This is a genomic window from Pantoea sp. SYBGC1 (assembly GCF_057197005.1).
Genome location: NZ_JBXUNM010000001.1, coordinates 968842 through 1026512 on the forward strand (window position 1 = coordinate 968842; position 57671 = coordinate 1026512).

General features: G+C 57.8%; 43 protein-coding genes, 1 tRNA gene and 1 riboswitch (1 of these 45 running past the window's edge). Of the genes, 27 read left to right on the plus strand and 17 right to left on the minus strand.

Annotation, left to right across the window (positions count from 1 at the left end):
- Positions 1 to 197: 197 nt before the first annotated feature.
- The gene (gene wbaP / locus AC2CF9_RS04565; RefSeq protein WP_150016463.1) at positions 198 to 1631 is read right to left on the minus strand and encodes an undecaprenyl-phosphate galactose phosphotransferase WbaP; all 1434 of its coding nucleotides are present in this window, start codon (positions 1629 to 1631) and stop codon (positions 198 to 200) included.
- 783 nt (positions 1632 to 2414) lie between these two features.
- On the opposite strand from wbaP, the gene AC2CF9_RS04570 reads away from it, so the two are divergent.
- Positions 2415 to 3983 carry a TerC family protein gene (locus tag AC2CF9_RS04570; protein WP_484556349.1) on the plus strand — a complete coding sequence of 523 codons (1569 nt, stop codon included), beginning with the start codon at positions 2415 to 2417 and terminating at the stop codon, positions 3981 to 3983.
- A 1088-nt stretch (positions 3984 to 5071) separates the two neighbouring features.
- On the opposite strand, the gene asmA is transcribed toward AC2CF9_RS04570, so the two are convergent.
- The 3 genes from asmA to udk form a co-directional block, all read right to left on the minus strand.
- On the minus strand, positions 5072 to 6868 hold the full coding sequence (gene asmA / locus AC2CF9_RS04575; RefSeq protein ID WP_150016465.1) for an outer membrane assembly protein AsmA: 1797 nt from the start codon (positions 6866 to 6868) through the stop codon (positions 5072 to 5074).
- A 59-nt stretch (positions 6869 to 6927) separates the two neighbouring features.
- Entirely contained in the window at positions 6928 to 7509 is a 582-nt protein-coding gene (gene dcd / locus AC2CF9_RS04580) for a dCTP deaminase (protein ID WP_039385394.1), read from the minus strand.
- 85 nt (positions 7510 to 7594) lie between these two features.
- Positions 7595 to 8233 (minus strand): uridine kinase, encoded by a 639-nt coding sequence (udk, locus tag AC2CF9_RS04585; protein ID WP_039385396.1) that lies wholly within the window; start codon positions 8231 to 8233, stop codon positions 7595 to 7597.
- A gap of 233 nt (positions 8234 to 8466) precedes the next feature.
- On the opposite strand from udk, the gene AC2CF9_RS04590 reads away from it, so the two are divergent.
- The 3 genes from AC2CF9_RS04590 (at position 8467) to yegD (ending at position 13190) form a co-directional block, all read left to right on the plus strand.
- Positions 8467 to 9078 carry a phosphatase PAP2 family protein gene (locus AC2CF9_RS04590; protein ID WP_039385398.1) on the plus strand — a complete coding sequence of 204 codons (612 nt, stop codon included), beginning with the start codon at positions 8467 to 8469 and terminating at the stop codon, positions 9076 to 9078.
- Between the two features lie 118 nt (positions 9079 to 9196).
- Entirely contained in the window at positions 9197 to 11761 is a 2565-nt protein-coding gene (locus tag AC2CF9_RS04595; RefSeq protein WP_150016467.1) for a diguanylate cyclase, read from the plus strand.
- 76 nt (positions 11762 to 11837) lie between these two features.
- The gene (yegD, locus tag AC2CF9_RS04600) at positions 11838 to 13190 is read left to right on the plus strand and encodes a molecular chaperone (protein ID WP_484556350.1); all 1353 of its coding nucleotides are present in this window, start codon (positions 11838 to 11840) and stop codon (positions 13188 to 13190) included.
- A 44-nt stretch (positions 13191 to 13234) separates the two neighbouring features.
- On the opposite strand, the gene AC2CF9_RS04605 is transcribed toward yegD, so the two are convergent.
- Together AC2CF9_RS04605 and AC2CF9_RS04610 are read right to left on the minus strand one after the other, a co-directional pair.
- The gene (locus AC2CF9_RS04605) at positions 13235 to 14569 is read right to left on the minus strand and encodes a carbohydrate porin (RefSeq protein ID WP_484556351.1); all 1335 of its coding nucleotides are present in this window, start codon (positions 14567 to 14569) and stop codon (positions 13235 to 13237) included.
- A gap of 214 nt (positions 14570 to 14783) precedes the next feature.
- A complete protein-coding gene (locus AC2CF9_RS04610; protein WP_150016470.1) occupies positions 14784 to 15746 on the minus strand; it encodes an aldo/keto reductase in 963 nt (320 codons plus the stop codon).
- Between the two features lie 244 nt (positions 15747 to 15990).
- Between AC2CF9_RS04610 and AC2CF9_RS04615 the strand changes: the two genes are divergently transcribed.
- From AC2CF9_RS04615 to yegS, 8 genes are all read left to right on the plus strand, one after another.
- Complete coding sequence (locus tag AC2CF9_RS04615) at positions 15991 to 17196, plus strand: MdtA/MuxA family multidrug efflux RND transporter periplasmic adaptor subunit (protein ID WP_150016471.1); 1206 nt, start codon at positions 15991 to 15993, stop codon at positions 17194 to 17196.
- Entirely contained in the window at positions 17196 to 20318 is a 3123-nt protein-coding gene (locus AC2CF9_RS04620) for an MdtB/MuxB family multidrug efflux RND transporter permease subunit (RefSeq protein ID WP_484556352.1), read from the plus strand. The genes AC2CF9_RS04615 and AC2CF9_RS04620 overlap by 1 nt, the downstream gene beginning before the upstream one ends.
- Positions 20315 to 23392 carry a multidrug efflux RND transporter permease subunit MdtC gene (mdtC, locus tag AC2CF9_RS04625; protein WP_484556353.1) on the plus strand — a complete coding sequence of 1026 codons (3078 nt, stop codon included), beginning with the start codon at positions 20315 to 20317 and terminating at the stop codon, positions 23390 to 23392. Before AC2CF9_RS04620 ends, mdtC begins: the two co-directional genes overlap by 4 nt.
- A gap of 126 nt (positions 23393 to 23518) precedes the next feature.
- Positions 23519 to 24961 (plus strand): multidrug transporter subunit MdtD, encoded by a 1443-nt coding sequence (mdtD, locus tag AC2CF9_RS04630; RefSeq protein ID WP_484556354.1) that lies wholly within the window; start codon positions 23519 to 23521, stop codon positions 24959 to 24961.
- Positions 24961 to 26343, plus strand: a complete 1383-nt coding sequence (baeS, locus tag AC2CF9_RS04635) for an envelope stress sensor histidine kinase BaeS (RefSeq protein WP_150016633.1) — start codon at positions 24961 to 24963, stop codon at positions 26341 to 26343. Before mdtD ends, baeS begins: the two co-directional genes overlap by 1 nt.
- A gap of 9 nt (positions 26344 to 26352) precedes the next feature.
- Complete coding sequence (gene baeR, locus AC2CF9_RS04640) at positions 26353 to 27060, plus strand: envelope stress response regulator BaeR (RefSeq protein WP_484556355.1); 708 nt, start codon at positions 26353 to 26355, stop codon at positions 27058 to 27060.
- Positions 27061 to 27196: 136 nt separating this feature from the next.
- Positions 27197 to 28567, plus strand: a complete 1371-nt coding sequence (gene trhP, locus AC2CF9_RS04645; RefSeq protein WP_484556356.1) for a prephenate-dependent tRNA uridine(34) hydroxylase TrhP — start codon at positions 27197 to 27199, stop codon at positions 28565 to 28567.
- 228 nt (positions 28568 to 28795) lie between these two features.
- Complete coding sequence (gene yegS / locus AC2CF9_RS04650) at positions 28796 to 29695, plus strand: lipid kinase YegS (protein ID WP_150016477.1); 900 nt, start codon at positions 28796 to 28798, stop codon at positions 29693 to 29695.
- A 73-nt stretch (positions 29696 to 29768) separates the two neighbouring features.
- Here yegS and AC2CF9_RS04655 read toward each other — a convergent pair whose 3' ends face one another.
- Positions 29769 to 30890 carry a Gfo/Idh/MocA family protein gene (locus AC2CF9_RS04655; protein WP_150016478.1) on the minus strand — a complete coding sequence of 374 codons (1122 nt, stop codon included), beginning with the start codon at positions 30888 to 30890 and terminating at the stop codon, positions 29769 to 29771.
- 264 nt (positions 30891 to 31154) lie between these two features.
- Here AC2CF9_RS04655 and AC2CF9_RS04660 point away from each other — a divergent pair.
- Positions 31155 to 31230 (plus strand) — tRNA-Asn (locus AC2CF9_RS04660).
- Between the two features lie 71 nt (positions 31231 to 31301).
- On the opposite strand, the gene thiD is transcribed toward AC2CF9_RS04660, so the two are convergent.
- Positions 31302 to 32102: a bifunctional hydroxymethylpyrimidine kinase/phosphomethylpyrimidine kinase gene (gene thiD / locus AC2CF9_RS04665; RefSeq protein WP_150016634.1), complete on the minus strand. Its 801-nt coding sequence runs from the start codon at positions 32100 to 32102 to the stop codon at positions 31302 to 31304.
- A gap of 69 nt (positions 32103 to 32171) precedes the next feature.
- Positions 32172 to 32268, minus strand: a riboswitch (TPP riboswitch).
- Between the two features lie 190 nt (positions 32269 to 32458).
- Between thiD and AC2CF9_RS04670 the strand changes: the two genes are divergently transcribed.
- Entirely contained in the window at positions 32459 to 32662 is a 204-nt protein-coding gene (locus AC2CF9_RS04670) for a hypothetical protein (protein WP_484556357.1), read from the plus strand.
- A gap of 57 nt (positions 32663 to 32719) precedes the next feature.
- Here AC2CF9_RS04670 and ahpF read toward each other — a convergent pair whose 3' ends face one another.
- Both ahpF and ahpC read right to left on the minus strand, forming a co-directional pair.
- The gene (ahpF, locus tag AC2CF9_RS04675; protein ID WP_484556358.1) at positions 32720 to 34288 is read right to left on the minus strand and encodes an alkyl hydroperoxide reductase subunit F; all 1569 of its coding nucleotides are present in this window, start codon (positions 34286 to 34288) and stop codon (positions 32720 to 32722) included.
- A 71-nt stretch (positions 34289 to 34359) separates the two neighbouring features.
- On the minus strand, positions 34360 to 34923 hold the full coding sequence (gene ahpC, locus AC2CF9_RS04680; RefSeq protein ID WP_039385421.1) for an alkyl hydroperoxide reductase subunit C: 564 nt from the start codon (positions 34921 to 34923) through the stop codon (positions 34360 to 34362).
- Between the two features lie 261 nt (positions 34924 to 35184).
- On the opposite strand from ahpC, the gene AC2CF9_RS04685 reads away from it, so the two are divergent.
- Positions 35185 to 35631 (plus strand): GNAT family N-acetyltransferase, encoded by a 447-nt coding sequence (locus AC2CF9_RS04685; RefSeq protein WP_150016480.1) that lies wholly within the window; start codon positions 35185 to 35187, stop codon positions 35629 to 35631.
- A 1-nt stretch (position 35632) separates the two neighbouring features.
- On the opposite strand, the gene apbC is transcribed toward AC2CF9_RS04685, so the two are convergent.
- A complete protein-coding gene (gene apbC, locus AC2CF9_RS04690; protein ID WP_150016481.1) occupies positions 35633 to 36745 on the minus strand; it encodes an iron-sulfur cluster carrier protein ApbC in 1113 nt (370 codons plus the stop codon).
- A gap of 162 nt (positions 36746 to 36907) precedes the next feature.
- Between apbC and metG the strand changes: the two genes are divergently transcribed.
- From metG to sanA, 9 genes are all read left to right on the plus strand, one after another.
- Positions 36908 to 38941, plus strand: coding sequence for a methionine--tRNA ligase (gene metG, locus AC2CF9_RS04695; protein ID WP_484556359.1), 2034 nt, complete (start codon positions 36908 to 36910; stop codon positions 38939 to 38941).
- Positions 38942 to 39114: 173 nt separating this feature from the next.
- Positions 39115 to 39345 carry a hypothetical protein gene (locus AC2CF9_RS04700; RefSeq protein ID WP_484556360.1) on the plus strand — a complete coding sequence of 77 codons (231 nt, stop codon included), beginning with the start codon at positions 39115 to 39117 and terminating at the stop codon, positions 39343 to 39345.
- A 95-nt stretch (positions 39346 to 39440) separates the two neighbouring features.
- Entirely contained in the window at positions 39441 to 39908 is a 468-nt protein-coding gene (locus AC2CF9_RS04705) for a hypothetical protein (protein ID WP_484556361.1), read from the plus strand.
- Positions 39805 to 42546, plus strand: a complete 2742-nt coding sequence (locus AC2CF9_RS04710) for an autotransporter outer membrane beta-barrel domain-containing protein (protein ID WP_484556444.1) — start codon at positions 39805 to 39807, stop codon at positions 42544 to 42546. The genes AC2CF9_RS04705 and AC2CF9_RS04710 overlap by 104 nt, the downstream gene beginning before the upstream one ends.
- A 140-nt stretch (positions 42547 to 42686) precedes the next feature.
- Positions 42687 to 43073, plus strand: coding sequence for a CidA/LrgA family protein (locus tag AC2CF9_RS04715; protein WP_150016485.1), 387 nt, complete (start codon positions 42687 to 42689; stop codon positions 43071 to 43073).
- Positions 43066 to 43758, plus strand: coding sequence for a CidB/LrgB family autolysis modulator (locus tag AC2CF9_RS04720; protein WP_150016486.1), 693 nt, complete (start codon positions 43066 to 43068; stop codon positions 43756 to 43758). Before AC2CF9_RS04715 ends, AC2CF9_RS04720 begins: the two co-directional genes overlap by 8 nt.
- Positions 43759 to 43882: 124 nt before the next feature.
- Positions 43883 to 44779, plus strand: coding sequence for a cytidine deaminase (gene cdd, locus AC2CF9_RS04725; protein WP_484556362.1), 897 nt, complete (start codon positions 43883 to 43885; stop codon positions 44777 to 44779).
- Positions 44780 to 44936: 157 nt separating this feature from the next.
- Positions 44937 to 46634: an NAD-dependent malic enzyme gene (locus tag AC2CF9_RS04730; protein WP_150016488.1), complete on the plus strand. Its 1698-nt coding sequence runs from the start codon at positions 44937 to 44939 to the stop codon at positions 46632 to 46634.
- A gap of 131 nt (positions 46635 to 46765) precedes the next feature.
- The gene (gene sanA, locus AC2CF9_RS04735; protein ID WP_094111868.1) at positions 46766 to 47485 is read left to right on the plus strand and encodes an outer membrane permeability protein SanA; all 720 of its coding nucleotides are present in this window, start codon (positions 46766 to 46768) and stop codon (positions 47483 to 47485) included.
- A 67-nt stretch (positions 47486 to 47552) separates the two neighbouring features.
- Here the strand turns inward: sanA and mglC are convergent, their stop codons facing one another.
- The 6 genes from mglC to folE form a co-directional block, all read right to left on the minus strand.
- A complete protein-coding gene (mglC, locus tag AC2CF9_RS04740) occupies positions 47553 to 48563 on the minus strand; it encodes a galactose/methyl galactoside ABC transporter permease MglC (RefSeq protein WP_039385433.1) in 1011 nt (336 codons plus the stop codon).
- A gap of 18 nt (positions 48564 to 48581) precedes the next feature.
- Complete coding sequence (gene mglA, locus AC2CF9_RS04745; RefSeq protein WP_071668024.1) at positions 48582 to 50102, minus strand: galactose/methyl galactoside ABC transporter ATP-binding protein MglA; 1521 nt, start codon at positions 50100 to 50102, stop codon at positions 48582 to 48584.
- 69 nt (positions 50103 to 50171) lie between these two features.
- Entirely contained in the window at positions 50172 to 51167 is a 996-nt protein-coding gene (mglB, locus tag AC2CF9_RS04750) for a galactose/glucose ABC transporter substrate-binding protein MglB (RefSeq protein WP_484556363.1), read from the minus strand.
- Positions 51168 to 51474: 307 nt separating this feature from the next.
- On the minus strand, positions 51475 to 52515 hold the full coding sequence (gene galS / locus AC2CF9_RS04755) for an HTH-type transcriptional regulator GalS (RefSeq protein WP_150016489.1): 1041 nt from the start codon (positions 52513 to 52515) through the stop codon (positions 51475 to 51477).
- Positions 52516 to 52656: 141 nt separating this feature from the next.
- The gene (gene yeiB / locus AC2CF9_RS04760) at positions 52657 to 53817 is read right to left on the minus strand and encodes a DUF418 domain-containing protein YeiB (protein WP_484556364.1); all 1161 of its coding nucleotides are present in this window, start codon (positions 53815 to 53817) and stop codon (positions 52657 to 52659) included.
- A 48-nt stretch (positions 53818 to 53865) separates the two neighbouring features.
- A complete protein-coding gene (folE, locus tag AC2CF9_RS04765) occupies positions 53866 to 54531 on the minus strand; it encodes a GTP cyclohydrolase I FolE (protein ID WP_039385439.1) in 666 nt (221 codons plus the stop codon).
- 305 nt (positions 54532 to 54836) lie between these two features.
- On the opposite strand from folE, the gene ptrR reads away from it, so the two are divergent.
- The 3 genes in view from ptrR to fghA are tightly spaced (at most 49 nt apart) and all read left to right on the plus strand, a layout consistent with a single transcriptional unit that may run on beyond the window.
- Entirely contained in the window at positions 54837 to 55763 is a 927-nt protein-coding gene (gene ptrR / locus AC2CF9_RS04770) for a putrescine utilization regulator PtrR (RefSeq protein WP_039385440.1), read from the plus strand.
- 49 nt (positions 55764 to 55812) lie between these two features.
- Positions 55813 to 56937 (plus strand): S-(hydroxymethyl)glutathione dehydrogenase/class III alcohol dehydrogenase, encoded by a 1125-nt coding sequence (locus tag AC2CF9_RS04775; RefSeq protein ID WP_150016491.1) that lies wholly within the window; start codon positions 55813 to 55815, stop codon positions 56935 to 56937.
- Positions 56938 to 56948: 11 nt separating this feature from the next.
- A protein-coding gene (gene fghA / locus AC2CF9_RS04780; protein ID WP_150016492.1) for an S-formylglutathione hydrolase crosses the window boundary here: on the plus strand, positions 56949 to 57671 show its 5' portion. The gene runs 120 nt beyond the window's last position; the window shows 723 of its 843 coding nt (coding positions 1–723); it begins with the start codon at positions 56949 to 56951; its stop codon lies off the right edge, out of view.

Below are 57671 nucleotides of genomic sequence, written 5' to 3' on the forward strand. Positions count from 1 at the left end.
TGTGGGTCATTATCATTGCTCCCTTGGTTTTTATGTTGTCACCGTGCCCCCGGACGACATCAATTAAAACGGAATAGTGCAGCTCAACAACCTCTCCGCTTTAATCAGGCTCGATAATGGCAGTGTTCAGATAACAAGACTCCCAGCACCGGCAGTTATTCAGCGAGAGAGGCACCCTCTCCCGCCTTCGCTGTCTATCAATATGCGCCGTCGCGCTTAAGCACTACGCCGACTGTCTTAAACAGAATCGCGATGTCATTCCACAGCGACCAGTTTTTGACATACCACGAGTCGAAATAGACGCGTGTTTCGTAGTCAACGTCGTTACGACCGCTGACCTGCCACAATCCCGTCATGCCTGGCTTCGCCATCAGGTAGTAATCTACATCCCCGGCATAACGGCAGAGTTCATCTTCAATCACCGGACGCGGCCCCACAAGGCTCATGTCACCACGCACCACGTTCCACAGCTGCGGCAGCTCATCCAGACTGGTTTTACGGATGAAATGGCCTACTTTGGTAATACGCGGGTCGTTCTTCAGTTTGAAATCTTTATCCCACTCCGCTCGCGCAACCGGATCGGTGCGCAGTACCTCCTCCAGCACTTCTTTGGAGTTGATCACCATTGAGCGGAACTTCAGGCATTTAAACTTACGTCCGTTCATACCGACGCGTTCGTGACCGTAAATCGGCGGTCCGCCATCGCGGCCAACCATAAAGCCGAGGACCAGCAGCGCCGGCGACAGCGCCACGATAATGCCGAGCGCACCGACGATATCGAACGTGCGCTTGAGGAAGCGAGAGGTGCGCTTCGCCAGGTTATTGTTCACGCGCAGGATCATCACTTCGTGGCTGAAGATATAGGCCATATCCGTGCCGTACAGCGGCACACCACGCAGCGTCGGAATAACGGAGACTGAACGGCAATTATGCATAGCCAGGTTTTTCAGCCACAGATCGCGATGCTGACTCTGCTCAGACTCAACCGCAACGATAAACTGCGTTTCGCTGTTGGTTAACTGCCAGAGCTCAGCTTCGTTATGCAGCACCGGTACGCCGGAAATGCTGGCCTGCGGACAGCTGCCGTCGACATCAAAGAAAGCGATAACGTCAAAGCCCATCACCTCTTCACTCTGCAGCGCCTGCCAGGCTTCCTGTGCGTTACGGCTGCTGCCAATGATGATGGTCTGTTTTTTCCACATACCAAAATGGTTCAGTACCCGTTTGGAAACGGCACGCGCCACCGGGATCAGGATCAGCGCCAGAATCCAGGTAAGCACCCAGACAAAACGCGACATCTGCCACTGCGATAATGCAGAAATAGACAAATCGATAACCGAGAAAATAAACACGGTACGGAATATCTCTTTCAGCTCAAACCAGAAAGGTTTGCGGTAAGTGTAATGGCGCAGACGGACCCAGAACCAGCCCGTACAGATAATTGACAGACAGATGTGAGTAGCAATTTTTAAATTGAGATCTTTTTCAGAGATATCAGCCAGTGGCGAGTCAGATAATGAATTAATCAGGGCGAGTGCAATAAACAACGCCGCGTTAAAACAAATTAAATCTGAGCACGCCAGTAAAAATTTGGTCAGAAGACTTTTATATGTAAATTCGTTATCGCGCATATTTAACTCTTTTATTTTATTTCCCTAATCCCTAACGCTACAGGCCTGTGTAATAAATGAGCGATACTCAGTCGGAGCCTGTTGAGCAAACTGCGGCGAACTCCCCGGTATTTAGGTCAATTCTCTATTGCTTTTCGCCAGAAAATTGTGATAAATACCAACGGATTAGTCTGAGTTCCATTGCCGCTACACCAGACAGTTCATTTCCTGTTTAAGCCGGTTCAGGCACGCTACCGCCCCTGGCTGTCGCTGCCAATACCGCCTGCTCATCCTGTTTTGCGCTTTTTTAACCATTTTTCCAGGATAACTCCTGGCAGGATCGTGCAGGTTCACAATTCACAACTTTAAAATGCATTACCCTGCGCGATTAACCAGATTGGCGCGGACATTTACTAACACGTTGCTATACTAGTTATTACTGGCTTGTTTACAAGTAGGGCCCGTGCCCCCTGTGCTATTTTAGGAAAAAGACTACCAGCCATTAGTAATGACGCCACATCTGCCGCGCAATCAGCGGTGAAAATTCAGAATTATTCGGATATACGATTGGTAAAATGTACGCGGCAAACCTTGCCATGTGGCATAACAATTAATTGTGCGTGACGCCCCTCCTCCTGCATTCTTAATCCATACATTTTGCTTATTTTGCCTGCTGCGCGCTGAACATTTTCCTGGTGAGCGCCTGTAACCTTATATCCGCAGGGCCGGCAGAGTTTTGCCCTGTTTCCGGCCGTTCACTATCATCAGATTAAACCCATTTTGAGACATTACGGTGACATGAGTATGTGGGAGTGGATCCTTGATCCGTCGCTCTGGGCGGGATTAGTGACGCTAATCATTCTGGAGCTGGTGCTGGGCATTGATAACCTGGTGTTTATTGCCATTCTGGTCGAAAAGCTGCCGCCGCTGCTGCGCGATCGGGCGCGCGTGATCGGCCTGATGCTGGCGCTGCTGACCCGCCTCGGGCTGCTGGCCTCGCTTTCATGGCTGGTCACGCTGACGCAGCCTCTGCTCACAATCTGGCAGCATAGCTTTAGCGCACGCGATCTGCTGCTGCTGCTGGGCGGTATTTTCCTGCTCTATAAAGCGACTACCGAGCTGAATGCGCGGCTGGAAGGGGGTGACGATGAAGGCGGTCAAAATAAGAACGGCGCTAAATTCTGGCCGGTAGTGGCGCAGATTGTGGTGCTGGATGCCATTTTCTCCCTCGACGCCGTCATCACAGCAGTAGGCATGGTCAATGAGCTGCTGGTAATGATGGCCGCGGTCACTATCGCTATTCTGCTTATGCTACTTGCCAGCAAGCCGCTGACGCGTTTTGTGAACAGTCATCCCACGATTGTGATCCTCTGCCTGAGCTTTCTGCTGATGATTGGCTTTAGCCTGGTTGCAGAGGGTTTTGGCTTCGTTATTCCTAAAGGGTATCTCTACGCCGCTATCGGTTTCTCTATTCTGATTGAAATGCTCAATCAGCTGGCGAGCTTTAATCGCCGCCGCTTTTTGTCAGCCGGCCGGCCGCTACGCCAGCGCACGGCAGAAGCGGTCCTGCGCATTCTGCGCGGAGAGGCGCAGCGTGCTGAACTGGATGCGGATACGGCCTCGCTGCTGAGTCACAGCGATGAAGGCGCTCTGTTTAATCGTCAGGAGCGGCTGATGATCGCCCGGGTGCTGGGGCTGGCGCAGCGGCAGATCAACACCATTATGACCTCCCGGCACGATGTGGAATCGGTTGATTTAAGTGAAGCGCCTGAAGAGATTATGGCGAAGCTCGATCGCAATCAGCACACGCGTATTCTGGTGACAGAAAATAGCCGCGATCCGCTGGGGGTGATACACGTTATCGATCTGCTGCATCAGTCGCTGCACAGTGATTCCCTTGACCTGCGCGCGCTGATCCGTCAGCCGCTGGTGTTTCCGGAGCGGGTAACGCTGCTGCAGGCGCTGGAGCAGTTTCGCCAGGCGCGCACGCATTTCGCCTTTATTGTCGATGAGTTTGGCTCTGTCGAAGGCGTAGTGACGCTGAGCGACGTGATGGAGACTATCGCCGGTAATTTGCCTAATGAAGGAGAGGAGCTGGATGCGCGCTACGATATCGAACCCGGCCCGCAGGGAGGCTGGATCGCAAACGGGCATATGCCGCTGGACGATCTGGCGCTCTATGTCGCGCTGCCGGTAAATGATAAACGCGATTATCACACGCTGGCCGGCCTGCTGATGGACACGCTGCAGCATGTTCCCGAAGAGGGTGAAGAGCTGCGGATAGGAAATTACCTGCTGCGCGCGCTGCAGGTGGAGAATCATCGGGTGCAGAAAGTGGAAATTATGCCGCATCCTTTATCAGAAGCGCCGTAGACAGCGCCCCCTACGGGATCCACAACGCGGCATCCGGGCGCCGTAAACGGCGCCCCTACAAAACGTAGGGGGCGCATTTATGCGCCCCTGGCATGTTGATGTGCCCCTGGTGTATTCATGCGCCCCTGGCATCTTTATGCGCCAGTCGCAATCCACAACGCGGCACCCGGGCGCCATAAATGGCGCCCCTACAAAACCGTAGGGGGCGCATTTATGCGCCCCTGGTGTATTGATTCGCCCCTGGCATCTTTATGCGCCAGTCGCAATCCACAACGCGGCATCCGGGCGCCGTAAACGGCGCCCCTACAAAACCGTAGGGGGCGCATTCATGCGCCCCTGGCGTATTGATTCGCCCCTGGCATCTTTATGCGCCAGTCGCAACCCATAACCCGGCATCCGGGCGCCGTAAACGACGCCCCTACAAAACCGTAAGGGGCGCATTTATGCGCCCCTGGTGTATTTATGTGTCTCTGACATGTTCGCGTCCCAGTCAGAATCCACAACCCGGCACCCGGGCGCCATAAATGGCGCCCCTACAAAACCGTAGGGGGCGCATTTATGCGCCCCTGGTGTGTTGATGTGCCCCTGGTGTATTCATGCGCCCCTAACATCTTTATGCGCCAGTCGCAATCCACACCCCGGCATCCGGGCGCCATAAATGACGCCCCTACAACCCCGTAGGGGGCGCATTTATGCGCCCCTGGTGTATTTATGTGTCTCTGACATGTTCGCGTCCCAGTCAGAATCCATAACCCGGCACCCGGGCGCCGTAAACGGCGCCCCTACAAAACCGTAGGGGGCGCATTCATGCGCCCCTGGCGTATTGATGCGCCCCTGGTGTGTTCGCGTCCCAGTCAGAATCCGCAACCCGGCATCCGGGCGCCATAAATGGCGCCCCTACAAAACCGTAGGGGGCGCATTTATGCGCCCCTGGCATCTTTATGCGCCAGTCGCAATCCGCAACCCGGCACCCGGGCGCCATAAATGGCGCCCCTACAAAACGTAGGGGGCGCATTTATGCGCCCCTGGCGTATTGATTCGTCCCTGGTGTGTTAATGCGCCCCCCGGTCGTTCGCGCACCTGGCGAATCAATGCGCCCGTGACGGATGGCGATCGAGCCACTGATTAAGACGCGATTTCGCTTCGCTCTGCAGCTGCTGGCGCACAACATCATCTATCGGCAGCGAATATTGCAGTTTGTCCCAGCGACCATACATACGGAGCGGAATGGGCTGCTGATTCAGGACTTTTGCCAGACGCTCATCCCCTTTCCAGCCGCGCAGCATCATATTGATGGTGACATCCAGCTGCTGTTGCACAACGTCAACGGTTCCGCGCGTCTGAAGCGCCAGCTGGCTGCTGCCGCCCTGCAGATCGGTAAACGCCACTTTCCCCTGCTGCAGGCTGATATGGCCCGCCAGCTGCTGTATGCCCTGGCTATCAGGCTGGTCGTTGGTGACCTGACTACTGGCGCGCGCGACGGCGCGGCGCACCATCTGTTGCAGATTAAGCTGCGTGAGCTGCAGATTGGTGGCCTCAAGATCGGCACTGCCCTGCCAGTTCTGCTTCGCCTCTTCTACACTCAGCCCGGCTCCGCTCACCTTACCCTGCAGCGATAGCGTCCCCTCAAGCGCAGCGGGCAGCGCCAGCGCTTTCAGCAGGGGGGCAATCGCAATATTCTCCAGCTCAGGCTGAAACGCAGCCCGGGTAACCGGCTGCCGGATATCAATCTGACCCGGCAGCGAGAAATGACCGTCACCCAGCCGCCCCTGTAACCGGCTGAGCGTCATCAGCCCCTGCTGATTGCTGGCGTCGATCTGCAGGTTACTGAGCGTCAGCCCGCGCCACTGGCTCTGGTCTGCCTTCAGGGCAAGCTGCAGATCGAGCGTATTGAGCGGCGAATCGGCGTTATTGCGCAGTACCGGTTCCGCAATAACCGGGGGCTGTACCGGCGCGGCCTGCACGGTCCCGCTGCCGCTGCTGACCGGGGTACTGACGGCGAGGTTATCGATGTTCAGCGAGGTTGCATGCAGCGCCAGGCGCAGCTGCTGCGGCATCGCAATGCGCCCTTCCGCACTGCCCTGCAGCGTACTGTCATTGGCAGTAAGCTGCATATCAGCCAGCGAGAACTGCTGTTTATCAGCGTTCCATATCGCCTTTCCGCTCAGCGCGCCTTTAATGCCCTGTACCGGCAGATTCGCGCCATCCAGCGCATAATCAAGCTGCGCCAGCTCGCCGCTGATCTGATGCGGATAGCGTGAGACATCCATCTCGCCCTGCAGGGTAACGCTGAGGTTGCGCTGGTTACGCGACAGGCGCGTGCTCAGCTCAATGTGGTTCTGTTTGCGGCTGTCCTGATCCAGGCTCAGATTAAGATTGCGGAAGTTGTACTCCTCCCCGCCTGGCTGCTGCCAGATAAGCAGGCTGTCAGCCACGCGCAGTTTCGCAATGGCCAGACTCCAGCTCTGTGAGGCGGCTAATGTCGGCTCGCTGTCGCCAGGGCCGATGGGAGCACCACCAGGTTTCTGCGGCGCGCTCTCCGGCGTGGCGCGGATAATCGCGTTTTTCAGCATCACCTGACTGACGCTGAGCTGATGCGTGAGCAGCGGCCAGAGATCGACATCCAGCCGCATGTTTTCGGCGGTCACCAGCGGCTGGCTGGCACCAGGTGCGGTAAGGCTCATACGTCCGGAAAGAATGCTGAGCTGAGGCCAGACGTGCCAGCGCAAATCGCTGCCCGTGACCAGCTGATAACCACTGCGCTGCTCTACCTGTTTTACCATGTAGGCGCGAAAGTCGTTGGGGTTAACCAGTAGTACCAGTGCGGCCATCCCTGCCACCACTACCACTAACAGGATGGCCAGCGTGGTTATCAATCTTCTCATTGCATCCTCAATGTGATGATCCGCGCCTCATCAGCCCTGCCCGGGCGCGGGTACAGCGATTAATCTTTATCGATACGGCTGGCGTCAGCACCCTGCTGACCGCGATATTTTGCATCTTCACGCCGGTTATAGGGACGTGCAGCCGGGCCCGATAGCGGTTCAAAGCTCAGCGCTCCAATCAGCATGCCGGGACGCAGCGCCAGCGGCAGCTTGCCGGAGTTGTAAAACTCCAGCACGATACGCCCCTGCCAGCCCGGATCGATGCGGTGTGCCGTAACGTGAACCATTAACCCTAGTCGTGCCAGGGAAGAACGTCCATCCAGCCAGCCGACCAGATCGTCCGGAATGGTCACCGACTCCAGCGTCACCGCCAGCGCCAGCTCACCCGGATGCAGGAAAAACGCTTCGCCATCCGGTAACACAATCTCGTCACTCATTACCCGATCCAGCGCGGCGCTTACCGCCTGTTTGGGCCCGCTCAGATCGATAAAGGCGGCAGTATGACCGCTGAAGGTACGAAACCCGTTGCCCAGCCGCACATCTACCGTGGCGCCATTGATGCGTTCCACCGGCGGACGCGGCTCAATGGCCAGCTTGCCGCTGTCGAGCCAGGCTTCAATATCGCGATCGCATAATCTCATCGCAGTAACTCCCTAATTAAGTGTAGCGAAAGGCCGCCAGCACGGTGACAGCCCTGACGCATTCGATCCATGCCGAAGCAGCGTATCAAAGATACTGATTAATTTTCGCTTTGAGAATATCGATAGCGATACGGTTCTTACCGCCGCGCGGCACAATAATGTCGGCGTACTGTTTGGAAGGCTCGATAAACTGCAGGAACATCGGACGGACCGTTTTCTGATACTGATTCATGACGGAATCCATAGAGCGACCGCGTTCATTTACATCGCGCTTCATGCGGCGCATCAGACAGATATCCAGCGGGGTGTCGACAAAAATAGAGAAGTTCATCTCCTGACGCAGGCGCGCGTCGGTGAGCAGCAGAATGCCTTCAAGGATAATCACTTTTTTTGGCTTCAGATGAATGCTCTCGCTGGTGCGGGTATGTTCAACGTAGCTGTAAACCGGCAGATCGATATCCTGTCCTGACTTGATCGCGCGCAGATGCTGCAGCAGCAGATCGTGATCCATCGCGCTTGGATGGTCATAGTTGGTTTTTACCCTCTCTTCCATGGTGAGGTGGCTTTGATCTTTATAGTAGGCATCTTCGGGGATCACACCGATATGCTCGTCACCGACCTGGTCACGGATTTCACGAAAGAGCGTGCTGGCAATAAGGCTTTTTCCGGATGCAGATGCACCTGCGATGCCAACGATCACGCACTGATGGGACTTGTCAGTCATACTTTTTTAAGACCTGATAACTGGGAGCACGCCTCTGCCGAAGCAGCAACGGGCCAAATGAGAGGGTTTGGTGGCGGCAATTATAGGTATTTCGCCGGTTTGACGCCAGAGCAAATGCGGCGGTGCCCTTTTTCAGAAAATCTCCTTTTGGCAGGCAGCCGCTGAACCGATAGACTGTCGGGCTGCCCGCGCCCGGTTTGTGCGGGTCGCCCGTTAGCCCTGCAAGGAAAAATATGAGCTGGAGAACACTGACCTATTTTGGCGACAGCATGCTGCTGATCCCCACCGCGGTGATCATCGCCCTGGTGCTGCCGTGGAAAAGCAGCAGCCAGCGTACCGTCTGGTACTGGCTGCTGGCGTTTGGTCTCGCCGGTCTGCTGGTCAGCCTGTCTAAAATTATGTTTCTTGGCTTTGGCATCGGCAGCGCACGCTTTAATTTCACCGGCTTCAGCGGCCACAGTGCGATGTCCTCCACGCTCTGGCCGGTAATGATGTGGCTGATCTCCGGGCGCTGGTCCACTTTCTGGCGCGCCGTAACGATCGCTATCGGGTACGCGATCCCGCTCATGGTGGGGTTCTCCCGCCTGGTTATTCATGCGCACTCCGTCAGTGAAGTGCTGGCGGGCCTGCTGCTCGGTTTTACCCTGAGCAGCGCGTTTCTCATCAGCCAGCGCCGCACGGTATTGAAAGGCTTTAGCGCCCTGCAGGTTGGCGTCGCCTTCCTGGTGCCGCTGCTGCTGATGGGCCACGGGCGCGTTGCCACCACGCAGCAGTTTCTGGAACGTTTGTCGGTCAAGCTCGCCGGACTGGAAAAACCGTTTAAGCGTGCCGACCTCTTTCGCTGAAAGCGTCATGACTTAAGCCAATTCAGCGTAAAGATCCTGTCTGAATGTGCTAGCATGCAGGGCAGAAACTGACTGGCGTATTTTCCCCATACCGGGTTGCGCGCTGCTGGACTGGTACATGATTGTTAAGATAGGCACCGCGCAGGATAAATCGCCAGGCCGCTGGCTGACTGCCGTTACGCTGAGCATACTGGCTTTTCTGCTTACGCTGTTTTGTCTGGAGCTGATTGTGGTCAGCGGTCGTATTTCGCCGCTGTGGTATTCAACGGCGCTGATGACCGGCGTCGTTTTCCGCGCGCCGCTAAAACATATTCCGCTGCTGCTGGCGGGCTGCGTCGCGGGCACGGCGCTGGCGAATCTGCTGGTTATTGGTCCTGCGCTCAGTAATGCTAAATTTGCCCTTCTGAATCTGATACAGGCGCTGCTGGCCGGCGGCATGCTGCGTCTGCTGCTGAATCGCCGCGCGCCGCTTAACGCCCTGCCCGACTGGATCCGCTTTGCCCTCTGCGCCGGCCTGCTGGCTCCCCTGCTGGGCGGAGTGATTGCGCTCTGGCTGCTGCAGGTGGAGAAGCAGGCGCTGCTCCCCTTCTTCTCGACCTGGGTGATTTCGGAAGTGATCGGCGTGCTGGCTTTTGGTCCGGTGGTACTGCTGTGGCCCGCTAAGCCGCTGCGTGAACTGATCGCGCCGGGCCGTCAGCTGGAGACCCTGCTGACGCTGCTGGTTACCCTGCTCGCCAGCTATCTCTCCCTGCGCTTTCTGCCGTGGCCGTTTACCTTTATCGTGGTGATCCTGTTCTGGTGTGCAGTCCGGCTGCCAAAATTTGAAGCGTTCCTGCTCTGCTTTATCAATGCCAGTTTCATCTCGCTGCTGCTGGCACTGGACTGGGTCAACCCGGTACAGAGCGGCGCTGCGCCTGGTCCGGTCTCTGCCTGGCTACCCTTTCTGCTGGTGCTGCTGCCCAGCCATGTCATGGCGCTGATCATGGACGCTTTCCGGCGTGAGAAAAATCATATCACCGAGAGCGAAGCGCGCTTCCGCAATGCGATGGAGTACTCTGCTATCGGTATGGCGCTGGTCGGCACCAACGGGAAGTGGCAGCAGGTTAACCAGTCACTGTGCCGTACGCTGGGTTACCGCGCCTATGAACTGACGCAGCTGACCTTTCAGGAGATCACGCATCCGGACGATCTGCACAGCGATCTGCAGCTGATGGAGCGTCTGCTGGCGGGCGACCTGATGTCCTATACCTTTGAAAAACGCTATTTCCGCAAAGATGGCGAAATCGTCTGGTCGCGTCTGACCGTCTCTATGGTGCGCGACGCCCAGCAGCAGCCGCTCTATTTTATCGCGCAGATTGTCGATATCTCCGAGCTGCGGCAGAGCGAGCAGCGCAACCGCCAGCTGATGGAGCGCATTACGCTGGCGAATGAAGCGGGCGGCATCGGCGTCTGGGAGTGGAACCTGAAAACCGGGGAGATGCTCTGGGACAAGCGCATGTATGAGCTGTTTGCACTGGATCCGCAGCAGAAACCCACTTATGACCTCTGGCTGCACCTGGTCGACCCGGCCGAGCGCGAAAGCCTGGCGCTGATTGTGCAGCAGGCGATTGAGCGCCGCTCGGCGTTTCATCTTGAGTATCGTCTCAACCTGCCGCACGGCGTACAGTTTATTCGCTCAGAAGCGAATCGTATCCTGAGCCAGGATGGACAGATCGAACGTATGCTCGGGATCTGCCAGGATATCACCTCACTGCGAACCCTTAATGAAGCGCTGTTCCAGGAAAAAGAGCGTATGGCGATCACCCTGGATTCGATTGGCGAAGCGGTGATCAGCACCGACGATGAGATGTGCGTGACCTTTATGAATCCGGTTGCTGAGAGCCTGAGCGGCTGGCCGCAGGAGCAGGCGGCCGGCACGCCGCTTAGCGAGCTGCTGAATATCACGCGCGGCGCTGACGGCCCGCGCATCGACAATTTGCTGCTCTGCACGCTGCCGGACGAAAAAATCTCTCCGGCACTGGATGAGGGGCTGGTGCTGCATACGCTGGCAGGCGCGCAGATAGAGATCCACTACAGTATTACGCCGCTGAAAACCCTGACCGGCAGCACCATTGGGGTGGTGATGGTCATTCAGGATGTCAGCGAGTCGCGCCAGATCATGAAGCGCCTGAGCTATAGCGCATCACACGATATGCTGACGCAGCTGCCTAACCGACCCAGTTTTGAAGATCAGCTGAAACGGCTGGTGAATGATGCGGCCGTCACCGGCACGCCGCATGTGCTGGTGTTTATCGATCTGGATAAATTCAAAGCGGTCAACGATACCGCCGGTCACGCGGCGGGGGATGCGCTGCTGCGCGAGCTGGCGGTGCTGATGCAGCAGCAGCTGCGCAGCAGCGATATGCTGGCGCGCCTCGGCGGCGATGAGTTTGGTATTCTGCTGCCGCACTGCGAGGTCGATCAGATCCGCGATCTGGTGCAGGGCATCGTTGATGTCGTCAATAACTATACTTTTTACTGGAAAACGCATCCTTATCAGGTGGGTGCCAGCGCCGGCATTACGCAGATTAATGCGCGCAACTGCCTCAGCAATGTGGTGATGTCGCAGGCCGATGTCGCCTGTTACAGCGCCAAGCATGCCGGGCGCGGTCAGTATCAGGTTTATCAGGATGCGGAGAGATAAAGCAGCGCACTGCATATTGCCAGCATGACCAGCCTGCGCTAAAGTCGCCCCCTTTTTTTCTGGCATGGGGCATAGGATGTATATCGGTTTTGACTACGGCACAGCGAACTGCGCTATCGCAGTAAGCGATAACGGCACGCCACGGATGCTGGCGCTGGAAAATGACCAGCCGCTGCTGCCCTCAATGATCTGCGCGCCGGTGCGCGAGGCGATCAGCGAATGGCTGCATCGCCACCATCAGGTGCCTACGCCCGCGAGCGAAAACACCGCCCTGCTGCAGCGCGCACTGCGCTACAACCGCGAAGAAGATATCGAGATTACGCCCGGCAGCGTGCAGTTTGGCCTGACCGCGCTGCAGCAATATATGACGGAGCCGGAAGATGTCTGGTTCGTCAAATCACCGAAATCCTTTTTAGGCGCCTCTGGCCTGAAGCCGCAGCAGATCGCTTTTTTTGAAGATCTGGTGTGCGCCATGATGCTGCATATCCGCCAGCAGGGTGAAGCGCAGCTCGGAGAGCAGATTGACCAGGCGGTTATCGGTCGCCCGGTCAACTTTCAGGGGCTGGGCGGTGACGATGCCAACCAGCAGGCGCAGGGGATCCTGCTGCGTGCGGCACAGCGCGCCGGCTTTCGTGACGTTGAGTTTCAGTTTGAGCCGGTGGCCGCCGGGCTGGACTTTGAAGCCACGCTAGACAAAGAGACGCGCGTGCTGGTGGTCGATATCGGCGGCGGCACCACCGACTGCTCGATGCTGCTGATGGGGCCGGAGTGGCGCCAGAAAACTGACCGCCACGCCAGCCTGCTGGGGCACAGCGGCTGCCGCGTCGGCGGTAACGATCTTGATATCATGCTGGCGTTTAAAACGCTGATGCCGCTGCTGGGTCTGGGCGGCAGCACCCGCAAAGGCACGGCGCTCCCCGCCCTGCCGTGGTGGAACGCGGTGGCCATCAATGACGTCCCGGCACAGAGCGAGTTCTACTCTGCCGCCTGCGGTAAGCTGCTGCAGGATCTGGTACGCGATGCAGAAGAGGGAAACCGCGTGGCGCATCTGCTCAAAGTATGGCAGCAGAAGCTAAGCTACCGGCTGGTGCGCGCGGCTGAAGAGAGCAAAATTGCGCTCTCAGCGCAGGCGGAAACGGATGCGTCGCTGGCGTTTATTGCGCAGTCGCTGCAGGCGGAGATCAGCACGGCGCAGCTGGAAGAGGCGATCAGCCAGCCGCTTGAGCGGATGCTGGAGCAGGTACAGCTGGCGCTGACCACCAGCGAAACCCGACCGGACGTGATCTATCTCACTGGCGGCAGCGCACGCTCGCCGCTGCTGCGTGCGGCGCTGCAGCAGGCGCTGCCCGATACCCCGATTGCCGGCGGCAACGACTTTGGTTCGGTAACCGCCGGTCTGGCGCGCTGGGCAGAGGTGATGTTCCGCTAGCGGATCGTAACAGGAGGCGCAGCCTGCGCCTCCTCCCCCGCCCGTCAGAAGTTGATATTGGCTGAGATGCCGCCGACAAAGGCATCTTTCACCTCTCCGACCGCGCCCGGCGCCACCACATACTGCAGGTTAGGCCGCAGCTGCAGCCACTTCGCCAGCTGCGCATTGTAGTAAATCTCATAGTTGTATTCCGATCCCGCCTGCAGCGGCAGATAAGCCGGGCTGTCAAAGCGCGTTTCACCACTGGCTGCGTTCTGCTGGCGCAGGGCGCGGCTGTAAGCGCTGTTAACGTGAATACGCGCGGCACCGATACCAATTTCATCCTGCGGACGCGCATCAAACGGCCCTTTCCAGGTAAAACTGATGGACTGATAATTATCGGTTTTCGACGTCTTGCGATCGTTCATGACCGCCTGCACCGTTATCCCCACTCCGCGGCTGGCATCTCCACCCTGCGCGGTCAGCTGCTGCTGCAGCAGCAGGTAGCCGCCATAAGCGTGATCCTGGCGCTGATAGCTCCCGTCCCGCCAGCTGCCGTAATTATCCCCGTTTACGGATGAGTAGTAATAGCCGAGTCGATAGTTGCCCGGCAGCCCCGCTGCGCCCAGGGTCGGTTTCCAGCCCAGCTCGACCGGCACCAGATTACCTTCTGAATGACGGGTATCCAGGCGGAAACCGTCGCCGCGATCGTAGTTGGCGCGATTCTGGTTGTAAAAACCGACCTGGAAGAAGAGCTCGGGCGTAATGTTCGCTTTCAGGCGTCCGCCCCACTGTGAAACCGGCCAGTTAAACCAGCGATCGCCGCGCCAGTTGCCTGCCTGACCGCTGCCAAAGGCAAGGTTCTGAAACTTGCTGTCGAGGCTGTCAAAATCTTCACCCACGGTGACCCGTCCGGCCTTGAGATTAACCCGATTGTCAAACAGCCCTTTGCTCAGCCAGAACTGCGTCAGACGCCACGTCTGGCCGCGGCCATAGACCTCCTGCACGGAGGAGAGCATGCCGGTACGGCGATCGGCTACCTGATCGGAGATGTTGCGCCCGTCGCGATTAGTGACGGTGACCTGGAACTGCGCATCCTGCCAGTCGAGCAGCTTTTGCAGATCGAGGTTCGCACCAAACGCCCACTGATCGCTGTAGCGCATTGAGGTGTGGCTGTCCGCTCCGCCGCCAAGATTAGCGGCGCTCTCCATGGTGTAATTTACGTCAAACTTCACGCCGGCACTCTCCAGCTGGGTGCGGCTGCCGTTCCAGTCGCCCAGCATCCAGGGCGAATCGTAGCTGAACGCCTCTGCCGCGCCGGCGGCAGAGCTGAACACAGCCAGCATCAGCGTGCCCGCAGCCAGTTGCGGCAGCGGGTGCAAAGCAAAAATTGTTTTCATCGTTGTTATCTTCTGCAAAGTTATAAGGGAAAACCGCGCAGAGGATAGTGCCGGGCAGCAGCAGGGTTTTGCAATTTCGTGTGGATTTACGCCCGATCAGACAGTGGATTAACGTATTTGTGATGAATATCTAAGATTTAAACATTTAAAATGTGACAGTGACTATTGATTGCTCTGTATCAATATACGGGGTGCCGCAGCACCCCGGGCGGGATCAGAGGTGACTGGCGCGCGCCAGCTCCTCAATTTCCTGTTTGCTCAGCTCCAGCTGGGTAGCTTTTACCAGCTCATCCAGCTGCGCCAGCGATGTTGCGCTGACAATCGGCGCGGTGATGCTGGGACGCGCAATCTGCCACGCCAGCGCCACCTGCGTGGCTGACGCATCGTGTGAGGCAGCGATATCCTCCAGCGCCTCGATAATGCGGCTGCCGCGCTCATTGAGATACTTTTCCACTATCGCCTGACCGCGCGGACTTTTACCCGCATCCTGCGGCTTTTTATATTTGCCGCTAAGAAAGCCGCTCGCCAGCGAGTAGTAGTTGATCACGCCAAGACCGTTTTTCACCGCCACCTGCTCCAGGCCGTTCTCATATCCTTCGCGATCGTAAAGGTTATATTCCGGCTGCAGCGTTTCATAGCGCGCCAGCCCCTCTTTACTGCTGACATCCAGCGCCTCCTGCAGACGCGCTGCGGAGTAGTTTGAGGCGCCGATAGCGCGCACCTTGCCCTCTTTGATCAGGGAATCAAACGCCTTCAGGGTATCTGCCAGCGGCGTCTGCTCATCATCGCGATGCGCCTGATAGAGATCGATCACATCCGTCTGCAGCCGGCGCAGGGAATCCTCTATCGCCTGGCGGATATACGCGGGCTTCAGCCCGGTTTTTTCCGGCGACAGCTCCATGCCGACTTTGGTCGCCAGCACGATCCGATCGCGCTTGCCGCTCTGCTTTAACCATTTGCCGATAATAGTTTCCGATTCACCTCCCTGATTGCCCGGCACCCAGCGGGAATAGACATCCGCGGTATCAATAAAAAACAGGCCATTTTCGACCAGCGCATCCAGCAGTGAAAAGGAGGTCTTCTCATCGACTGTCCAGCCAAAAACATTACCACCAAAAGTCAGGCGCGGAACGGTAATACCGCTGTCGCCCAGCTGACGGGTTGCAGGTTGTTTCATTGCGCTCTCCCTGATTAAACAAGATAGGTTTGTCTTTAAGCGTAGCAAATGAAAAAGTCGCACCGGGGTCTATTCATGCCAGAATAGTGTCAGCACCGGGAAATCCTTTACGCCGCGCTGAGCAGATATTCTTAATTCCTTCAATTTTCGCCTGGCGCAGGCGGCTACACTTATTTTCGTTTGCGCTGTCCGGATGTGGGCAGGCATATCAGGAAGACGACATGGCTGGAGAGCACGCAGAGTAATGAAGAGTCGAACCAAAACAGGTCTGTTAATTCTTATCGCGCTGGCGGTAGCGGCTGGCGGTTATTACGCCTGGCACTCGCGCGCCACGCCAGCACAGCCGGCGCAGGCTAAAGAGAAGCGCGGTGCCGCAAACCGGCCAGCCGCACCGGTACAGGCGGCAACGGCTGAACTGCAAAGCGTGCCCTACTATCTGAACGGCCTCGGCACCGTTACCGCTGCAAATACGGTTACGGTGCGCAGCCGCGTTGAGGGGCAGCTGATGGCGCTGCATTTTACGGAAGGTGAGCAGGTGGCTGCCGGCACGCTGCTGGCTGAGATCGATCCGCGCCCGTATCAGGTTGCTCTCACGCAGGCGCAGGGCCAGCTGGCCCGGGATCAGGCCACGCTGGCGAATGCCCGCCGCGATCTCAGCCGCTATGAGAAGCTGTCGAAAACGTCCCTGGTCTCACAACAGGATCTCGACACCCAGCGCGCGCTGGTGAGCGAAACGCTGGGCACCATTAAAGCTGATGAGGGCAACGTTGCGAGTGCGCAGCTGAATCTGACCTACAGCCGCATCACCGCGCCGATTGCCGGACGTATCGGGTTACGCAAGGTCGACATCGGCAACTACATTACCGCCGGCGACACCGATGGCCTGGTCGTGATCACCCAGACGCACCCGATTGATGTGGTATTCAGCGTGGCTGAGAGCTATATCAGCCAGATCCTGAAAGCGCAGAAAAGCGGTCAGCCGCTGGTGGTGGAGGCCTGGGATCGCAGCAACACCACGCTGCTGACGCAGGGCACGCTGCTGAGCCTGGATAACCAGATCGATACCACTACCGGCACCATTAAGCTGAAAGCACGCTTCAGCAATGAAGATGACACCCTGTTTCCCAACCAGTTTGTTAACGCACGGCTGAAAGCGGATACGCTGCAGAATGCGGTGACTATTCCGGCCGCCGCGCTGCAGATGAGCAATGAGGGCCACTTTGTCTGGGTGGTTAATAGCGAGAACAAAGTCAGCAAGAAACGCGTCACCGCCGGACTGCAGGATAGCCAGAAAGTGGTAATCAGTGCCGGACTGGAGGCGGGTGAGCGGGTCATTACCGACGGCATTGATCGCCTCACCGACGGCGCAACGGTTGACGTCGTGGCGCCGCAGAGTACGGCAACAGAGACCACGCGTGCCGCGCAGCCAGCCCGGGGAGAGCGTCAATAATGCAGGTGCTGCCTCCTGACGCTGGCGGCGGTCCGTCACGTCAGTTCATTTTACGCCCGGTCGCCACCACGCTGCTGATGATTGCGATCCTGCTGGCTGGCCTGCTTGGCTACCGCTTTCTGCCGGTCTCCGCCCTGCCGGAAGTGGACTACCCCACGATTCAGGTTGTCACGCTCTATCCCGGAGCCAGTCCGGATGTGGTCACCTCGTCGATTACCGCACCGCTGGAACGCCAGTTTGGCCAGATGTCCGGGCTGAAACAGATGGCGTCGCAAAGTTCCGGCGGCGCCTCGGTGATCACGCTGCAGTTTCAGCTGTCGCTGGCGCTGGATGTGGCGGAGCAGGAGGTGCAGGCGGCGATTAACTCCGCCACTAACCTGCTGCCTGGCGATCTGCCTAATCCGCCCGCCTACAGCAAAGTCAACCCGGCCGATCCGCCTATCATGACGCTGGCGGTCACCACGACCAGCCTGCCGCTGACGCAGGTGCAGGATATGGTGGAAACGCGCGTGGCGCAGAAGATTGCGCAGGTCTCCGGCGTAGGCCTGGTCACCCTTTCCGGCGGACAGCGTCCGGCGGTGCGGGTCAAAATGAATGCGCAGGCGCTGGCAGCGTTAGGGCTGACCAGCGAAGATGTGCGCACGGCTATCAGTAACGCCAACGTCAACTCAGCGAAAGGCAGCCTTGATGGCCCGGCGCGATCTATCACGCTGTCAGCAAACGATCAGATGACATCGGCTGAGGATTACCGCCGCCTGATTATCAGCTACAGCAACGGCGCGCCGGTGCGGCTGGGCGACGTTGCGACCATTGAATCGGGTGCAGAGAACAGCTGGCTGGGTGCCTGGGCTAACCGCCAGCAGGCGATTGTGCTCAACGTCCAGCGTCAGCCCGGCGCCAATATTATCGACACCGCTGATAATATCCGGGCGCTGCTGCCATCGCTTACCGCCACGCTGCCCAAATCGGTCGACATGAAACTGCTGACCGATCGCACGACCAATATTCGCGCCTCGGTATCTGATACGCAGCATGAGCTGATGCTGGCCATGGCGCTCGTAGTTATGATCATCTATCTGTTTCTGCGCAACGTACCGGCTACGATCATTCCGGCCGTGGCGGTACCGCTTTCGCTGATTGGTACGTTTGCCGCCATCTATTTTATGGGCTTCTCGATCAACAACCTCACGCTGATGGCGCTGACTATCGCCACCGGCTTTGTGGTGGATGACGCCATTGTGGTGATTGAGAATATTTCACGCTATATCGAGAAAGGCGAGAAGCCGCTCACCGCCGCGCTGAAAGGAGCGGGAGAGATCGGTTTTACCATTATCTCGCTCACCTTTTCGCTGATTGCGGTGCTGATCCCGCTGCTGTTTATGGGCGATGTGATTGGCCGGCTGTTTCGCGAGTTCGCCGTCACGCTGGCTATCGCCATTCTGATCTCAGCCGTGGTGTCGCTGACGCTGACGCCGATGATGTGCGCGCGCATGCTGAGCGCGGAGTCACTGCGCCGGCAGAACCGCTTCTCGCGCGCCAGCGAGGCGCTGTTTGAGCGGGTCATTGACGGTTACGGACGTGGACTGACGCGCGTGCTGCAGCATCCGTGGCTGACGCTCAGCGTGGCGCTCGGCACGCTGCTGATGACGGTGCTGCTGTGGGTGATGATCCCGAAAGGCTTCTTCCCGCAGCAGGATAACGGCATTATTCAGGGCACCCTGCAGGCGCCGCAGTCGGTCTCTTACGCCAGTATGGCGCAGCGCACGCGCGATGTTGCCTCAGCGGTGATGAAGGATCCGGCGGTTGAAAGCCTGACCTCTTTTGTCGGGGTGGATGGCACCAATCCTGCGCTTAACAGCGCCCGGCTGCAGATCAACCTCAAGCCGCTGAGCGAGCGCGACGACCGCATTCCGGTGGTGCAGGCGCGGCTGCAGCAGGCGGTGGCGCAGATCCCGGGCGTCTCACTCTGGCTGCAGCCGGTGCAGGATCTCACCATTGAGACGCAGAGCAGCCGTACCCCCTATCAGTTTACGCTGCAGTCTGGCTCGCTTGACGCCCTGAGCAGCTGGGTCCCGGCGCTGATCGGCCAGCTGGAAAAGGCGCCGCAGCTGCGCAACGTCAGCAGCGACTGGCAGGATCAGGGGCTGGAAGCGTATGTGCGCGTCGATCGCGACAGCGCCAGCCGGCTCGGGATCACCATGGCTGACGTCGATAATGCGCTGTATAACGCGTTTGGTCAGCGGCTGATCTCAACGATTTACACGCAGGCGAACCAGTATCGCGTGGTGCTGGAGCAGCATAACGCGCAGACGCCGGGACTGGCGAGCCTGGAGGGGATCCGGCTTAAAAGCAGCGACGGCGGCAGCGTACCGCTCAGCGCTATCGCCAGCACAGAGGAGCGGCATACCGCCCTCAGCATTAATCATCTCGATCAGTTCCCGTCCGCGACCTTCTCTTTTGACGTGGCCGATGGCTATTCACTGGAGGAGGCGCTGCAGGCCATTACCGCCGCAGAAGGGGCGCTGGGTATGCCGGCAGATATCGTCACGCAGTTCCAGGGCAGTACGCTGGCGTTTGAAGCCGCGCTGAGCAGCACCGTCTGGCTGATTGTGGCGGCCGTGGTCGCAATGTATATCGTCCTTGGCGTGCTGTATGAGAGTTTTATTCACCCGATTACTATTCTCTCTACCCTGCCCACCGCGGGCGTCGGCGCGCTGCTGGCGCTGATGCTGAGCGGCAACGAGCTCGATATCATCGCCATTATCGGCATCATCCTGCTGATCGGTATTGTAAAGAAAAACGCCATTATGATGATTGACTTTGCGCTGGCGGCGGAGCGTGAACAGGGCATGGCGCCGCGTGATGCGATCTATCAGGCCTGCCTGCTGCGCTTTCGCCCGATCCTGATGACCACGCTGGCGGCGCTGCTGGGCGCGCTGCCGCTGATGCTCAGTACCGGCGTCGGCGCTGAGCTGCGCCATCCGCTCGGCATCGCTATGGTGGGCGGCCTGATCCTCAGCCAGATCCTGACGCTGTTTACCACGCCGGTCATCTATCTGCTGTTTGATCGCCTGGCGCACGCTACCCGCAGGCGCTTCGGTCGTCCGGAGGCGCAGTCGTGAAGTTTTTTGCCCTCTTCATTCACCGGCCGGTCGCCACCATCCTGCTGACGCTGGCGATTGCGCTGGCGGGAATGCTTGGTTTTCGTCTGCTGCCGGTGGCTCCGCTGCCGCAGCTCGACTTTCCGGTGATTATGATTTCGGCCTCGCTGCCGGGTGCCTCACCGGAAACCATGGCCGCCTCGGTGGCCACGCCGCTGGAGCGCTCGCTGGGACGCATCGCCGGCGTGAGCGAGATGACCTCGACGAACTCGCTGGGCAGCACGCGCATCATTCTGGTGTTTGATTTTGACCGCGATATTAATGGTGCCGCGCGCGATGTGCAGGCTGCGATTAATGCGGCGCAGAGCCTGCTGCCGTCAGGCATGCCGAGCCGGCCTTCTTATCGAAAAGCGAACCCCTCGGATGCGCCGATTATGATCCTGACGGTGACTTCGGACGACTATAATCCGGGTCAGCTCTATGATTACGCCTCGACGCAGCTGGCACAAAAGCTGTCGCAGATTGAGGGCGTCGGCGACGTCACGGTAGGCGGCAGTTCGCTGCCCGCCGTGCGCGTCGATCTCAATCCGCAGGCGCTGTTTAATCAGGGCGTGTCGCTGGATGCGGTACGCAGCGCCATCAGTAACGCTAACCAGCGACGACCGCAGGGCGCAATCGACGATCGCCAGCAGCGCTGGCAGCTGCGCACCAATGATGAACTGCAGAGCGCCAGCGCCTATCAGCCGCTGGTAGTGCACTATAACAACGGTGCGGCGGTTCGCCTGAGCGATGTCGCCAGCGTGCAGGATTCGGTGCAGGATGTGCGTAACGCCGGGATGACCAACGGCAAGCCGGCGGTGCTGCTGGTGATCCGTAAGTCGCCGGACGCCAATATCATCGATACCGTGGATCGCATTCGCGCTGAACTGCCGGTGCTGCACGATTTCATTCCGGCGGCGATCGATCTGCAGATTGCCCAGGATCGCTCGCCGACTATCCGCGCTTCGCTGCATGAAGTCGAGCAGTCGCTGGTGATTGCCGTGGTGCTGGTGATTCTGGTGGTGTTTCTGTTCCTGCGCGACGGCCGGGCCACGCTTATTCCTGCTGCGGCAGTGCCGGTCTCACTGATTGGCACCTTTGCTGCCATGTATCTGTGTGGCTTCAGTCTTAATAACCTGTCGCTGATGGCGCTGACTATCGCCACCGGGTTTGTGGTGGATGATGCGATTGTGGTGCTGGAGAACATTGCCCGCCACGTGGAGGCCGGCATGAAGCCGCTGCAGGCGGCGCTGACCGGCGTCCGCGAAGTGGGCTTTACCGTGCTGTCGATGAGCCTGTCGCTGATTGCGGTGTTTCTGCCGCTGCTAATGATTGGCGGCATTATCGGACGCTTCTTTTCGGAATTTGCCATTACGCTGTCGGTGGCGATCCTGATCTCGCTGTTTATCTCCGTTACGCTGACGCCGATGATGTGCGCGTATCTGCTGAAGCCGCAGCCGGCACAGCCTGCCGCGCCCGGGCTGTTCAGCCGTCTGCTGCAGCGGACGCAGGATGGCTATGCCCGCTCGCTGCGCTGGGTGTTGCGCCACGCCATCTGGGTACTGCTGCTGCTGGGCGGCACGGTAGCGATGACCGTCTGGCTGTTTATTACGATACCCAAAACCTTTATGCCGGAACAGGATACCGGTCGCCTGAGCGGCTTTCTGTCTGCCGATCAGAGCATCTCGTTTCAGGCGATGCGCGGCAAGCTGGAAGATTTTATGAATATCATCAAAATGGACCCGGCGGTAGATAACGTCACCGGCTTTACCGGCGGCCTCGGCACCAACAGCGGCCTGATGTTTGTGGCGCTGAAGCCTCTCTCTGAGCGCAGCGAAAGCGCCCAGCAGGTGATCGCCCGCCTGCGTACCAAACTGGCTAAAGAGCCGGGCGCCAGCCTCTATCTCAACGCAGTGCAGGACATCCGCGTCGGCGGACGGGAGTCGAACGCCAGCTATCAGTACAGCCTGCTGTCGGACAACCTTGCCGATCTGCGTGAGTGGGAACCCAAAATCCGTAAGGCCTTCTCTGCCCTGCCGCAGCTCACTGACGTTAACTCCGACCAGCAGGATAAAGGCAGCGAAATGGCCATCACATACGATCGTGAAAGCATGGCGCGCCTCGGCATAGACGTTTCAGCCACCAACGATCTGCTGAACAACGCCTTTGGTCAGCGTCAGATCTCAACCATTTATCAGCCGCTGAATCAGTACAAAGTGGTGATGGAGGTGGATCCGCGCTATACCCAGGATATCAGCGCGCTCGACCAGATGTTTGTAGTCAATAGCGACGGCAAAGCGATTCCGCTGAGCGGCTTTGCCCGCTGGCAGCCCGCTAACGCACCGCTCTCCGTCAACCATGAGGGGCTTTCTGCGGCGACAACCATTTCGTTTAATTTGCCGGAAGGCGTGTCCCTGTCGCAGGCCTCCGCGGCGATCGATCGTGCCATGACGGCGCTGGGGGTGCCCTCCAGCGTGCGCGGCAGCTTTGCCGGTACCGCGCAGGTATTTCAGCAGTCGCAGTCCAGCCAGCTCTGGCTGATGCTGGCAGCTATCGCAGCGGTCTATATCGTGCTCGGCATTCTGTATGAGAGTTATGTGCATCCGCTCACGATTCTGTCGACGCTGCCGTCGGCCGGAACCGGCGCGCTGCTGGCGCTTAAGCTGTTTGATACGCCGTTCAGCCTGATTGCGCTGATTGGCATTTTGCTGCTGATAGGGATTGTGAAAAAGAACGCCATCATGATGGTCGATTTTGCGCTGGAGGCGGAGCGACAGCAGCAGCTGAGTCCGCGCGAGGCGATTTTCCAGGCGTGTCAGCTGCGTTTTCGCCCGATTCTGATGACCACGCTGGCCGCGCTGTTTGGCGCCCTGCCGCTGGTGCTGACCAGCGGCGACGGTGCCGAACTGCGGCAGCCGCTGGGCATCACCATCGCCGGCGGCCTGGTGGTCAGCCAGCTGCTGACGCTCTACACCACCCCGGTGGTCTATCTGCTGATGGATAAATTACGCCGCCGCAAAGCCGTCAAAGAGCCGGCAGCCACGCGGATTTCGTAGGGGGCGCCCCACCCGGTTTCGTAGGGGGCGCATTAATGCGCCCCTGGCAACCGAACGCGCACGGAACCAGGGCGCCATTAATGCCGCCCCTGCGAGGAACATCCGGTTTCCGTAGGGGGCGCATTTATGCGCCCCTGGCAACCGAACGCGCCTTATGCTGGAGGAGAGAAGATGAACAAACCTGCCACTACGGTACGCTGGCAGCTGTGGATTGTGGCGTTTGGCTTTTTTATGCAAACGCTGGATACCACTATTGTCAACACTGCGCTGCCCTCCATGGCGCGCGATCTTGGCGTCAGCCCGCTGCATATGCATTCCGTTATCGTCTCTTACGTTCTGACGGTTGCGGTGATGCTGCCGCTGAGCGGCTGGCTGGCTGACCGCTTTGGCGTGCGTAACATCTTTTTCAGCGCGATTGTGCTGTTCAGCATCGGATCGCTGTTCTGCGCCCTGTCTGCCACGCTTAACCAGCTGGTAGCGGCGCGCGTGGTTCAGGGCATCGGTGGCGCAATGATGGTGCCGGTGGGCCGCTTAACGGTCATGAAAATTGTGCCGCGCGAGCAATATATGTCCGCCATGACCTTTGTGACCCTGCCGGGCCAGATTGGCCCGCTGCTCGGTCCGGCCCTCGGCGGCGTGCTGGTTGAGTACGCCAGCTGGCACTGGATTTTCCTTATCAATATTCCGGTCGGCATTATTGGTGCTGTCGCCACGCTGATGCTGATGCCGAACTACACCATGCAGACGCGCCGGTTTGATTTTGCCGGTTTTCTGCTGCTGGCGGCCGGCATGGCGGCGCTGACGCTGGCGCTGGATGGCGGCGGCAGCGGCGCGCTGCTGCCCGGCATCCTGATTCTGGCGGGCGTGCTGTCGCTGCTGTTTTATCTGATGCATGGCCGCCATAATGACAACGCGCTGTTCAGCCTGCGCCTGTTTGATAACCGCCTCTATTCGATTGGTCTGCTGGGCAGCTTTACCGGGCGCATCGGCAGCGGCATGCTGCCGTTTATGACGCCGGTATTTCTGCAGGTGGGTCTTGGCTTTACGCCGTTTCACGCCGGGTTAATGATGATCCCGATGGTGCTGGGAAATATGGGCATCAAGCGGGTGGTGGTGCGCATTGTTAACCTGTTTGGCTATCGCCGCGTGCTGGTGGGAAGCACGCTGGCGCTGGCGCTGGTGGTGGCGCTGTTTGCTGTGGTCGCGCTGGCTGGCTGGATCTGGCTCCTGCCGCTGGTATTACTGCTGCTCGGCATGGTCAATGCCCTGCGTTTTTCCGCTATGAATACCCTGACGCTGAAAGATCTGCCGGATGATCTCGCCTCCGGCGGCAACAGCTTGCTGTCGATGATTATGCAATTGTCAATGAGTATCGGCGTCACGCTGGCGGGTCTGCTGCTCGGCGCGTTTGGCCAGCAGGCTGCCGCGGGCAGCGACATGGCGCAGCAGACGTTTGCCTGGACCTGGCTCTGCATGGTGGTCGTCATCGCCCTGCCGGCGCTGGTGTTCTGGCGGGTACCGGAAGCACTCAGTAAAAATGTTGATCTCAGAACCAGGAGTAAAAAGTGATGGCGCGTTTCCGGCCCGGCATTGGCGCCAAACTCTTTATGGCGATTTTTGGCACCTGCATGCTGGTCATCATCACGATGCACTGGGGCGTACGGCTCAGCTTTGAGCATGGCTTTGTTGACTACATTAAAAAAGGCAACGAACAGCGGCTGACGCTGCTGAGTGATGCGCTGGCAGATCAGTATGAGCAGCACGGCAGCTGGGATTTTCTGCGCCAGAACGATCGGCTGATCTTCACTATTCTGCGCTCGCTGGAGCAGAATCCAGGCAGCCACAACCCGCTGCCGCCGCACGGCTGGCGCACGCAGTTCTGGATCATCGATCAGCAATATAAGGTGCTGTCAGGCCCGCGCGCCCCGATCCCGCCAAAAGGATCGCGGCGCAACATTACCACCAGCAGCGGCAAAATTGTCGGCTGGGTGATTGCCTCGCCGGCGGAAAACCTGACGCGCAGCACCGACATCAATTTTGACCGGCAGCAGCGCCAGACCAACTGGATGATCGTCACACTCTCCACTCTGCTGGCGGCGCTGGTCACCTGGCTGCTGGCACGCGGCCTGCTGGCGCCGGTTAAACGGCTGGTAGAGGGCACCCATCAGCTGGCGGCGGGAAAATTTGCTACCCGGGTTGAGGTGGATAGCGGTGATGAAATTGGTCAGCTGGCGCGCGACTTTAATCAGCTGGCGCAGTCGCTGGAGAAAAATGAGAGTAACCGCCGCGCGTTCATGGCGGATATCTCCCATGAGCTGCGCACGCCGCTGGCGATCCTGCGCGGTGAACTGGAAGCGATTCAGGATGGCGTCCGGCCGGTCACGCCTGAGGCGATAAGCTCGCTGCAGAGTGAAGTCGTGGTGCTGACCAAGCTGGTGGATGACCTGCATCAGCTTTCGCTCTCCGATGCGGGCGCCCTCGCCTACCGCAAACAGCCGCTGGATCTGGTTAACCTGCTGGAGGTTATCGCCGGCAGCTTTGCCGGACGTTATCGCACGCACCAGCTGACGCTGCAGCTGCAGCTGCCTGCTGAAGCCAGCAGCTTTGGCGATCCTGACCGCCTGATGCAGCTGTTTACGAATCTGCTGGAAAACAGCCTGCGCTATACCCATCCCGGTGGCGAGGTCCGCATCACCATGCGACAGCAGGAGAATCAGTGGCTGCTCTGTATTGATGACAGCGCGCCCGGCGTGGCGGCAGCGCAGCAGGCGCAGCTGTTTGAGCGCTTTTTCCGTGCGGAAAACTCCCGCAATCGCGCCAGCGGAGGGTCCGGTCTGGGGCTGGCTATCTGTAAAAATATCGTCGAGGCGCACGGCGGCACGATTTCTGCGGAGCACTCTGATTTAGGTGGCGTGCAAATCAGGCTAAACTTGCCCTATGTTCCCCAGTAGAAAGCCCGTATGAGCCCGGAAAATAGCGATCCACTAATTCTTGTTGTTGAAGATGAACCCAAACTGGCGCAGCTGATGATCGATTATCTGCAGGCGTCAAACTACCGCACGCATCATATTGCCAATGGCGGCGAGGTACAGGCCTGGCTGCAGCACACTACGCCAGCGCTGATGCTGCTCGATCTGATGCTGCCTGGCTGCGACGGCATGACGCTGTGCCGCGAGATACGCCGTCACTCCGATCTGCCGATTATTATGGTCACCGCCCGAACCGAAGAGATTGATCGCCTGCTGGGGCTGGAAACCGGCGCGGATGACTATATCTGTAAGCCATTCAGCCCGCGCGAAGTGGTGGCGCGGGTGAAAACGATTCTGCGGCGCGTGCTTAAATCGCCGGAAGAGGCGCAGCAGGCGTCGCTGCTGCTGATTGATGAGGGCCGCTTTCAGGCCAGCTGGCGAACTGCGCCGCTGGAGCTGACGCCGGCGGAGTTCCGCCTGCTGAAAACATTGTCGCTGGAGCCAGGCAAAGTCTTTTCCCGCGAGCAGCTGCTCAATCAGCTTTATGATGATTACCGCGTGGTAACTGACCGCACCATAGACAGCCATATCAAGAACCTGCGCCGCAAGCTTGAGGCGCTGGACGCCGATCAGCCGTTTATCCGTGCGGTATATGGCATCGGCTATCGCTGGGAAGCGGATATGTGCCGGCTGGCGTAGCCTGTTATTGATCCCGATCAATTTACTTCACTTCGCACCCTGCCTACAATTTCCGCCTCTTTTGCAGAGCCGCACGCCGCGGCTTCTGCTGTGGCCATCCGCGATGGTCAGCTGACCTGACATCAGTGAGTCTTCCATGTTTAAACCTGAACTGCTCTCCCCGGCGGGAACGCTGAAAAATATGCGCTACGCCTTTGCCTATGGCGCTGACGCCGTTTATGCCGGCCAGCCGCGCTATAGTCTGCGCGTCCGCAATAATGAATTTACGCACGGCAACCTGGCGCAGGGGATCGCCGAAGCGCACGCGCTGGGTAAAAAGTTCTATGTGGTGGTCAATATCGCGCCGCATAACGCCAAACTGAAAACCTTTATTCGCGACCTTACACCGGTGGTGGCGATGCAGCCCGACGCGCTGATCATGTCCGATCCGGGACTGATTATGCTGGTGCGCGAGGCGTTTCCGGCGATGCCGATCCACCTTTCCGTGCAGGCCAACGCCGTCAACTGGGCCACGGTGAAATTCTGGCAACAGATGGGGCTGACGCGCGTCATTCTGTCACGCGAGCTGTCGCTGGAGGAGATTGCGGAGATCCGCACGCAGGTGCCAGAGATAGAGCTGGAGATTTTTGTCCACGGCGCGCTCTGCATGGCCTACTCCGGTCGCTGCCTGCTCTCCGGCTATCTCAACAAGCGCGATCCAAACCAGGGCACCTGCACCAACGCCTGCCGCTGGGCGTATAAGGTCTCCGAAGGCCAGCAGGATGAGGTCGGCAATATTACCGGTATCCATGAACCGGCAGAACAGCCCGCTGCGGTGCCTGACCACCCTGCGCCAACCGACCGGCTGTTTCTGCTGGAAGAGAAGATGAAACCGGGCGAAGTGATGAGCGCGTTTGAGGATGAGCACGGCACCTACATCATGAACTCAAAAGATTTGCGTGCGGTGGCGCATGTGGAACGGCTGAGCGCAATGGGCGTGCATTCGCTGAAAATTGAAGGGCGTACCAAATCGTTCTACTACTGTGCGCGCACCGCGCAGGTCTATCGCCGCGCGATTGACGACGCCGCAGCGGGTAAACCTTTTGATACTTCACTGCTCGCTACGCTGGAAGGTCTGGCGCACCGTGGCTATACCGAGGGTTTCCTGCGGCGTCACACCCACGACAGCTACCAGAACTATGAGCAGGGCTTTTCCGTTTCTGAACGTCAGCAGTTTGTGGGCGAATTCACCGGCGAGCGGCGCGGCGACCGGGCGCAGATTGCGGTGAAAAACAAGTTCCTGCAGGGCGATGCGGCAGAGATTATGACGCCCCAGGGCAATCTGACCTGCACGCTGGAGGCGATGGAAAACGATCGCGGCGAGGCGGTCACTGTCGCGCCCGGCGACGGTCATCGGGTCTGGATCCCGGTGCCGGCAGAGGTGGATCTTCGCTTTGCGCTGCTGCTGCGTAATCTTCCTGAAGGCAATACCACCAGCGATCCGCACGGCAAAAATCGCACAAAATGAAAAAAAGGCGGCGAAGTTAGAACAGGATCACAGACGGTCACAGCGCCGCGCTTTAGAATCCCGCCTGCTGCTAATGAGTAACAATATCCAGCGTGCACGACCAGGAACCACCTCATTTACCCGCCCGGCTCCCCCGCGCGGGTTTTCTTTTTTCAGCGCCTGCCGATAAAGTTCCCGCCGCAGCTATGCTATAACCACATCCCTGTCTCACGTTTCAAGGAACTGAAGATGCACACTACACCGCTCACGCTGCTGATCCTGAATGGAAAAGGCGCCGGCAATGAAGATCTGCGCGCGGCCGTTGATACGCTGCGCGAAGAGGGCTTTAATCTGGCCGTGCGCGTCACCTGGGAAAAAGGTGATGGCGATCGCTATGTACAGGAAGCGGTTGCTCTGCAGGCGGAAACCGTTGTTGCAGGCGGCGGCGACGGCACCATAAATGAGATTGCCACCGCGCTGGCCGCGATACCTGAGGCCTCCCGTCCGGTACTCGGCATTCTGCCGCTGGGCACCGCCAACGATTTTGCCACCAGCGTGGGCATTCCGGCGGAGATGGAGCCGGCGCTGCGCCTTGCCGTGGTGGGCAAAGCCACCGCTATCGATCTGGCGCGGGTGAATGGCGACCGCTACTTTATCAATATGGCGACCGGCGGCTTTGGTACGCGTATTACCACTGAAACGCCGGAGAAACTGAAGTCCGCGCTGGGTGGCGTCTCCTACTTTATTCACGGCCTGATGCGCGTGGATGCGCTGAAACCTGACAGCTGCGAAATCAGCGGGCCTGGCTTCAGCTGGCAGGGTGATGCGCTGGTTATCGGTATCGGTAACGGTCGCCAGGCGGGTGGCGGGCAGCGCCTCTGCCCCGATGCGCTGATAAACGATGGTCAGCTTAACCTCAGCATCGTTACCGCGCAGGAGCTGCTGCCCACGCTGCTGCATTCGCTGACGCGCGATGATGAAAACCCTAATATTGTGTCGGCTCAGCTCGACTCGCTGACTATTCGTTCGCCGCATGAGATGACGTTTAATCTGGACGGTGAGCCGCTCAGCGGCAGCGAATTTACCATTGATGTGCTGCCAGGCGCGCTCAGCTGTCGCCTGCCGCCACAGTGCGCGCTGCTGGCCTGACGACGCACGTATCACCGGGTGCGCATTGATGCGCACCCGGTGGTTTACCGGGCAAACCGCTTAACCTTCCGGGTTATACCTTCATCCAGCGCCGCTCGGCCGCCGAAATCGCAATGGCTTCCAGCACCTTCTGTACCTGTAGCCCTTCGGCAAAGTCTGGCCACATGCGATCGCCTGCCGCAATGCCATTGATCAGATCGCGGATCTCCACGGTTTTCTGATCGTTAAACCCGATACCGTGCCCGGCGGAGACGCAGAAGCTGGCGTAGTCGGGATGCGCCGGTCCGGTGAGCAGCGTTTTAAAGCCCTGTCGTCCGGCAGGTTCATCGTGGATATAAAGCGCCAGCTCGGCCATGCGCTCCTGGGTATAGCGCAGCGTACCCCGGGTGCCGGTGACCACATAGGTCAGCCCCATCTTGCTGCCACAGGCAATGCGTGAGGTTTCAATCACGCCGTGCGCGCCATTGCTGAAGCGCAGCAGCGCGCTGGCCTGATCCTCGTTCTCAACCGGCAGCAGACGCGCGGGATCTTTAGGGTCGGGGCGCTGCGCGATTACCGTCATCATATCGCCGCTGACCTCCTCAATGTCGCCCACCAGATAGTGCGCCATATTGACGATATGCGCGGCCAGATCGCCGAGCGCGCCCAGCCCTGCCAGTTTTTTCTGACAGTGCCAGTCCAGCGGCGTCTGCGGGCTGGCGAGGTAATCTTCATTATGCGTGCCGTAAAAATGCACCACTTCACCAATCTCGCCGCGCGCAATGATCTCCCGCGCCAGCTGGCTGGTCGGATTTTTCATGTAATTAAAACCCACCAGCGTTTTTACACCCGCCCGCTCTGCCGCCTGCACCATCTCCTCTGCATCCGCCACGCTCAGCGACAGCGGCTTTTCCGAGTAGACATGTTTGCCGTGGCGGATCGCCTCCAGCGCCATCTCTTTATGCAGGAAGTTGGGCGCGCAGATATCGACAACGTCGATCTGCGGATCGCTGACCAGCTCGCGCCAGTCGCCGGTGGAGCGGGCGAAGCCAAACGTGGCCGCCTGCTTTGCCGCCAGTGCCGGATCGACTTCAGCCAGCATCTCCCGCACGATCTCACCTTTCAGGGCAAACACCGTGGGTGCCTGCGCATAGGCGATAGCGTGACACCGCCCGATATATCCGCTGCCGATCATTCCGATTCTGACTCTGTTCATGCTGCACCCGTGAAAAGTGGAGGAGGTTTCGCGGAATATATGTTTCATTTTTTGGCGCCACAATGGCGAAATGAAATATCTGTGATCATTGATGTGGAGCACACGACAAAATCAACAAATCCCGCTGTAATCTTGCAGTACTTTGGTGATATTCCTCACATTAAGTCAGGCGGTGGCGGTTTATTCAGCAGTCAGTAAAAATTTTGCAAAAGGGCTTTGACACGCAGCAGGCTGCCCGATATTATGCGCCCCGTTCCACACAATTCCTCTGTAGTTCAGTCGGTAGAACGGCGGACTGTTAATCCGTATGTCACTGGTTCGAGTCCAGTCAGAGGAGCCAGATTCTTAAAAAGAGCAGCCTGTAAGGCTGCTTTTTTTATGCCTGCGTGTTATCCGCCCGCTGCACCCGCCCTACCACCAGTGATGAAAGTGGTGTACCGGCCCGATGCCCTTTCCTGCCTCCAGCGAATCGGCCTGCAGCAGCGCCTGCTGCAGCCAGCCTTTTGCCGCCGTCACCGTATCAGCCCAGCTCTCATGCCGCGGCCGCAGCGCTGCCAGCGCCGCCGAAAGGGTACAGCCGGTGCCGTGAGTGTGACGCGTCGCTACGCGCGGGGCCGTAAAGCGGAAGCGTCCGCTGCGGGTAATCAGCCAGTCCGGGCTTTCCGCATCCTCCAGATGTCCCCCCTTCATCAGCACCGCGGCACAGCCGAGATCGAGCAGCCCCTCCCCCTGCTGCTGCATGGCGCGCTCATCGCGGGCAGGTGTTGTTTCCAGCAGCGCCGCGGCTTCCGGCAGATTGGGCGTGATCAGCGAAACCTGCGGCAGCAGCCGCTCACGCATTGCCGCCACCGCCTCTGGCGCCAGCAGCGCATCGCCGCTTTTGGCAATCATTACCGTATCCAGCACCACAAACGGCAGCCGCGCGCGCGCCAGTTTCTCTGCCACCACTTCCACGATAGCGCTCTCTGCCAGCATGCCGATTTTTGCCGTATCGATACGGATATCGCTCAGCACCGAATCCAGCTGGGCGGCGACAAACGCCGGTGAAATGTAACAGACCGACTGTACGCCACAGGTGTTTTGCGCCACCAGCGCGGTAATAACGCTGGTGCCGTAGGCGCTGAGTGCGGAAAAGGTTTTGAGATCGGCCTGAATGCCCGCGCCGCCGCTGGGATCGGTGCCGGCAATGGTCAGGGCATTGATACGGGGCAAGCCGCGCGGTAAAACAGAGGAAGGATGGGTCATCATAGCGCTCCTGTCAGGCGTACAGGAAGGCGAATGCGCGCAGGCATCTGACTTCCCTACGCTGGCATTATCCAGATCAGGTAATACGGGTATTTCTCAGCCTTCACAAAGAAGGGCACCCCGAGTCATGGTGTCTGTTACGACACACCGGCAGCTTAGGGGAAGCGATCGCCTGACGCAAGCCGCAGCGAGCAGAAAGCTTGATCTGCGCGGTAGCAGAAGCAGACAGAGCGCTGGAGTGACCGGTTTATTGATACAGCGCAAGCCGCGGCAACGCGGCTGCATGCTTAATCTGCTGCCGGATCACCCTGCCGGATATCACCATGCTTAACCTGCTGCGCCACCTTATTCCGCACGCTCACCGCTGGCATCAGATTGAGATCAGCCGCCACGGCGTCCTGAATCCTGCCGGACGTCACTGTCAGGCTACCTTTATCACCGCGCGCTGCCGCAGCTGTGGTGTACAGCTGCATAAGCTCTACTACCGCGACCTCAGCGATAGCGAAGCGCGCCGCTGGCTCGGCTGATTCAGCGCAAAAAAAAGCCCCGCAGCAAGGTGCGGGGCGCGGGCCGGACAGCGGATTTTACTGTGCAGGCTGGGTGCGGATCAGATAATCAAAGGCGCTGAGTGACGCTTTAGCGCCCTCGCCGCTGGCGATGATAATCTGCTTATACGGCACCGTGGTGCAGTCGCCGGCGGCAAATACGCCTTTCAGGCTGGTTTCGCACTTCGCATCGATAATCACTTCACCCATGCGGTTGCGCTCGACCGCGCCTTCAAGGAAGCCAGTATTAGGCAGCAGACCAATCTGAACAAAGATGCCGCTCAGCGCCAGCTCGTGCGTGGTCTGGGTGGTGCGATCCAGATACGCCAGCCCGGTGACTTTGCTGCCGTCGCCTTTAACTTCGGTGGTCTGGGCGTTGAGGATCACGTCGACATTTTTCAGGCTGCGCAGTTTATCCTGCAGCACTTTGTCAGCGCGCATCTCGCCGGCAAACTCCAGCAGGGTAACGTGCTCAACAATACCGGCCAGATCGATGGCCGCTTCCACGCCAGAGTTACCGCCGCCGATAACCGCGGTGCGCTTGCCTTTAAACAGCGGGCCGTCGCAGTGCGGGCAGTAGGTCACGCCTTTGGTGCGATACTGATCCTCGCCCGGTACGCCCATGTTGCGCCAGCGCGCACCGGTGGCGATGATGATGCTGCGTGATTTCAGCACCGCGCCGGAAGCGGTTTCAATGGCGTGCAATCCCCCTTCCTGCGCGGCGGGGATCAGTTTAATGGCGCTCTGAGTGTCAATCACATCCACGGCGTAATCATCAACGTGCGCGCGCAGTGATCCCGCCAGCTTCGCCCCTTCCGTTTTTGGCACGGAGATGTAGTTTTCAATATCTACCGTATCCAGTACCTGACCGCCAAAACGCTCGCCCATCAGGCCGGTACGAATACCTTTACGCGCGGAGTAGATAGCCGCTGCGGCGCCTGCCGGACCACTGCCGATAATCAGGACTTCATACGCGTCACGCTTGTTCAGCTCTTCTGCCGCACGCTTGTCAGCGTTGGTATCAACTTTTCCGACGATTTCGGCCAGGCTCATGCGGCCCTGCCCAAACTCTTTGCCGTTCAGATAGACGGCCGGCACGCCCATGACGTTGCGCTCGGTAATTTCATTCTGGAACACGCCACCATCAATAGCGGTGTGGCTGATACGCGGATTCAGTACCGCCATCAGGTTCAGCGCCTGCACCACATCCGGACAGTTGTGGCAGGAGAGCGAGTAGTAGGTTTCAAAGTGCAGATCGGTATCAAATGACATCACCTGATCCAGCAGACTCTGCGCCTCTTTAGAGGGGTGTCCACCGGTCTGGAGCAGCGCCAGCACCAGTGACGTAAATTCATGGCCCATCGGCGAGCCGGCAAAGCGCGGACCGCTCTGGCTGCCTGGGTTGGTGATCAGAAACGACGGTTTGCGTACCGGACGATCGTTCTCTTCACGGAAGCTGACTTTGTCAGAGAGCGCGGCAATATCTGCTAACAGCGTACGGATCTCAGCAGATTTTGTGCCCTCATCCAGGGTAGCAATCAACTCAACCGGTTTCGTTAGTTTCTCAAGGTAAGCCTTAAGCTGGGTTTTTAAATTGGTGTCGAGCATAGTGAGTTCCTGTGAAGAAAATCGGGTGCCGCAGCACCCGATAAAAAAGAGACCGAATGGCGTCAGGTAACTTAGATTTTACCGACCAGGTCCAGTGACGGAGCCAGCGTGGCGTCGCCCTCTTTCCATTTAGCCGGGCAAACTTCGCCTGGGTGAGAAGCCACGTACTGTGCAGCTTTCACTTTGCGCAGCAGGTCAGAGGCGTCGCGGCCAATGCCTTCAGCGGTGATTTCGATCGCCTGGATGATGCCTTCCGGGTCAACGATGAACGTACCGCGATCGGCCAGACCTTCTGCCTCACGCATAATTTCAAAGTTGCGGGTCAGCGCGCCGGTTGGATCGCCGATCATGGCATACTGAATCTTGCCGATGGTCTCGGAAGAACCGTGCCAGGCTTTGTGGGTAAAGTGCGTGTCAGTAGAAACGGAGTAGATATCTACGCCCAGTTTCTGGAACTCTTCGTAGTGGTCTGCAACGTCACCCAGTTCGGTCGGGCATACGAAGGTGAAGTCAGCCGGGTAGAAGAAGAAAACACTCCATTTACCTTCAACGTCTTTCTCGGTTACGTCGATGAATTCGCCGTTTTTGAACGCTGCGTTTTTGAACGGTTTAATTTTGGTGTTAATGATTGACATAGTGACCTCCGTTAAAAAGATGTGATGCAGGCTACAGTTTTTTCAGGCCAGGTGCTAATACGCAGACGTTATCACTCAGATAAACAAAAGCTATCAATGCAGCGAGACCAGATCCGGTGCGGCTTGCCGCGGCATTCTACACAGAAAAGCGGCGGCGATAACAGGCTTTCTCAGAATGCGGCAAAACTGCTATTTTTTTTACAGGCTGGTACGCATGACCGCGTGCCATAAGCGATGCTTGCGATTCAGGAGACCCCGTAGGTGAATATCCGATCTTTTCAGGAGAGCGATCGCCCGTTTCTGCGCACGCTGTTTCTCGCCGCGCGCCGGCACAGCTGGACGTGGCTTAACGGTGATGCGTGGCAGCTGGAGGATTTTGATGCGGTGATCCTGGGCGAAACGGTGCTGGTAGCGGAGATAAACGGCGAACGCGCGGGCTTTGCCGGTATTCTGGACAACGACAATTTCCTGCACAGCCTCTATGTTGACCCGGCGTATCAGGGTCAGGGTGTGGGCAGCGCGCTGCTGCAGCAGGTTACGGCACGCTTTACCTCAACCGGCGCGCTGAAATGTCTGGCTGCGAACCGGGCTGCGCTGGCGTTCTACCAGCATCACGGCTGGCAGCGCGTCGCCAGCGGCGAAGGCGAACAGGGTACCTATGTGCTGATGCACTATCCGCTGGCGGGGCGCGCCAGCGAAACGGCGTGAGTTATACCGCCCGAAAGGCGATATCGCCCGGGATCACCTCGCCCTGCCAGTAGAGCTGAGCGGCTACACGCCCCGCCAGCTGGCGATAGAGGGTGGTAAACTCGCTCTCTGGCCGGCGGATCACCGTAGGCGTCCCGTCATCCAGGTCTTCCCGCAGGTGAATATGCAGCGGCAGCTGTGCCAGCAGGCGGGTGTGATAATCCTGCACCAGCCGCTCAGCGCCGCCGGTGCCGAAAATAGGCTCATGGTGGCCACACTCACTGCAGATATGCATGCTCATGTTCTCCACCACCCCCAGCACCGGCACCGCCACTTTTTCAAACATCACAATGCCTTTGCGCGCGTCCAGCAGCGCGATATCCTGCGGCGTGGTCACTACCACGGCGCCGGTGACCGGTACGCTCTGCGCCAGTGTCAGCTGGATATCGCCGGTGCCGGGCGGCATATCGAGAACCAGATAGTCGAGGTCGGGCCACAACGTCTCATTGAGCAGCTGCAGCAGCGCCTTGCTCGCCATCGGTCCGCGCCACACCATCGCATTATCATCCGTAACCAGATAGCCAATTGAGTTGGTCGCGAGCCCATGCGCCATAATCGGTGCCATGTGCGTGCCGTCAGGCGATGTCGGACGCTCCGCTTCCGTTCCCAGCATGTCTGGAATGGAGGGACCATAAATATCCGCATCCAGCAGCCCCACGCGCGCCCCTTCGGCGGCCAGCGCCAGCGCCATGTTAACCGCCGTGCTCGACTTGCCGACGCCGCCTTTGCCGGAGCTGACCGCAATAATATTCTTCACGCCGTTCACGCCCGGCTGATTTTTTACCCGCTTCAGGGTGGCGATATCGTGACGCAGACGCCAGTCGATCGCGCGCGCCTGCGTCAGCCGCAGCAGCTCCGCGCTCACCTGCGCTTTGAGATCCTCAAACGCGCTGCGCCAGATAAACGGCATAACCAGCTCGATATGCAGTTTTTCATCCAGCAGCGCCACGTGCCGCAGCGCTTTCAGCGTAGTGAGATTTTGCTGCAGCGTAGGGTGCGTAAATGCGCTCAGCACGCCGCTGACCACGGCACGCAACGCTTCAGGTGAATGATAATCCCGGGATTGTGTACTCATCCCCTCTCCTTATTTCATCATGACGCCAGAATGTAGCGGTATAAGGTCAATCATATCAGAGCAGCGCGAAAAAGAGCGCGACGCGCCTCCTGTGTTTACGCCGGAGGGTGCTTCGGTTAACATCTAACCCCGATTTTTCATTAACGGAAAGCTACGCAAATTATGACTCAAGTCGCTAAAAAATTACTGGTAACGTGCGCCCTGCCGTACGCAAACGGCTCTATCCATCTTGGTCACATGCTGGAACATATCCAGGCTGATGTATGGGTCCGTTACCAGCGAATGCGTGGCAACCAGGTTTACTTCATCTGCGCAGACGATGCGCACGGCACGCCGATTATGCTGAAAGCACAGCAGCTGGGCATCACGCCGGAGCAGATGATCGCCGATATGAAGCAGGAGCATGAAACTGACTTCGCCGGCTTTAATATCAGCTATGACAACTATCACTCAACGCATGCCGAAGAGAATCGTCAGCTGGCTGAGGTGATCTACACGCGTCTGAATGAAAATGGCTTTATTAAGAAGCGCACCATTTCGCAGCTCTACGATCCGGAAAAAGGGATGTTCCTGCCCGATCGCTTTGTGAAAGGCTCCTGCCCGAAATGTAAAGCGGTCGATCAGTATGGCGATAACTGCGAAGTGTGCAGCGCCACCTACAGCCCGACCGAGCTGATTGAGCCAAAGTCAGTGGTATCCGGCGCTACGCCGGTACTGCGTGATTCTGAACACTTCTTCTTTGATCTGCCGGCGTTCAGCGAGATGCTGCAGGCGTGGACGCGTTCCGGCGCGCTGCAGGAGCAGGTCGCCAATAAGATGCAGGAGTGGTTTGAGTCGGGACTGCAGCAGTGGGATATCTCCCGTGATGCGCCCTACTTTGGCTTTGAGATCCCGGATGCACCGGGCAAATATTTCTATGTCTGGCTGGATGCGCCAATCGGCTACATGGGCTCGTTTAAGAATCTGTGCGACAAGCGCGGCGATATCGACTTCAGCGAGTTCTGGCAGAAAGATTCTGCGACCGAGCTTTATCACTTTATCGGTAAAGATATCGTCTATTTCCACAGCCTGTTCTGGCCGGCAATGCTGGAAGGCAGCGGTTTCCGCAAGCCGACCAACCTGTTTGTGCATGGCTATGTCACGGTAAACGGCGCGAAGATGTCAAAATCGCGCGGCACCTTTATCAAAGCCAGCACCTGGCTGAAGCATCTTGATGCCGACAGCCTGCGCTACTACTACGCGGCCAAGCTCTCTTCGCGCATTGATGACATCGACCTGAATCTGGAAGATTTCGTGCAGCGCGTTAACGCTGATGTGGTGAACAAAGTCGTTAACCTGGCTTCGCGCAACGCCGGTTTTATCACCAAACGCTTTAACGGTGAGCTGGCCGCTGAACTCGCCGATCCGGCGCTGTATCAGACGTTTGTGGACGCATCAGAGAAGATTGGCGAGGCGTGGGAAAACCGTGAATATAACCGCGCTATCCGTGAGATCATGACGCTGGCCGATCTGGCGAACCGTTATGTTGATGAGCAGGCACCGTGGGTGGTGGCGAAACAGGAAGGCCGCGACGCTGATCTGCAGGCGATCTGCTCGATGGGCATCAACCTGTTCCGCGTGCTGATGACCTGGCTGAAGCCGGTACTGCCATCACTGAGCGAGCGCGCCGAGGCGTTTCTGCAGAGCGAACTGAGCTGGGATGGCATCGCGCAGCCGCTGCTGAATCACAGCGTGGCACCGTTCAAAGCGCTCTATGGCCGCATTGAGATGGCAAAAGTGGAGGCGCTGATTGAGGCATCGAAAGAGGATGCGGCGGCGGCCAGTCAGCCTGCGGTGAGCGGCCCGCTTGCTGACGCACCGATTGGCGACACCATCACCATTGATGATTTCGCCAAAGTCGATATGCGCGTGGCGCTGATTGAGCAGGCGGAGCTGGTTGAGGGTTCAGACAAGCTGCTGCGCCTGCAGCTCGATCTCGGCGGTGAGAAGCGTCAAATCTTCTCCGGCATTCGTGCTGCCTACCCCGATCCTTCGGTACTGGTGGGTAAGATGACCATTATCGTGGCTAACCTGGCACCGCGTAAGATGCGCTTTGGCGTATCGGAAGGGATGGTACTCTCAGCCGGCTCAGGCGGCAGCGATCTGTTTGTGCTCTCGGTGGACAGCGGCGCACAGCCAGGCATGCCGGTTAAGTAATCGCTTTTCAGCCCTCTCCTCTGAGAGGGCTTTTTTTTAATCCCATTACTCAGACAACGCGATACAGCCAGATAATCAATTTTCTGCAATGCAGCCTAAGAACAACCTGTTTGCGCTAACGCCAGTTATAGCATAAGCCTGTGAACTGCCTTGCAAATACAAGATTGTTTCTGATGACCAAATCATATAACTATTCTGTTTTATTATGGCATCCTGATTATCTGCCCGGAAAACAGAGGAAACATATCCCTGTTGTACCGAAAGCAGAATATCCTTTACAAAAAAATTTAGCTGGAAGTGCAAAAAATAATAATTTCATTCCAAGTCTCTGTTTTTATTTTAATATGATGAAGCGCTTTAACTATTTTATTGCCTGCTATATTTTAACAGGGAATTACTATTGAATACCGTTTTCCTGTCAGCAGCATTAACCCTCGCAGCAAAATATCCCGGCTCAGACTGGAGCTCATAACGTATCGACATTAGAGGACCCGGAATCATGAGCCATAAATTGTTTAACCTCTCTGTACTGGCGCTTGCTATTGCCGGGGCTGTAACCACCCCGGGCACCGCATTTGCCACCATTACCTATAAGGGTAACGTTACGGGCACCACTTCTTCTCCGCCCGCTAACGGTGCTGACTGGATAGATGCCCGCAACGACATCACCGCAACTGAAACGTCACCCGGCGTTGGCGGTATGTTTATTACCAGCGGCAGCCAGCTTACGGCTAACAGCCTGAGGTTTGCAGGTGAAGGAGATCTGACACTGTCAGGAACCGGTACGCGCGCAACGCTTGGCACGCTGACAACAGATAGAAATGTGGCAATTATTGTCGGCAACGGTGCATTGCTAAGTGCGAATGACATTTTGCTGCGTTTATCCTCTTTTTTTAATTGGAGGTTCTGTTACGGGAGTCGCGCCTGCTCCAGGTGCGGTTTCTGCTTCATCCGTAACGCTTGCTGATACCTCATTTATTAACTTTTCACACAACAGTAATAATTATAGTTTTAATGCCAGCCTTCTCAGTAATACAGCAGGAGAGGGAGAAATTTATGTCAGAGAAGGTAGCACCACGCTGGCAAAGAGCGGTAACTTCTCAGGCTCCTACCTGATCGGCAATGGCTGGACACAAAACTATGCGACGCTGCTTTCCGGCGCGCCAAATGCACTGGGGCAGAATGCCACATTTGAAATTCGCTCTAAAGGTACGCTGGATACCAACGGTTACAGCCAGCAGATTGGATCGATAATTAATAATGGCGGTAAGGTTATTGTTCAGGGTGCGGCTGCCGGCACCCGGGTTAATATCGCGAATGGCTATGATGGCAGCGGCGCACTGACCGTTACCGGGCGCGGTGTCACACTGAATGTGATAAACGGGCTGGTTAACCGGGGCACGCTGGCGGTGGGATCGGGCGCCACTCTCAGCGCTGACACGCTCAGTAATAATAACGGTCAGATTCGGTTTACCGACGGCGCCAGTGTTACAGCAGGTACGGTATACAATAATGGCCCGGTATTTAGCGTGAGTGGTAATAATACTGCTCTGCGGGTCACTAATCAGCTTACTAACCTTCGAACATTACAAATTCTGAACGACGCAACCGCGTCGGCAGGCAGCGTAAGTAATAGCGGTAACCTGTTACTGAACGGCACCACGCTAGCGGTGGCCAGACAGCTGGCGAGTACCGGCATAGTACTGGTACAGAACGGGGCCACGCTGGCAGCTGATAGCCTTTTGATAAGCGGTAATAGCACCACTGCGCCCTCAATGCTCTCTGTCGGCAACATTAATGGTTACGTTGCCGATAGCGCCGGGCGCGTCAATGCCAGGGAAATTACGCTCGCCTCCTCACCCACCTCGCGCGCACTGGTGAATTTTAACCACACCGATGCGAATTATAATTTTGCTTCGCCTGTAACCGGTACAGGGGATGTCGTGGTGACATCCGGGGTAACGACACTCTCTGGCCTCAATAGCTACTCAGGGAGCACTACCGTAACGGGGGGGACTCTGCGGGCGGGTGCAGACAATACCTTTAGCACAGCCTCCGCATGGAATATTGGCAGCAACGGTGAGCTGGATCTGAACGGCTACCGTCAGACGCTGGGCGACACCACCAATGCCGGTACTATCCGGCTTGCCGGCGCCGCTGCCGGTAATGTCCTTACCGTCGATGGTAATTACACCGGTAACGACGGCACTCTGATATTCGGCACCGAGCTTGATGATGACAATGCCCGTACCGATCGACTGGTGGTCACCGGCGACGCCAGCGGTACCACCAATATCGCCGTGAATAACCTTGGCGGACGCGGCGCGCAAACCTATAACGGCATTGAGCTGATTGAAGTGCAGGGCAGCGCCGACAGCAGCGCATTCCGTCAGCAGGGACGCATTGTAGCGGGCGCCTATGAATATCGCCTGCTGCGCGGTAATAAAAACTGGTACCTGACCAATCGCGTTAATCTGGAAACGGGCCTGCCGATTATCGGCGACGGCGGCGACAACGGCGGCGGTGGCGATAACGGCAGCGGTGGCGGTGGCGACAACGGTAGTGGCGGTGATAACGGTAGTGGCGGTGATAACGGCAGTGGCGGTGATAACGGCGGCGGCGGTGATAACGGCGGCGGCGGGGAAAGCGTGGCAGTACTACGCCCGGAAGGCGGCGCTTATGCTGCTAACCTCGCCACTGCATCTACGCTGTTCGATACCCGTATGAGCGATCGTCAGGGCACCTGGTACCTCGATCCGCTGACCGGCGAACAGCAGTACACGTCACTCTGGCTGCGCGTCGCCGGCGATCGCAGTCGTCAGCACGCCGGTGACGGCCAGCTGCGCACCCGCGCCAACAGCGTAGTGACCCTGCTCGGCGGCGATATTGCCGCTACTGACGCTGCCCGCGTCGGCCTGATGGCGGGCTATGGCAACAGCAAAAGCAATAGTGCATCCGGGATCACCGGCTACCGCGCCCGCGGCCAGATCAATGGCTATACCACCGGTATATATGGTACCTGGTTTGCCGAAGGGACCGATGAAAAAGGCCTGTGGGCGGACAGCACGCTGCAGTACAGCTGGTTTAACAATCAGGTAGAGGGGGAGGATGAAGCGGGTGAATCTTATCGCTCTAAAGGGTTTAGCGCCTCGCTCTCTTCCGGCTACGTTATTCCGCTGGCGCAGAGCGAGCGCCGTGCTTTCTTTCTGCAGCCGCAGGCGCGCATCGGCTGGTCGGGTATTAAAGCTGATGACCATACCGAGCGCAACGGCACGCTGGTGCAAGGCAGCGGTCAGGATAACGTCAGCAGCAGCCTGGGCGTTAAAGCCTTTATGAAGAGCCATGCTGCACAGGACGATCGCAACGGCCGCCGCTTCAGCCTGTTTACCGAAGCCAACTGGATCCACAACAGTCGTGAATACGCGGTGCGCATGGATGATGTCGTGGTTTCACAACAGGGCAGTCGTAATATTGCCGAAGCGCGCGTAGGCGTGGACGGGGTACTGAGCAATGGTCTCGGCCTGAAAGGCACTGTTGGTCAGCAGGTGGGTGATAACGGCTGGTCTGATACTCAGGCGGCCATCAGCGTCAGCTATCGCTTCTGACAACGGATCCGGGCACCGTTTGCATACCGCTGCGGACCCGGGCTCCTTTTTTTTAGCTTCTGGTTCAGCGCCAGCTTTTGTGACGTCTGGCACGCTAAGCACGTAATGCGTATGATGTAAACCGATAACAGACGCCGGAGATGCCTGACGTGTTAACTGCCTGCTGGCGCTATCTGCGCGCCTTTACGATTATCTATGCCGCGCTCTATGCCGGTATCGCGCTCGCCGCCCTGCTTCCGTTTACTATCCCTGGCAGTATTATCGGTATGCTGCTGCTGTTTTTACTGCTCGGACTGCAGATCCTGCCGGTCCACTGGGTCAAGCCCGGCTGCCAGCTGCTGATCCGCTATATGGCGCTGCTGTTTGTGCCGATAAGCGTTGGCGTTATCAGCTATACCGATGTGCTCTCCGCGCAGTTTGGCCCGATTGTGGTCTCCTGCCTGACCAGTACGCTGATGGTACTGGTGGTAGTGGGGTTCAGCGCTGAACGCCTGCAGCGCCCGCAACCGGAGCAGCCGCATGAGTGACGTCTGGTGGTCCCTGCCGCTGACGCTGGCGGCCTGGTTTGCGGCACGCTGGCTGGCCGCAAAGCTCAAAATCTCGCTGATTAATCCGCTGCTGGTGGCCATGGCGATCATTATCCCGCTGCTGCTGCTGACGCATACGCCTTACACGCGCTATTTTGCCGGCAGCGCTCTGCTGAATCAGCTGCTGCAGCCGGCGGTCGTGGCGCTGGCGCTGCCGCTCTATGAGCAGATGCATCAAATCCGCGCGCGCTGGAAAACGATCATCAGCGTCTGCTTTATTGGCAGCATGACGGCTATGGTTTCTGGTACCGCAATGGCGCTGTGGCTGGGCGCCACACCGGAGATCGCCGCGACGCTGCTGCCTAAGTCGGTCACCACACCGATCGCCATGGCGGTCTCCGCCTCCCTGCACGGCATTCCGGCTATCAGCGCTATCTGCGTGCTGATCGCCGGTGTATTTGGTGCCGTATTCGGGCACATGCTGCTGAACCTGCTGCGCATCCGCAGCAAAGCAGCGCGCGGCCTGGCAATTGGCAACGCGTCACACGCGCTGGGCACGGCGCGCGCAGCGGAACTCGACTATCAGGAAGGGGCGTTCAGTTCGCTGGCGCTGGTGATCTGCGGCATCATCACCTCTTTGCTGGCGCCGTTTATCTTTCCGCTGCTGCTGGCGTGGTTTGGCTGAAACTTTGCGAGAGATCTCGCAAAGTTGAAACAACTCAATGAGCTTACATTGTCATAGCGACATGGATCACATATAACTCAGCAGGCGGCGCACCGCCGCTGATGAGTTAATGAGGCCTGATACCATGCACCCACGATTCTCCTCCGCTTTCTCCGACCTGCCGCTGCCCCTGCAGCAGGCGCTGCAGCCGCTGCTGGACGCGCCCGATTTTCACGGCGTTCTCCGCCCCGATGAGCGGATAGCGCTGCAGCAGGCGACCGGACTGGAAGAGGATCCGCTGGCGCTGGCGCTCCTGCCGCTTGCCGCCTGCTGTGCGGTTGCCCCGCTCTCCCGCTTTAACGTTGGCGCTATCGCACGCGGCGTCAGCGGCCACTGGTATTTTGGGGCGAATATGGAGTTTCGCGGCGCCACAATGCAGCAGACGGTGCACGCTGAGCAGAGCGCGATTACCCACGCCTGGCTGCGCGGTGAAAACGGGCTCGAGGCCATTACGGTTAACTACACGCCGTGCGGCCACTGTCGTCAGTTTATGAATGAGCTGAACAGCGGCACGGCGATCCGCATCAGTCTGCCGGGCCGTGACGTGAACACGCTGGCCCACTACCTGCCCGATGCATTTGGTCCTGCTGACCTCAATATTACCGAACGGCTGATGACGCCGGTTGACCACGCCTTTACCCCTGCCGGCGATGCCCTGCAGCAGGCGGCGATCCGGGCTGCCAGCCAGAGCCATGCGCCTTACAGCTTCAGCTACAGCGGCGTGGCACTGGAGAGCCGCAGCGGCGCCATTTACAGCGGCCGCTATGCAGAGAATGCCGCCTTCAATCCGAGCCTGCCGCCGCTGCAGGCCGCGCTGATCCTGATGAATATGCATCATGAACCGCTGGAAGCTATCCGTCGCGCGGCGCTGGCTGAGTCTGCAGAGGGTACGCTGACGCAGGCGGACGCCACGCGGGCGACGCTGGCCGCGCTCGGCTGCCGCGAGCTGACGATTACTTTAGTTTCAAAAACATCCGTTTAGTGATCCTTTTACCGCTTTTGTGACCTGCTGTTAACAAAAGCTGTACATCTGCCGGAATTTTCATAGGATCGGGCGCCAGACCTTTACAATAATCAGATCTGGCGTGACCTTTTCGTAGCGATACGTCAGCAAACACTGCAACCGGAGCAAACATTGCATGGAACTCGAGTACGAAAGTAAACGCCCGCTCTATATCCCCTATGCGGGTCCGATTCTGCTGGAATTTCCGCTGCTGAATAAAGGCAGCGCCTTCTCTCTGGAAGAGCGAAACGAATTTAATCTTAATGGTCTGCTGCCGGATGCGGTTGAGACCATTGAAGAGCAGGCGGAGCGCGCCTGGCGTCAGTTCCTGGATTTCAAAAACAACAACGACAAGCACGTCTATCTGCGCAATATCCAGGATACCAACGAAACCCTGTTCTACCGCCTGCTGGATAATCATCTGGAAGAGATGATGCCGATTATCTACACCCCGACCGTGGGCGCGGCATGCGAGCACTTCTCTGAAATTTACCGTCGCGCGCGCGGCGTATTCATCTCCTACAACAATCGCGATCGCATCGAAGACATGCTGCAGAACGCCACCAAGCAGAATGTTAAAGTTATTGTGGTTACGGATGGCGAGCGCATTCTGGGTCTGGGCGACCTCGGCATCGGCGGCATGGGTATCCCGATTGGTAAACTGTCGCTCTATACCGCCTGCGGCGGCATCAGTCCGGCTTACACCCTGCCGGTGGTACTGGATGTCGGAACCAATAACCCGCAGCTGCTCAACGACCCGCTCTATATGGGCTGGCGCCATCCGCGCATTACCGGCGAAGAGTATGAGTCGTTTGTGAATGAATTTATTCAGGCGGTGAAACGTCGCTGGCCAAACGTCCTGCTGCAGTTCGAAGATTTTGCGCAGAAGAACGCCATGCCGCTGCTGCAGCGCTATCGCGATGAGATCTGCTGCTTCAATGACGATATTCAGGGCACTGCAGCCGTTACCGTTGGTACCCTGATTGCCGCCAGCCGCGCCGCAGGCAGCCGCCTGTGCGAGCAGAAAGTGGTTTTCCTCGGTGCCGGTTCTGCAGGCTGCGGTATTGCTGAACAGATTATTGCGCAGATGAAATCGGAAGGGCTGAGCGATGATGAAGCGCGTTCGCGCGTCATGATGGTTGACCGCTTTGGTCTGCTTACCGACAAGTTGCCAAACCTGCTCGACTTCCAGAGCAAGCTGGTGCAGAAAAGTGACAACCTGAAAGCCTGGGACGTCACCAGCGACACGATTTCGCTGCTGGATGTGGTGCGCAACGCGCAGCCCGATATTCTGATCGGCGTATCGGGCCAGCCAGGCCTGTTTACCGAAGAGATCATTCGCGAGATGCATAAGCACTGCAAACGCCCTATCGTGATGCCGCTCTCTAACCCGACGTCACGCGTGGAAGCGACGCCGGCGGATATTATCGCCTGGACCGACGGTGCCGCGCTGGTTGCCACCGGCAGCCCGTTCTCACCGGTGACCTGGAAAGGCAAAACCTATCCGATTGCCCAGTGCAATAACTCCTATATCTTTCCGGGCATCGGACTCGGCGTGATTGCCGCGGGCGCAACGCGCGTGACCGATTCCATGCTGATGACCGCCAGCCGCGCGCTGGCTGACTGCTCGCCGCTGGTTAACGACGGCGAAGGTCCGGTCCTGCCGGAGATCAAAGATATTCAGGGCGTCTCCAAACTGATCGCGATGGAAGTGGGCAAAGCGGCGCAGCTGGCTGGCGTTGCCGTGGTAACGTCGGAGGATGTGCTCTCCAAAGCGGTTCACAACAACTTCTGGCTGCCGCAGTATCGTCACTACCGCCGTACCTCTATCTGATCGCCTCAGCGCCGGATTTCGATCCGGCGCTGCTGAAAAAAACATCAGCCAGCCGGGGTGAGCTTGCTTAGCCGCCCCGGCTCAAGTAGCCTTGAAGCACCCTGAATCCTGCCTGTTGAGTTGCCGCGCGCATGCTGAAACGCGTTTTCTTTGCTCTGATCATCATCATCTTAGCGATGGTGGCGACCGCGCTCGGCCTTGATCGCTGGATCAGCTGGAAAACCGCGCCGTTTATCTATGAAGATGTCGCTTCGCTGCCGCATCGCCAGGTTGGCGTGGTACTGGGCACCGCGAAATATTATCGTGCCGGCGTCATTAATCAGTATTACCTCTATCGCATGCAGGGCGCGCTCAACGCCTACAACAGCGGTAAAGTTAACTATCTGCTGCTGAGCGGCGACAACGCCCAGCAGAGCTATAACGAGCCTGCCACCATGCGACGCGATCTGATTAAAGCAGGTGTCGATCCGGCCGATATCGTGCTGGATTATGCCGGTTTTCGCACGCTCGACTCCATTGTGCGCACGCGCAAGGTGTTTGACACCAACGACTTCATTATTATCACCCAGCGCTTTCACTGCGAGCGGGCGCTCTACATTGCGCTGCACCTTGGCATTCAGGCACAGTGCTATGCCGTGCCCTCGCCGAAAAATATGCTGTCGGTGCGCGCACGCGAAGTCGGTGCCCGGCTGGGTGCCATGGCCGATCTCTATCTGATGAAGCGCGAGCCGCGTTTTCTCGGACCGCTGGTGCCGATTCCGGCAGTGCATACGGTGCCGGAAGATGCGCAGAGCTATCCGGCGGTCACGCCTGAACAGCTGCTGGAGCTGGAAGAGAAGCTGCGTAAATAGCCTTTGCTGCGGCCGGCAGCCATAAAAAAAGGCTGCGCCAGCGCAGCCTTTTTCCGTTACCTCAATCTTATTTCTTGCGCGAGTATTTCAGTGAATCCAGCGCCACGGCGAAGATAATGATGCCGCCCTTGATGATGTACTGCCAGTAAGGGTTCACGCCGATGTAAGTCAGACCGTAGTTGATTACGGTAAAGATAATTACCCCGGTTACGACGCCTGCGACCGTACCCACACCGCCGGCGAAGGAGACGCCGCCCACCACGCAGGCCGCAATCGCATCCAGCTCATACATAAAGCCGAGGTTGTTGGTGGCGCTGCCGATACGGCCCGCTTCCAGCAGACCGCCAAACGCATAGAACACCCCTGACAGGGCATAGACCAGAATCAGGTTGAACGGCACGTTAACGCCTGAGACTTTCGCCGCTTCCGGGTTACCGCCAATCGCAAAAATGTTTTTACCGAAGCGGGTTTTGTTCCACAGGATCCAGACAAACACGATAGCGATAATGGCGTAAAAGGTGATAAACGAGAGCTTGAAGTCACCAAAGCGCAGGAAACCCTGGGTAAAGGTGGAGAAGCCTGCGTCGAAGCCGGCAATCGGCGAGGCACCGACAAAATCGTAGTAGAGTGAGTTAATACCATACACGATGATCATTGTACCCAGCGTGGTAATAAACGGCGTTACCTTGAGGTACGCGATGATTACGCCGTTTACCAGGCCAATCACGCCACCGATAATGCACACCACCAGAATAACCAGCGGAATCGGCATGGTTTCCAGATGCGGGAAAACTTTGTTCGCGTTATCCATTGACTGCAGCAGCGTCGCCGCCACTACCGCCGCCAGTCCTACCTGCCGCCCGGCGGAGAGGTCAGTACCCTGAGTCACAATCAGCCCGGCCACGCCCAGCGCGATAATAATACGCACCGACGATTGCGTCAGGATGTTACTCAGGTTCATTAAACTTAAAAACGTCGGATCCTGGAAAATAATAATCGCCAGCAGAACAAACAGGACGACGTAAATACCGCCCTCTTTTAACCAGGTTAGCGCATTCTTTTTAGTAGTCGCTTTCATTTTAAAGCCCTTGCTTCATTAAAGGTGTAATGACGCTAAACGCAGGATTTCATTCTGCGAGGTCGTTTTTGTATCGACAATACCGGCTACCTGACCGTTACTCATGACCAGAATACGATCGGTTATACCCAGCAGCTCTGGCATTTCTGAGGAGATAATAATAATGCCCTTCTCTTTTTTGGCCAGTTCTGAAATCAGCTGATAAATTTCAAATTTAGCCCCCACGTCAATACCGCGCGTGGGTTCATCAAGCATTAATATTTCCGGCTGGGTCAGCAGCCAGCGGCCAATAATGACTTTCTGCTGGTTACCGCCTGAAAGCGAGCCAATCTGCGTATGGTGACCTGGCGTTTTTACCCGCATCGAGTCAATAACCCACTGGGTATCGCTCTTCATACGTTTATTATCGAGCAGGCCGATACTGGATTTATATTTTTTAATATTGGAGATAAGCGAGTTAAAGCCGATATCGAGATAGGCGTAGATCCCGGTGGAGCGACGCTCTTCTGTAACCAGCGCAAAACCGTGGTTGATCGCCTCGTTTGCACTGTGGTTGTTGATCGCTTTGCCGTGCAGCCGGATAGTTCCGCCCGACTTCTCGCGAATGCCGAACAGCGTCTCAACGATATCGGTACGCTTGGCACCCACCAGCCCGGCGATACCGAGGATCTCCCCTTTATGCAGGTCAAATGAGATATCGCGAATTGAGGGCTGACGCAGTGACGTCAGGTTGCGGACTTCCAGAATCACCTCACCCGGCACGTTGCTCTTATCCGGGAAGCGCTGATTAAGCGAACGGCCCACCATCATGGCGATGATCTTATCCATATCCAGCCCTTCCAGCGACTGAGTGGCGATCCACTGTCCGTCGCGCAGAATGGTTATCTCGTCGCACAGCTGAAAGATCTCTTCCATCTTATGCGAGATATAGACAATACCGCAGCCGCGATCTTTTAATTTACGAATAATCGTAAACAGGTGGTTAACTTCTTTTTCCGTCAGCGAAGAGGTCGGTTCATCCATAATGACTATTTTGGCGTCATAGGAGAACGCTTTGGCAATTTCAATCATCTGCATCTGCGATACAGAAAGATTCGCCACTTTATCGCGCGGATCGATATCAATGTCGAGTTCATCAAAGATCGCTTTGGTATCGCGATACATTTTGTCCTGATCGACAAATGGCCCTTTACGCGGGTAGCGACCCAGCCACATATTATCCATCACGCTGCGCTGCAGCACGAGGTTTAATTCCTGATGCACCATTGAGACGCCATTTTCCAGCGCTTCTTTGGAGCTTTTATAGTCAATCTCCTGGCCCTGAAAAAGAATACTCCCTGTATCTTTTTTATAGATGCCAAATAAGCACTTTAATAATGTCGATTTTCCGGCGCCGTTTTCACCCATCAAGGCATGGACGGAGTGCGGCCGCACTTTCAAATTCACATTATCTAAGGCTTTCACCCCTGGAAATGATTTCGAGACATTCGTCATCTCCAGCAGATATTCACGCTGTGTGGTCGGATTCTCACTGGCCATAATTTACCTGGCTAAAAAAAGCGTATGCAGATGCAATAAGGCGCGGCAAATTGCCGCGCCCGGAATAGATTACTTCGCAAACTGAGAGAGGTTCTCTTTATCTACGGCGACATAAGGCACGCGAACCACTTTATCTTCCATCTTGAAGTTAGTGCCCGCGGTCGGCTCTTTGCCATCTGCCAGGTTCTTCGCGATATCCAGCGTGGCTTTCGCCTGGTTTTCCGCATCGTTCAGCACGGTACCCGCCATCGCGCCCGATTTCACCAGCGCCAGCGCTTCTGGCAGCGCATCGACGCCAAACACCGGAATGCTTGATTTGTTGTGTGCTTTCAGCGCTTCAACCGCGCCCATTGCCATTGCATCGTTGTTGGCAATGATCACTTCAATTTTGTTAGCGTTCGGACCGGAGAGCCACGCATCGACTTTATCTTTCGCCTGAGCGGTATCCCACATTGCGGTATCCATCGCCAGCTGCTGCGTTTTGATGCCATCTTTGTTCAGGGTGTCGATAACATATTTGGTGCGCGCTTCAGCATCCGGGTGGCCTGGCTCGCCTTTCAGCAGGACAAACTGAATCTGGCCATCTTTGTTCAGATCCCAGGCTGGCGTCGATTTCCAGTGCTTCTCAATCAGCTCGCCCTGTTTGATACCTGACTCTTTCGAGTCTGTACCGACATAATAGGCTTTCGCATAGCTCGCCAGCACTTTGGCGTTCGGCTCTTTGTTAAAGAACACAATCGGTACGTCATTGGCTTTGGCTTTGTCGATAACTACCGCTGCCGCTGCCGGATCTACCAGGTTAATTGCCAGCGCTTTCACGCCCTTGGCCATCAGCACGTCAATCTGGTCGTTCTGTTTGGACTGGTCATTCTGCGAGTCATTCATCAGCAGCTGAATGCCGCCCAGTGTTTTCGCCTCTTTTTCGATATCCTTGCGCACCATTGACATGAAGTTGTCATCATATTTGTAAATGGTCACGCCAATGCGGGTATCGGCGGCATGCGCAGTTGCACCAAACATCATGCTGGCAACCAGTGCTGTGAGCGTGAAAACCTTCTTATTCATGGTATCTCCGGTTTTAATTATGCAGGGTATTTCATTGCGCCCTGCTGCCTGCGGGCAGCGAACGCAGTCGGTTGAAACGCTATCATTCTGGAGCAGGCGCGGGCGTTAGCCGGACCGCTCTCCCTATCCTGACTTCCCTGTACGTAACCGCTTCCTGAAGAGTGTTGTGAACCATTTCAATCGGCTACTGAAACCTGTCCGGAGAGGCGTGACCCGGCGTTTCATGATGTTTCAGTCCGGTAAGACGCTGCCATCATAGTGAGCGGTCTGGTAATTAACTGTGAATGTAATCACATATTGGAAACGGTTACATGGCGCTATCGCCCGGATTAGTGATCGACTCCACAATTTGTCGCTGGGCCACTGAGTGACGCCGCACCAGCGTAGGCATGAAACAGTGCGATGCCTGGGGATCCAGCTCGCCGGCTGCACCTTTCAGCGCCAGCTCTGTTGCCAGTTTCGCCATAGAAACAATGGGATAGCGTACGGTTGTCAGCTGGGGATCGGTGTAACGTGAAATGGGAATGTCATCAAAACCGATGACAGAAAAATGCTGCGGCACCTGAATGCCGTTATCTTTCAGCGCCGTCAGAGCGCCAGCCGCCATGCCATCGTTATAGGAAAACACGGCAGTCAGATGCAGATTGCGCCCGAGCAGCTCCACCATCGCGGCTTCACCGCCCTGCATGTCAGGTTCAGCATGGGCGATCCACGCCTCTGCCGGCTGGATACGCTGCTCTGCCAGCGCCTGCAGCCAGCCATCGCGGCGCTGGGCCACATCTTCAATCGGGTGGCTGGAGCTGAGATAGCCGATACGCTGATGCCCCTGCTGCAGCAGCATGCGGGTAGCGACCTGCGCACCGGTTACATTGTCGAGACAGACGCAGCGATGCTCGTAGCCGCGGATCACCCGGTTAACCAGCACCATTCCCGGCACCTGATCCATAAACTGCATGAGTTCAGCGTCTGAAAGCGTTTTCGCATGTACCACCAGCGCATTGCAGCGCTGACGGATCAGCACCTCAATGGCGTGCCGCTCTTTATCTTCCTGATGCCAGGAATTACTGATGAGAACATGCTTGTGCACCCGCTGTGCTACGGTATCCACCGCTTTCACCAGCGCGCCAAAAAAGGGATCGGAGACATCCATGACAACGACACCGATAGTGTCGCTGACCTGGGTAGCGAGCGCCTGTGCGTTGGCGTTCGGACGATAGCCCAGCGATTCTACCGCCTGCAGCACGGCGTCGCGGGTATCAGAGGTGACTGCACTGCTGTTATTGAGCACGCGCGACACGGTGGCAACAGAAACTCCCGCCAGTCGGGCGACATCACGAATCGTTATCATGCAGCGGTTCCACAAAGGCTGAAAGACGCGACGGGCGCGTAATAGCGCTATAGTGTCAGGCCGCAGACTTCAGCTACGTGAAACAGCTCACATCAATGAAAACGGTTACATTGCTTTATGCGATCTTTGTGATGCAGGTCATTATCTGACAGGCGGTACTGCGGTGCCGGTTGCAGAGAGACGCTGCGTCAGCCAGCGCCACAGCCACTCCAGCGGCCCCTGACGAAAATAGCGCAGCCAGAGCGCTGAGAAGAGAAGATTGACTGTCCAGATAACGGGCACCAGCGTCAGCAGCTGTAACCGGCTAAAATGCAGGAAGAGATCAAACCGGTAGAAAAGCGTGGTACAGATCAGCGTCTGTAACAGATAGTTGCTCAGCGCCATGCGCCCCACCCCCTGAATCAGGCCGCACACCCGGTTACGCGCCAGCGCAGGCCAGAAGCCGAGACAGAGCGCCGCATAGCCGAGGCTGATAAAAGGAGAGGCAAGATCGCGCGGCACCTGCAGATAAAAGCTGGTCCAGCGCAGTGCCCACTGCAGCTGCCACTGCGCAACGATACCCGGCACCGCAATTAGCCAGCCGGTCGTCAGCAGCAGCAGTGCGGCGCGCCGGTAGTGCTGCAGGCTGAACTCACCGGTCAGCCAGCCGCAGCGCAGCAGCGCGGCACCCATCAGCATCAGCCCCGCCAGCTGCCAGCCATACTGCGATGCCAGCGCCATCAGCCCCGATGCGAGCAGATCGAGCCGGTTGCGCACCGCTTCCCAGCCGCCCACCAGCTTCCAGTAACTTTCATACTCCAGCGCAGCGGCGCCCGGCTGCCAGCCGCTGCTGCTCTGATTACCGGAGATCGCCCCGAAGATAAGCAGCACCGCACAGCCCACCAGATAGAGCAGCACGCCGGTCTGAAACAGCGCACGCTCAGAGGGCACCTCACGCAGCAGACGCCAGATAATCAGGCCGATAAGCCCGTAGTCGAGGAGAATATCCCCTTCCCAGAAGAAGACGCCGTGGATAAACCCGAGCAGCACCAGCAGCGTCAGGCGCGTGCTGATCCAGCGCTTACCGCGGGGGATCTGCAGCGCCAGTCCGGCACCAAACAGCAGTGCAAACAGCGTGAGGAATTTCAGCTGCGCCAGCCCGTCCAGTATCGCCCAGGTCCAGGCATCCTGCGGCGTAACGCTGCCCTGCCAGGCGGGATTAAGATAGGCGGCTGACGGCAGGCCAAAGCCGGTGATATTGAGCAGCAAAATGCCCAGAACCGCGCATCCGCGAATAAAATCCAGCGCCTGGTAGCGTTGCATTGCGGCCCTCAGCCATCAAAAAAGGCGGCACCGGGGCCGCCTGGGGGATCAGATATGACGTACCGCGCGCAGGAACTCCTGACGCGTATTCTGGCTCGATTTAAACAGTCCGCCCAGCGACGTGGTCGTGGTGGCACTGGTCGCATCTTTCACACCGCGCGCTTTTACGCAGTAGTGAACTGCATCAATCGACACCGCCACGTTAGTGGTACCAAGCAGCGTCTGCAGCGCAACCAGCACCTGCTGCGTCAGTCGCTCCTGCACCTGCGGGCGCTGGGCGAAAAACTGCACGATGCGGTTGATTTTCGACAGGCCGATCACCTTGTCTTTGGGAATGTAGGCCACCGTTGCCTTGCCATCGATGATCACAAAATGGTGCTCGCAGGTGCTGGTCAGCGTGATGTCACGCACCGTCACCATCTCGTCCACTTTCATTTTGTTTTCGATAACGGTGATTTTCGGGAAGTTGGCGTAATCGAGACCTGAGAAAATCTCATCCACATACATTTTTGCGATGCGATGCGGCGTCTCCATCAGGCTGTCATCTTCCAGGTCCAGATTCAGCAGCTGCATGATTTGCGTCATGTGACCGGCAATTTCACGCTTGCGCGTTTCGCTATCCATTTCGCGCACCGGGGCGCGTAACGGCGTTTCCAGACCGCGCGCCAGCAGCGCTTCATGAACCAGGGCGGCTTCCTGACTTAAGGTGCTCATCGTTCTCATTCTCCGGCAGGTGATGCACCCGCGGAACATAGCCCGCGGGGGAAATTCTGAGCGCGTATTGTGAAACACAACGCAGGCTTAATCCAGCAATCAATCTGATTGGCAATCAGCACGTGCGCGTGCGCGGCACCAAAAGGCGCAAAAAAGCGGCTGTTGCTGTCGCTATCACTACACTTATCAGCAGCGCGCCTGGCTAAACTGCAAAAGCGGCGATAACGCACTTGCCAGTCGGCGACGGGCGGTTTAGACTCACAAAATATGAATAACATCACACTTGTTGTTTACGGGATGAGAAGATGGATTTAGTTCAGCTGCGGATGTTCTGTTGTGTAGCCGATACCGGTTCTCTGGCGCGCGCCGCTGAACAGCTGCATCGCGTGCCCTCTAATCTCACCACGCGCCTGCGCCAGCTGGAAGAGGAGATCGGGGTTGATCTGTTCATCCGCGAGAAGCAGCGCATGCGTCTGTCACCGATGGGGCACAATTTTCTTAACTACGCCCGTCGTATTCTGGCGCTGAGCGATGAAGCGCTGAATATCGCCCGCGCCGGTGAGCCGGGCGGCAATTTTGCTTTTGGTTCTATGGAGAGCACGGCAGCTACCCGCCTGCCGGCGCTGTTGGCCGCCTATCATCAGCGCTATCCGGCGGTGGCGCTCTCCCTGGTGACCGGCACTTCAGGCGATATCATCGACAAAGTGCGCGCCGGCACGCTGGCGGCGGCGCTGGTTGATGGTCCGGCTCCCTATGATGACCTGAACGGCTGTATCGCCTTCAGCGAAGAGATGGTGCTCATCTCCAGCCCCGAACACCCGCCGATCCTCAGCGCACGCGATACCCAGCAGGATACGCTGTTTGCCTTTGGCAACAGCTGCTCCTACCGCACCCGGCTGGAGAGCTGGTACCGCGACAGCCAGAGCGCGCCGCGCAATGTTATGGAGATTCAGTCCTATCACGCGATGGTTGCCTGCGTGGCGGGCGGCGGCGGCGTGGCGATGCTGCCCGCCTCCGTGCTGGCGCAGATGCCGGCGCGCGAGCGGGTGCAGGAGCACGCGCTGCCGCCGCTCTATCGCGATACCGCTACCTGGCTGATGTGGCGACGCGATGCGTTTACGCCGAACGTCGAGGCGCTGAAATACCTGATTATCGATATGTTTGATGACCGGCCACAGCACGACGGCCTGCTGCATCCGCTGCCGGACAGCGAGCAGACGCTGCTGAAATAAGTAATGACCACCAGGGCCACTGGCCCGCATCTACCGCAAGAGGGATTGCATGAACATGATTAAAACCCGTGCCGCCGTTGCCTGGGCACCTGGCGAGCCGCTGAAAATTGAAGAAGTGGATCTGATGCCGCCGCAGAAAGGCGAAGTGTTAGTACGCATCGTTGCTACCGGCGTTTGCCATACCGACGCCTATACGCTCTCCGGCAAAGATCCGGAAGGCGTTTTCCCGGCCATTCTCGGTCATGAAGGTGGCGGCGTGGTGGAAGCGGTGGGCGAAGGCGTTACCAGCGTCGCCGTAGGCGATCACGTTATCCCGCTCTACACCCCGGAGTGCGGCAAATGTAAGTTCTGCCTCTCCGGCAAAACCAACCTCTGCCAGGCGATCCGCGCCACTCAGGGCAAAGGACTGATGCCGGATGGCACTACGCGCTTCTTTAAAGATGGCCAGCCGATTTTCCACTATATGGGCACCTCTACTTTTTCCGAGTACACCGTCGTACCGGAGATCTCGCTGGCGAAAATCAGCAAAGAAGCTCCGCTGGAAGAGGTATGCCTGCTGGGCTGCGGCGTGACCACCGGCATGGGCGCGGTGATGAATACCGCCAAAGTCAAAGCGGGCGACACCGTAGCGATTTTTGGTCTCGGCGGTATTGGCCTCTCGGCGATCATCGGTGCGCAGATGGCAAAAGCGGGCCGCATTATCGCTATCGATATCAATACCAGCAAATTTGATTTGGCCCGCAAGCTGGGTGCCACCGACCTGATCAACCCGAAAGATTACGATAAGCCTATTCAGGATGTCATCGTTGAGCTGACCGATGGCGGCGTCGATTTCTCCTTTGAGTGTATCGGTAACGTCAACGTCATGCGTTCGGCGCTGGAGTGCTGCCACAAAGGCTGGGGTGAGTCGGTCATCATCGGCGTGGCCGGTGCCGGTGAAGAGATCTCCACCCGCCCGTTCCAGCTGGTCACGGGCCGCGTCTGGCGGGGTTCCGCGTTTGGCGGCGTGAAAGGCCGCAGCCAGCTGCCGGGTATCGTGCAGGATTATCTGGATGGCAAGTTTGCGCTGAACGATTTCATCACCCATACCATGGCGCTGGAAGAGATCAACGACGCCTTTGATCTGATGCACGAAGGGAAATCGATTCGCTCTGTGGTGCACTTCAACAAATAACCGGAGGCGTTATGGCATCCACGCTGGAACTACTGGAAGAACACCGCATCTTTGGCGGCTGGCAACAACGCTGGCGACATTCGTCAGCGGTGCTGAACTGCCCGATGACGTTCAGCATTTTTTTACCGCCGCCGAAAGCTGATACGCCGCCGCCCGCAGTCTGGTTTCTCGCCGGACTGACCTGCAGCGACGAAAACTTTACCACCAAAGCGGGTGCCCAGCGCGTGGCCGCAGAGCTGGGTCTGGTGCTGATTATGCCGGACACCAGCCCGCGCGGTGACGCGGTGGCTAACGATGAGAGTTACGATCTCGGCCAGGGCGCCGGCTTCTATCTCAACGCAACGCAGCAGCCGTGGGCGGCGCACTATCGTATGTTTGACTACCTCAGCGAGGAGCTGCCGGCGCTGCTGGCGGATAACTTCAAGCTGAGCGATCGGCAGTCGATCATGGGCCACTCAATGGGAGGACACGGTGCGCTGGTGCTGGCGCTGCGCCTCGGCGGACGCTTTGCTTCCGCTTCAGCTTTTGCACCCATTGTGAATCCCTGCGACGTCCCCTGGGGGCAGAAAGCGTTTACTGCCTATCTCGGCGACGATCGCCAGGCGTGGCGTGAGTGGGACAGCTGCCTGCTGATGCAGGAGGCGGAACAGCGTCTGCCGCTGCTGATTGATCAGGGTGACGGCGACCAGTTTCTGGCGGACCAGCTGCGTCCGGACCGTCTTGAGGCGATTGCG

Coding starts and splice junctions, on each gene's coding strand:
- wbaP (WP_150016463.1), bottom strand. CDS start 1,631: ATGCGCGATAACGAATTTACATATAAAAGTCTTCTGACCAAATTTTTA.
- AC2CF9_RS04570 (WP_484556349.1), top strand. CDS start 2,415: ATGTGGGAGTGGATCCTTGATCCGTCGCTCTGGGCGGGATTAGTGACG.
- asmA (WP_150016465.1), bottom strand. CDS start 6,868: ATGAGAAGATTGATAACCACGCTGGCCATCCTGTTAGTGGTAGTGGTG.
- dcd (WP_039385394.1), bottom strand. CDS start 7,509: ATGAGATTATGCGATCGCGATATTGAAGCCTGGCTCGACAGCGGCAAG.
- udk (WP_039385396.1), bottom strand. CDS start 8,233: ATGACTGACAAGTCCCATCAGTGCGTGATCGTTGGCATCGCAGGTGCA.
- AC2CF9_RS04590 (WP_039385398.1), top strand. CDS start 8,467: ATGAGCTGGAGAACACTGACCTATTTTGGCGACAGCATGCTGCTGATC.
- AC2CF9_RS04595 (WP_150016467.1), top strand. CDS start 9,197: ATGATTGTTAAGATAGGCACCGCGCAGGATAAATCGCCAGGCCGCTGG.
- yegD (WP_484556350.1), top strand. CDS start 11,838: ATGTATATCGGTTTTGACTACGGCACAGCGAACTGCGCTATCGCAGTA.
- AC2CF9_RS04605 (WP_484556351.1), bottom strand. CDS start 14,569: ATGAAAACAATTTTTGCTTTGCACCCGCTGCCGCAACTGGCTGCGGGC.
- AC2CF9_RS04610 (WP_150016470.1), bottom strand. CDS start 15,746: ATGAAACAACCTGCAACCCGTCAGCTGGGCGACAGCGGTATTACCGTT.
- AC2CF9_RS04615 (WP_150016471.1), top strand. CDS start 15,991: ATGAAGAGTCGAACCAAAACAGGTCTGTTAATTCTTATCGCGCTGGCG.
- AC2CF9_RS04620 (WP_484556352.1), top strand. CDS start 17,196: ATGCAGGTGCTGCCTCCTGACGCTGGCGGCGGTCCGTCACGTCAGTTC.
- mdtD (WP_484556354.1), top strand. CDS start 23,519: ATGCGCCCCTGGCAACCGAACGCGCCTTATGCTGGAGGAGAGAAGATG.
- baeS (WP_150016633.1), top strand. CDS start 24,961: ATGGCGCGTTTCCGGCCCGGCATTGGCGCCAAACTCTTTATGGCGATT.
- baeR (WP_484556355.1), top strand. CDS start 26,353: ATGAGCCCGGAAAATAGCGATCCACTAATTCTTGTTGTTGAAGATGAA.
- trhP (WP_484556356.1), top strand. CDS start 27,197: ATGTTTAAACCTGAACTGCTCTCCCCGGCGGGAACGCTGAAAAATATG.
- yegS (WP_150016477.1), top strand. CDS start 28,796: ATGCACACTACACCGCTCACGCTGCTGATCCTGAATGGAAAAGGCGCC.
- AC2CF9_RS04655 (WP_150016478.1), bottom strand. CDS start 30,890: ATGAACAGAGTCAGAATCGGAATGATCGGCAGCGGATATATCGGGCGG.
- AC2CF9_RS04670 (WP_484556357.1), top strand. CDS start 32,459: ATGCTTAACCTGCTGCGCCACCTTATTCCGCACGCTCACCGCTGGCAT.
- ahpF (WP_484556358.1), bottom strand. CDS start 34,288: ATGCTCGACACCAATTTAAAAACCCAGCTTAAGGCTTACCTTGAGAAA.
- ahpC (WP_039385421.1), bottom strand. CDS start 34,923: ATGTCAATCATTAACACCAAAATTAAACCGTTCAAAAACGCAGCGTTC.
- apbC (WP_150016481.1), bottom strand. CDS start 36,745: ATGAGTACACAATCCCGGGATTATCATTCACCTGAAGCGTTGCGTGCC.
- metG (WP_484556359.1), top strand. CDS start 36,908: ATGACTCAAGTCGCTAAAAAATTACTGGTAACGTGCGCCCTGCCGTAC.
- AC2CF9_RS04700 (WP_484556360.1), top strand. CDS start 39,115: ATGACCAAATCATATAACTATTCTGTTTTATTATGGCATCCTGATTAT.
- AC2CF9_RS04705 (WP_484556361.1), top strand. CDS start 39,441: ATGAGCCATAAATTGTTTAACCTCTCTGTACTGGCGCTTGCTATTGCC.
- AC2CF9_RS04710 (WP_484556444.1), top strand. CDS start 39,805: ATGACATTTTGCTGCGTTTATCCTCTTTTTTTAATTGGAGGTTCTGTT.
- AC2CF9_RS04715 (WP_150016485.1), top strand. CDS start 42,687: ATGCCTGACGTGTTAACTGCCTGCTGGCGCTATCTGCGCGCCTTTACG.
- AC2CF9_RS04720 (WP_150016486.1), top strand. CDS start 43,066: ATGAGTGACGTCTGGTGGTCCCTGCCGCTGACGCTGGCGGCCTGGTTT.
- cdd (WP_484556362.1), top strand. CDS start 43,883: ATGCACCCACGATTCTCCTCCGCTTTCTCCGACCTGCCGCTGCCCCTG.
- AC2CF9_RS04730 (WP_150016488.1), top strand. CDS start 44,937: ATGGAACTCGAGTACGAAAGTAAACGCCCGCTCTATATCCCCTATGCG.
- sanA (WP_094111868.1), top strand. CDS start 46,766: ATGCTGAAACGCGTTTTCTTTGCTCTGATCATCATCATCTTAGCGATG.
- mglC (WP_039385433.1), bottom strand. CDS start 48,563: ATGAAAGCGACTACTAAAAAGAATGCGCTAACCTGGTTAAAAGAGGGC.
- mglA (WP_071668024.1), bottom strand. CDS start 50,102: ATGGCCAGTGAGAATCCGACCACACAGCGTGAATATCTGCTGGAGATG.
- mglB (WP_484556363.1), bottom strand. CDS start 51,167: ATGAATAAGAAGGTTTTCACGCTCACAGCACTGGTTGCCAGCATGATG.
- galS (WP_150016489.1), bottom strand. CDS start 52,515: ATGATAACGATTCGTGATGTCGCCCGACTGGCGGGAGTTTCTGTTGCC.
- yeiB (WP_484556364.1), bottom strand. CDS start 53,817: ATGCAACGCTACCAGGCGCTGGATTTTATTCGCGGATGCGCGGTTCTG.
- folE (WP_039385439.1), bottom strand. CDS start 54,531: ATGAGCACCTTAAGTCAGGAAGCCGCCCTGGTTCATGAAGCGCTGCTG.
- ptrR (WP_039385440.1), top strand. CDS start 54,837: ATGGATTTAGTTCAGCTGCGGATGTTCTGTTGTGTAGCCGATACCGGT.
- AC2CF9_RS04775 (WP_150016491.1), top strand. CDS start 55,813: ATGAACATGATTAAAACCCGTGCCGCCGTTGCCTGGGCACCTGGCGAG.